The following is a 50,350-nucleotide window of genomic DNA, read 5'->3' as shown; positions in this document are numbered from 1 at the left end:
AGTTTTAGCGGTGCAGTGTCGGAGATATTACGGTTGTTAATCGGGCTGCCGTGGGCATCAGCGGGAGCCATCCCGGGGCATCTGAAGCATTTTTACAGCAACGCAGCGATGCTAAAACTGCCCTCGAGACGTGAGCGTGAATATGCCAGGGAAGTGAGAGAAAAAAGGTCGAAATATCCCTTAAAAAACAATGCCGGTCACCTTAAGTGACTGGCATTAGCCGTCTGGCTGGTTTTGTTCTGTCGGCGGGTATCCGGTTTTCGCATATTATCTCTGGTCATTGCGGGTGAAATACGCAGAACCTGAGGCGCTGCGCCTAATCTTCCGGAGCAAAACAGGTGTTCCATTCGCAACATTCATTACAGCTTGGTGAACGGCAGACGATTTCTCCCAGCGACTGCAGGCATTGCTGGCGGTAGAAGAACTTTTTCCAGCGCATGTTCTGGTGATTCATCCTGACCAGTTCGGGAAAGCAATCGGTCATCAGGTCGCGCAGTTCAGCGCGGGAATCCAGCCCCAGATCCTGCCACAGATGGTCAAACCCCATCGATGCTGTGGCGATCAGTTCATGCATCGGCGCGGCCTCCGGCACCAGTGACTGTGCGAGCCACTGCGCCAGTTGTTCCCGCTCACAGGTGCGTGCCTGCTGTAACAACCCGAGCAGTTTTTGCTGCTCGAGTTGTAACGTTGAAAGCACCGGCGCAGCGCGTCCGGTATGTTGCAGTAAAGCCTGCCAGGCGACGTCTCCCAGCCCCATCTGTGGCGGAAAACGTGAGCGTCCGGTCAGGTGCAGTGACAGCAACCGGCTTAACCACCCCTGCGCGCCGTTCATTACGCCACCCCGCGAATGCTGATTTCACCCCCGGCCAGCTTTCGTTGCTGCCACCATTGCGCCAGCACGGTTTCTACCGGCTGCCAGGCGCCGTCCACCTGCGGCTCAATGCCCGCCGCTTCCAGACGCTTCCACGGCGTCAGGCCAATGCGGGCACAGAATACCGCTTTGACATCTGCCAGCAGTTCCAGCAATGCATCCATGTTCTGCGCCGCATCTTCCGGCTCGCAGTCATCCGGCGAGCCGCAATAGCGTGGCGTAAAACGCTGCCCGACCTGCATCACACCTGCCGCCGACAGGCTGTACAGCGTAAAACGATCGGCGTGACCGAAATGCTGATCAACAGCCTGCCCCTGTGACGTTGCGACCGCCACCAGACAGGCGTCCGCTTCTTCGGATTCGCCCTGCGATACAATACTTGCGTGAAGCTGTGCGCGCTGATGCAGCACCGGTAAGTAAGGCGGTGGGTTAACCGGCACGGATGCCAGCGGGAAAGCCGCATTGCGGTCTTCACCCAGCATGCCGATGGCGTCTGCGCGGCACTGATGGCAGTGCGTCATCTGCGGCATCGAAATACCGCAGGATTTTCGCACCGAGGCCACCATGTCGGCATCCGGCTCCGCCTGCCCGTTCAGCCCGAAAACGGTGCCGTGTTCCGGACGTGAAATCAGCGGCATGATGTTATGCAAAAACGCGCCCCATTCGCCCGCCTGCTGGCTGACCGCCTGCATATGCTGGTCGTTAATCCCCGGGATCAGCACCGAATTGATTTTCACCAGTACACCTTTTTCAATCAGCTTTCTGATGCCTTCAGCCTGCCGTTCGATCAATAAGTCTGCCGCCATCCGCCCGGTATAACGCTCACCGTCATACCACAGCCAGGCATAGATTTTTTCGGCGACCGCCGGATCGAGCGCATTCATCGTCACTGTCACGTGATCCACACCGATATCCACCAGCCGGTCCACCACATCCGGCAACATCAGGCCATTGGTGGAAAGACACAGTTTGAGATCCGGCAATTGCTGGCGCAGCAGTTCGAGGGTCTGGAACGTGCGACCGATATTGGCCAGCGGATCGCCTGGCCCGGCAATACCGACCACGGAAAGTTGCGGGATCGCCGCCGCCACCTGACGGGCTTTGGCGACAGCCTGCTCGGGAAGCAACAATTCCGACACGACACCCGGACGTGATTCGTTACTGCAATCATATTTGCGGTTGCAGTAATGGCATTGCAGATTACAGGCCGGGGCGACGGCCAGGTGCATACGGGCAAAGCGGTGATGCCCGCTGACGGAATAACACGGATGCTGCGCCGCTTTACGGGCCAGTTGTTCATTTACGCGGGACGGGCTTTGTCCGGAGCAACCCGCAGAGGAAGGACAGGATGTCATAGCGGTAAACCTTAATCAGCAGAAGGTTCTGAATATCTGCAAAGGTTATACCGCTGGAAAAAATGATAAAAAATGTTATTTATTAGCAGATTACAACTGATGCGTGCGCGGGAGATTTGTCAGGTTCACGGCGTTGTGCCGACATTGTTTCAAAAGCAACAAGGCCGGCACGCCACCGTGTGAGGATGTCAGATCAGATACGGTGCATGTTGATGTCCATAATCTGGATACGGTAGGCAATCTGGCGCGGTGTCATCCCCAGCAGCCGGGCCGCTTTGGCCTGCACCCAGCCGGTTTTCTCCAGTGCGGCAATCACCCGCTGGCGTTCGTCGAGTTCCTGATCCAGCCAGCTTTCATCTGTCGCCAGCGGCAGGCCGGGTTTGACGGACAGCGCCGGGGATTCATGGTGATTGAACAGGATCACGTCGCGGTCGATCAGCCCTTCATCGGTCATTACCGACGCCCGTTCGAGACAGTTTTCCAGTTCACGCACGTTGCCTGGCCAGCTATAGGTCATCAGCAGACGCACCGCACCGTCGCTGATGCGCAGCTCCCGCCCCTGACGCAGCGCAATCTTTTTGACCAGAAACGGCGCCAGATCGGCGATATCATCCAGCCTTTCACGCAGTGCAGGCAGCGAAACCGGCATCACGTTCAGGCGGTAATACAGATCTTCGCGAAAATTCCCGGCACGCACTTCCTCCTCAAGATTACGGTTGGTGGCGGCAATAATGCGCACATCGACTTTCAGCGTGGTATCGCCGCCGACCCGTTCCATTTCACCTTCCTGCAAAATGCGCAGCAGTTTGGCCTGAAACGACGCGCTCGATTCGCCGATTTCATCGAGGAATAACGTTCCCCCGTCCGCCAGTTCAAAGCGGCCTTTACGGGTACGGATAGCGCCGGTGAAGGCCCCTTTTTCATGGCCGAACAGTTCGCTTTCCAGCAGGTTATCCGGCAGCGCGGCGCAGTTGAATTTCACAAATGGCGCGGCAGCACGGGGTGAATTGTAATGAATGGCATTGGCGATAAGTTCCTTGCCGGTGCCGCTTTCACCACGTACCAGAACCGTGGTATCCCATTTGGAAACCTGCCGTAAAATGTCCATCGTCTGACGCATCGCCTGACTTTTCCCGACCATCTGCTCGAAACCAAACTGGCGCGGAACACTGCACCGGACCGGCGTTTGAGCAGGCAATGATTCCGGGGGCGTGGCGGAACGCAGTGGCTGGCTGATAAGATTGGCAACCATTTCTAAAAACCGCGTACTGGCAGTCAGCCGGTCTTCGTGCAACGCCATCGGCTGTGCCACCAGCACACCCGCAGGCTGATTATCCGCACCGGGAATCGGCACGCCAATCAGCGGCAGGCTGCAATCGTAAATATTCAGGCGGTCGAGAAAACGCTGATCGTCTGAAATGCGCGGTAACACCAGCGCCTGACGCTGGCTCATCACCGCGCCGATCACGCCTTCCCCCATGCGGTAACGGACATGGCGGGTCTCTTTTTTCCTTTCGCCGTCGATGCCGTGCAGGGATTCCACAAAGAGTGCATTGCGTTCTTTATCAAACAGACACACCATGCCGTATTGCATAAATGCATGATCGTGCAGCACTTCGAGGATCGCCGCCAGCGCGCGCTCGGTGTTGCTTTCCTGACTCAGCGCCACGCTGATGCGATAAAGCGCCGTAAACTGGGCAGACATATCAAAGCGCCGGACAACCGGGCCCGCGGTAGGTAACTGGGTCATTTTAAGCCTCCGGTGAGAACCTGCTGTACCGGCAGGCGTAACGTCAGCAAGGTGCCGCCATCAGGGCGGACCGAGAGATCTAAAGAACCGCGATGATGGGCGATCAGCGTCTGGATAAGGCGCAGCTCCATACCATTCCCCGGACGGGAAAATGCCGCTTCCGGGCGGGCATATCGCACCCGTTCACGCGGCACATTATCGGTAATGTCAAAACACAACCAGCTCGCGTCCTGCTTCGCAACAATGTTCACCGAGAGCTTCAGAGACGGCATGGCCTGCGCCTGTGACAGCGTGTGATCAATCCATAAGCTCAGCGCGGTAAGGATTTGCGTTCGTTGCCCGACAGCGCGCAGATCAGATGGCATGACCACGTAACGCAACTCACCGTCACTGAGAAAATGGCTGTCGTACAGCGCGCTCAGATCGTCGAAGAATTCACTGACCGGCCATTCTGCCTGCGGCTCAAAATCCAGCGACGGACGACAGGCCTGTAAGCGACTCACCGCCTGCTCGCCTTCGCGCCAGGCGAATTCCAGCGCCATATTATTGCCTTCTTCGCCGTTAAGACGACGCGCAGCCGCCAGCATATTGATTGGCCCGTTAAGCTGGATAAGTGCGGCATCGAGCGATTCGCGGATGGCTGCCAGCAATTTGCCGTTGGTAAGTTTTTGCTTGAGCCGGTCAAGATACCCCTGCTGCTGGCGGTGATGCTGATCGGTGCAGTCGGTCAGAACAATCAGTTTTCCCGGCGCTGTAATGCCGGTAAAAAAGCGGCTGGCCTCTTCATTGACACCCTGCAATGACCACTGGCCGAAAGAAAACCAGCGTACGTTACGGCGCATGGAAACCGGCACCGGTTCGCCGCGGCTCAGCACATCTTTGAGTTGCGGATAGCCCATTTCGGCCAGCAGCTCTTTTCCGCCGCAGTCAGCGCACAGGGTTTTGTAGGCCAGATTGTCCATCACCACATTGTCTTGCTCATCCACCACCACCACAGCAGCGGGAATGTTATTCAGCACTTCAGTGAACAAGGTGATGTGGTTGCGCAATCGCTGCTCCAGCGCGTATTTCTCGCTGATATCTTTGTGCATGCCGAGGTAATGCTCCACCTGCCCGTCCGCGCCTAAAACAGGCGTGATAGTGACATCCGCCAGATAAAGCGAACGGTTATTGCGCCGGTTGATCAGCTGCCCGCTCCAGGGTTTGTCCTGCAACAAAGTGCGCCACATTTCGTCATAGATATGTTTCGGCGTCTGCTGGCTGGCCAGCAGACGGTGATTCTCGCCCAAAAGTGTCTCAAGTGCAAAACCCGTCTGGCGGCAGAATGCAGGATTGGCATAACAAATGCGCCCCTGCGGATCGGTCAGCGAAATCGCCACCGAAGATTGTTCAACCACGGTATAAAACAGTGAAGGATGTTGCAGCGACAAGCGGCTGGCGATATTCCCCTCAGGAAATGATGCTGATAACGCCGTGATGCTCATGTCTTTCTCCCCTTTATTGCGCAATGCCGGAACCCAAATCACACCTATACTCACCCGGAATAACCGTGCAATTTACAGGCCTTTTGCGGGGCTATCTGCCCAAAGGTTGATCTGAACGGGGTGTTTTAAGCATCAGGATGCAAAGCAGACCGGTTTTTACCACAGACCAGGTAAAGCGCGGTGTGGCACAAGGCCGGAGGCGGGATTTCCCTGCGCTGTTATAAGGCAACGCAGGTAGTTTTTGTGCATTTTTTGTGCAAATCGGGCATTAGCCCGTCTGCACCAACAAGAAGGTGAACAGGCTCAGGCATTGATCAGTTGTTGCAGCCACTGGCGCTGATAATGTTTCTGTTGCCGGGCAATCAGTTGCTGACGCACCCGCGTTAAGGCTTCGGCTTTCGGCAAGGGTTGCGGCAGGCGAATTTGTTCGCACAACAACAGATGCCAGCCCAGTTCGGTTTCAACGGCGCCGCTCAATTGCCCGGCCTCGAGACGAAATAATGTGTCTTCCAGTTGCGGATAAAGAATGCCGCGCCCGACCCAGCCCAGTAGGCCGCCGCCCATCGCACTCGGGCAGTGGGAATAGCGCAGTGCCTGGCGGGCAAACAGCGCATGCCCGTCACGCAAACGGCGCGCAATGGCATCAATCTGTTCACGAACCGCCGAAGAATTGCCCTCCACGGTCAGCAGCAGATGGCGGGTGTAACGTTGTTCGGGGCGAACAAAATGCTGCGCATGTCCGCGATACCACGCCTCAACCTGCGCATCATCCGGCAGCGGTGCCTGTTGCTGCACCCAGTTTAACTGTTCGCGCAACAGCGTCTGATGTAATAGCAGTTCTTCGGTCTCGGTCGCCGTCAGTTCCAGCTCTGGCAGCTCGGCGGCCAGCGCCTGCCGCGTGACTTCCACCGACTGCGGTTCAATATTCAACGCGTGTTCCAGGGCCGCCTGCGCCACAGCTTCTTCTATCACCTGCTGACGCCGCCAGGCTTCGATAAACTGCTGATACTGTGCCGGCGTCGGGTTGAGTTCTTCACTCAGTTTCATCTGTTTTGCCAGCTTCCAGCGGCTGTAACGGTGCCACACAGGCATACTCATGCCAGTTCCTCCTCGAGCTTCAGCGCATGTTCGGGCACCTGAAATATCCGCTGCGCAAACAAAACCTGATAATGAAAAATGCTGTCCAGCGGTTCACAGCCCATCACGCGGCCCATGCCGCCCTGCGGCACCACCACTTCACCACGGATAACCAGACTGCGACGCGAACTGACCCAATCACCGTATTGAAAAGCGCCCGCCAGCCAGGGGGCATCACCGGCGATCAGCTCCTGTTCGCGGCAGCCAATAATCAGGTCGTCGTCGGGAAAATGCACCTGATACACGATGGTGTCCTGCAAAAACCCCCCCCATTCACGCACGTATCCCAGACTGCCGCGGCGGATCAGTAAGTCACCGCGCGTTTTACCCGCAAACGTACCGTCATCGCGTACGATGCGTGTCACTCTCACCTGCTGGTCGACCTCAAATACCGGTTTCATGGCCTGACCTCCAGCAAATCGCTCCAGTCGATAAAGCTGCCGTTATTGCGCTGATACACCGCCAGCCCGGACTGCGTATTCAGCGGCCCGGCCACGGTGTGCTGGTAGCTTTCGGCCAGCAGACGCCGGGCCAGCCGCCAGTCAGCACGGTCTGATTCTTCCTCATCGGCAAAGTGCACCGGCACGGCTGCCGTCAGCCGCTGGTTAAACTGCGCCATGATGTGCAGATGGCGGCTGCGTAACAGGACCGGATCCACCTCCAGTTCGAAGAAATCAAAAAACGACTGCGCTGATTCCAGCTCATCAACACCTTCAATACGGGTAAACCAGTCCATGTCAGCCTCCCTGAGCCTGAAGTTGTCCTTCGAACGGGATCTGATCGTCCATCCGCATCTGGCACATGGCGATGACTTCATCCTCACCCGGATTACGTTTGAGATGTTCGGCAAAGCGTTTCACCTCCTGCAACATCGACAGGGTTTGTGTCTCGCTGAGGATATACCCCAGACGCGCGCAGATGCCACTCACCGCCTGCCTGCCGGAATGTTTGCCAAGCACCAGAGTAAATTCCCGTCCGACCAGCGAGGGATCTATGCCCTGATAACTGCGCGGATCGCGCAGCAGTGCCGCCACATGCAAACCGGATTCGTGGGTGAAAACCTGCCCGCCGACCAGCGGATGCTGCAGGTCAATGGTTCTCCCCGCCGCCGCCGCCACAAGGCGGCACAACGCCGGCAGTTCGGTGAAATCGATACCGCAGTCGAGATGCAGGCAACGATCAAGTGACAGCGTCACACTTTCCAGCGCCGCATTCCCCGCCCGTTCGCCGAGTCCGAGCACCGTGGTGTTCACATGCGTCGCACCCGCCCTGACCGCCGCCAGCGTGTTGGCAGTTGCCATACCCAGATCGTTATGCGCGTGTATTTCCAACCCGCCGTGCCAGTGCTGGCGTAATGCCGAAATACGGGCAAAAGTACTGAAGGGATCGAGAATGCCCAGCGTATCGGCAAACCGCATCCGTTCTATACCCAGATCCGCCGCCACTTCCGCCAGCATGTGCAGGGTTTCATCGGGGGAGCGGGAGGCATCCTCACAGCCCATACATACCCGCATACCGAGACGGTGCGCCAGTTGCACCAGCGGTTTAAGCGAGGCAATCACCGCAGGCCACGGCCGATGTAATTTCTGCTCGCGCAGCAAATCTGACGCTGGTACCGAGATATCGACCCAGTCCATGCCCACGCGCGCAGAATCGTGAATTTCTGATGAATTCATCCGGCACCACGACATCATCACCGTGTCCGGCAGTTGTCTGCGCAAAATCGCCAGTCGCACGCACTCTTCTTCGCCGAGCGCCGGTGTCCCCGCTTCCAGCTCACGGACACCGGCATTCACCAGCGCCTGAGCAATTTCCAGTTTTTCACTGGCGCGAAATGCCACACCGGGGCTTTGTTCGCCATCACGCAACGTGGTGTCGTTGATTATGACCGCCACGGGCCGGTTACCGCCGCCAGTCCGTTCCGCTTCTGAAGCCGCCATCACCCGTCTCCTGTCTCAGCCGTAGGTCGGCGCAAACAGGCCGCCCTGTGCAATTTGCACTTTATCCTGCTGCCAGTAAGGTGACAGCGTTCGCAGGCGTGCCACGATGTCCGGCATCTGTTCAATCGTCCATTCGATTTCCCGCTCACGGGTAAACCGTGACAGGGAGAAACGGATACTGCCGTGCGCCGCGGTATAAGGAATATTCATGGCGCGCATCACGTGCGAAGGCTCGAGCGAACCCGATGTGCAGGCACTGCCGCTGGATGCCGCTATACCGCAATGATTAAGCAACAGCAAAATGGCCTCACCTTCGATATATTCAAACGCAATGTTGACAGTATTCGGCGTGCGCGGCTGGTTAGCGCCCATCAGCAAGGTGTGCGGAATGGTGGTCAGCAGGCCGGTTTCCAGCCGGTCACGCATTTCCTGCACCGACTCCATCATCGGCATATGCACGTCCGCCAGTTCACAGGCCGCGCCCATGCCAACAATCCCGGCGATATTCTCGGTCCCGGCACGGCGTCCGCGCTCCTGATGGCCGCCGCGCACCAGCGGGCGGAAGCGGGTATTGCGCCGCAGATACAGGCAGCCACAACCTTTCGGCCCGTGAATCTTATGCGCCGAGCAGGACAGCATGTCGATATCGGTGGCACGCAGCGAAATCGGAATTTTGCCCACCGCCTGCACGGCATCGCAGTGGAACAGAATGCCGCGTTCATGGGCGGCAGTGGCCATTTCGCTGACCGGGAATAGCACGCCGGTTTCGTTGTTCGCCCACATCATGGTGACCAGCGCGACGTTTTCACTCAGCGCATCGTAATAGTGGGCGGTATCCAGCGCGCCTTCTTCGGTAACGCCGATACGGTGGATCATGTAACCCTGACGCTCGAGGTGTTCGCACACTGCCAGCGTGGCCGGATGTTCCACGGCGGTGGTGATAATTTCACGGCGTTCCGGTGCCAGCGCAATGGCCGAGTAAATGGCCGTCGACGTGGCTTCGGTGGCGCAGGAGGTGAAAATAATTTCGCTGGTATACGCCGCGCCCAGCAGGCTCGCCACCTGCTCGCGGGCGCACTCCAGCCCCACCCGGCACGGTCCACCGAAATCATGAATCGAGGACGGATTACCGTAATAATCGCGCAGATACGGCATCATCGCTTCCAGCACCATCGGATCAATACGGGTGGTGGCGTTGTTATCCAGATACACATTTTTCATTGTCTGTTCCTCATTACCGGGCGGATGTGTTTGTTCTTTTCCCCAGTCAGGCGGCGGCGACCACGCGCATATAGCGGCCCATACGCTCAACCAGTTTCTGTTGCAGCCAGGCCAGCGTCATGTCAGTCATCATGCAGCCGCTGCAACTGCCGGAAAGCGCCACCGTCACTTCCTGCCCGTCGACGCGCACAAGCGACATGTCGCCGCCGTCAGCCCTGATGTGCGGGCGTAAAGACGCCACCACTTCTTCCACCGCCAGCCAGTTTTCATCCCTGACTGTTGCCGCCACCGGGTTTTTCACCGGATGCTCTTTTAGGATTTCTTCCAGACACAGCTCAATTTTTTCGTGACAGGAGGTGCATCCGCCCCCGGCTTTGGTGTAGTTGATCACGTCTTCGAGCGTGGTCAGGCCGTTGGCGAGCACCGCGCGGCGGATCTGCGCTTCATCGACCGCAAAACATTTGCAGATAAGCGCGCCTTCTTCATGATCTTCATCCGGCGCTTCGCCACGGTAATACCTGATGGCAGCCCGCAACGCTTCCTGCCCCATCACCGAACAGTGCATTTTTTCCGGCGGCAGGCCGTCGAGATAATCGGCGATTTGCTGGTTGCTCACCTGCTGCGCCTGCGTCAGGCTGCGGCCGATAATCAGTTCGGTCAGCGCCGACGAGGACGCAATGGCGCTGCCACAGCCGAAGGTCTGGAATCCGGCATCAAGAATAATTTCCGTCTCAGGATCCACCTTCAGCATCAGGCGCAGCGCGTCGCCGCAACTCAGTGAACCGACGTCACCGATGGCATTCGCTTCATCCACGACTTTGGCGTTACGCGGATTAAAAAAATGTTCTTTCACTTTCTCAGAATAATTCCACATGTCTTTAACCCCTTTGGTTAGTCCGGTTCGGGTGATGTCGTACAACTGCCGCTTTCGCAGTGACAAGCGGATGCCGCTGGCAAAACCACCCGTATTCCGGCGCGGCTGTTCTGTTCACCGGCAGACAGCGTGGCATTTTGTAATAGCGTCCAGTGCAGCGGATCCGCCAGCAGGCGTAACCCGTTAATCATTTCTACGTGGTCACGCGGCTGAAAGGCCGCGCTCCAGTGCAGCCCCACTTTCCAGCCGCCGCACGGGTCGCCGCCTAATGTCATCCGCAGGCCGCCCCCCTGCGGCGACAGTTGCCGCTGTAACGCCAGCAAGCGGTCAAAAACCGCGGGTTCAATTACCATCATCGGGTCGCCTCCTCTACGGGTTTATGACTATTGAGCAATTGTGATGCCAGTCACATTATCAGCGTTATTTCAACCACATAGCCCCTGATGCCCGCATCAAATCCCACACAGATGTCGCGCTATTTGTCAGGTTTGTCATACAGATGACACAAGGTTACGGGCGGTCTTCCTCCTGCCATTCGTCCCCCGCCAGCAGTTTGTCGAAACGGCCAGGGTCGCGGCGGCGGCGCGTCACCTGACGCTCTGCAGCCGACCAGTGTTGCTGCGTCTGTTTGAGCAAATGCGCGATGTCGGTGTCTTGCGGCACTTTGATCGCCCGTACGCCAATTTCCAGCAACTGGCGGAAAACTGAATCGCCAATCGCCAGGCAATAGAGCGTCACGCAGTCTTCCAGCGCCGCCATCCGGCAGGCGATTTTTTCCTGCTGATGGCCAGATTCGGCGCTGAATTCCGCCACCCGCAGCAGTTGCACCTGATCCTGTTTTACGCCGTACACCACCAGCCGGGTGCTGGCACCGAAATGCTGGTCGACGTGGTGATAATCGGAACTTGCGAATGCCACCTGCATCGGCCACTGCGTGACGCTGACGGTATCGAGATAACGGTTAGAGCGCCTCATGGCTGGCCTCCGGTACCGGGCTCAGGCTGAACACCTGCTTGAGCGGTGAGTGATACGCCACCAGCATGTGATGGCGCGCCTGCATCAGGTTAGCGAGTTCGAACAAAGTGTCGCGAATACCCGCATAGCCCTGCCGCACGCGGCGAAATTCTCCGAGACGGTCGTAAAGCGGGAAACCGGCACGCACCAGCGCGATACCGTTTTTTTCCGCCAGTGGTGCAGCGTGGGAGTTCGCCACCAGCAATGAAACCGGGTAGCTGTCGAGCCGGGTTTGCAAATCTTCCAGATCGCCGATCACCACCTGTTCGACCGGCAGCCCGGCCAGTGACTGCTGATTAACCGGCGCAATCACCGGCCCGACGCGCATTCCCTGGCTCTGAGCGAAATCGCACCACGCCACCAGTAAATCAGCTTCTGCCGCCAGCGCAATACGCTGTGACTGCAGCCAGGTATGACAGTCGATCATGGCGTCCAACAGTTGCCCGCGCTGGCGCTCAATCCATGCCGGTACCTCGCGGCCTGACACCTGATGCAGATGGCGGATCAGACTGTCCATGTTTTCCAGCGTCATCAGGTGCGGCAGGTTCAGCGCCATGCCGCGGCTGCGCATCGCCATCAGGCTGGCGGCGCAGTTGAGCGAACTGCCAATGGTGATGGTGGTCAGGCTCTGCCCCATTTGTTCAATCTGGCGTTGCGAGGTGCCGCCCTGCGTGACCGGATTGAAATCGCCATTCGCCAGATGTCCGTCCAGCGACTGTGATAAATCCGGCAGGATCACCGGTTGCAGGCCAAAGGCTTCGACATAGCTGCGCAGTAATTCCAGATCCCCCGGCGTCAGCAGATGGCTGACCAGCAGGTTCACGCGCTTGTTACGCATGCCGGTCGGCGGCTTTTCCGGCACCCACTGAGTGATCACGCTTTCCATCAGCGCGCTGTAGCCGTTTTCCAGCGAGCCGTAAAAATCCGGCGTGTTAACGGTCAGAATGGCGATGGCATTAAAGCGCGGTTCTTTGTCGCGAAACTCACGCAGCGCCATCGACAAATCACTGCCCTGGGCTTCTGACAGTCCGGTGCTCAAAATCACAATGGCTTTTGGATTACTGCGCTGACACAACGTGGTCAGCGCCGTACTGACGTTGCCATCCGAGCCCATGATAGTCGTGGTCGATTCCATCGCCGTGGACTGCAACGGGATCGGATCGTGAAAATGCTGGATGAAGAAAACTTTGGCGAACGCGCTGCAACCTTGCGCGCCGTGAACCAACGGGATGCAATTTTCCAGCCCCTGACTGGCCAGGATCGCCCCGAGCGGTTGCCCGCTTTTGACAGGCGTGGTGGCAAGCGGCTTGGCATTACGCAGAATTTGAGCCATACACAGTCTCCAAAACAATGAGTCGAAACATCGCTCACAATGTGTCTGTTTAGCGCCACGGCGCCAGACGGTTGACCTGCGCCCAGACCGGGCTTTCCAGGGTGATACACAACTGTTCGGCCAGATTCACCAGCCCGTGATAACCGGCAAACGCATGCTCGCGCTCCTGATTGATATCCAGAAACGGCTGGCGGGCTTTGTACGCGGTATACATGTTGCGGCCCCCGGCGATCATGATGTCGCCGCCGAAACGATAGAGGGTGTCGAGCAAGGTTCTGGCATTGCCTTCGTCGAGCATCAGCACGTCTTCGCCCATCAGTTCGCGAATACGCTGCTTGTCTTCTTCGGTTGATTTGCGGGTGCCGGTCGCGACCACCGTGATGCCTAAATCCTGTAACGCCGAGACCACCGACCAGGATTTCACGCCACCGGTATACAGCAGCGCCTTACGCCCGCTGAGCCGTGCACGGTAAGGCGCGAGCGCAAGATGTGTCGCCGCCTCCTCGCGCTCAATCAGACGTTCTGTGCGCGCTTGTAAATCCGGGTCTTTGAGCAGCACGGCGATCGTACGCAGGGAATCGGCCATGGAACGCAGGCCATAAAAACTGCCTTCAAACCATGGGATCTGGTAGCGCTCTTCCATTTTGCGGGCGACGTTGATCAGCGCCCGCGAGCACACCAGCATATTGGCTTCGCCACGGTGCATAGTCTGGATTTCAGCAAAACGGGAATCCCCGGAAAGGCTGCACAGCACGCGGATCCCGAGTTCATCGAGCAGCGGCAGAACGTGCCAGAATTCGCCGGCAATATTGAATTCTCCAATCAGGCTGATGCTGTGGCGGTGTCCGGCGGGGATCGGTGAGTTTTCCGGCCACGACGCGGGTTCGCGCTGGCCGATCACCTTTTTGACCATCACGTCCCCGGCAATGCGGTTACCGAGATTTTTGCTGCCGTAGAAACCGGCGGCATCGACTGAAATAACCGGCACACCGGCAGCGGCCGATGCGGCGCGACACACGGCTTCAACATCATCCCCTTCCATCGCCGGTACGCAGGTGTTGTAAATAAAGACCGCCACCGGATGATAATGGCTGACGATGTGCTGCACGGCGTGAAATAAGCGTCGCTCGCCGCGCCCCATAATCACATCCTGCTCGCTCATGTCGGTGGTGAAGCCCATGCGGTTGATGGAAGGCCCGGAACTGCGGCTGCCACGGTTGTCCCATGAACTGCCGGTACAGCCAATCGGGCCGTGCACCAGATGCGCGACGTCCGCGACCGGCAGCAGCGCAATCTGCGCGCCATCAAACGCACAACCGCCTGCCGTCGCGCCCGGTTTCGGCAGGCTGCAACCCGACTTCTGCTTGTGGTTATGCTCACAGGCTGGCTCATCAATCAGCGCCAGAATCTCTTTTGCCTTCATCGCAACCTCGTCATGACAGATAAGTATCAGGGTGAAGGTTGCAAGGAGCAGGCCAGCGGATTACCTACTGATTTTAAACAGGATCTCATTGTCGTGTTTATGACAAACGACACAAAGAAAACAAAGGAGACGACGGATGTCGGGGCGCAGACCGCGCCCCGCAGAGGGACGTTAACTGAACAGACGGTTTTCCAGCGGATTACTTTTGCCTAACCGGCGCGCCAGCCACGGCGGCATATTTTCGGTCAGCATGCGTTGCAGCGCAGCAAGCTGTGACGCAATGCTCACGCCGGGCAGCACTTTGATCGGATGAATATTATGGCGGATGACCCGCGCCGCTGCCGGGCCGCCAATGGCCTCACAGAACAGCAAATGGCAATCGCTGATCAGCCGCGCACGGGTTTCATTCGACTCTTCACCTTCGTGCGATACCGGCGTACGGCGCAGCGCCATCAGATACGGCCCGTCGCTGTCGAACGCATAAATTAAAAACAGATGAGACTGCCCAAAATGACCGTTCACCGTGATGCCGTCGAGAGACGAAAATGCCACCCTTAACTGCTGTGGCTGGCGGCGATTTTCAGCCAGAGTCAGATGCGGTGGCAGTTGCCCCTGCAGGCAGCTCATCAGCGACTGCCAGCGGCTGATCGTCACCTTTCCGGCATCTCCCGGAAATGTCACCTCCAGTGCTTCCAGACTCATGTCCTGTAAATGCGCCAGCCCGATATTGCCGTCACTTTCGCGACAACCCTGTGTCAGCCAGGCCAGCACCTCCGGCGGCGGGATTTCCGGGAATAATTGCACCACGGCGAATAAACGCCAGAACAGCAGATCGTCTTTTGACATCGGAGTCACTCCTCTCACAGTTCTGAACGTGTTGCCCGCAGGCTGACGGGAAACGACGGAATGCCCGGCTGAGGTTCCACGTAATAGGCTTTTCCTCCTTCCAGACAAACACGTCCGCCCCACTGTTGCGGATGGTTATGCTCCAGTTGCACCACTTTGGCTTCCATATCCTGTTTCGCGATATAGCAATAAAGACTGTTATTACGCAGTCGGAAAATAACCATCGGCATAAGCCCCTCCCGGCGACACGCGCCCTGGCGGTAAAGAGAAAAGCCCCGGCACAGTTCAGTGACGGGGCGAGGGTTTTAGCGGATCAGGTCGAAGTTGTAGTCGGTTTTGCCGAGCTTCATGGTTTCGCGATCCAGCTGTTCGAGCACCGCATTCACCAGTTGCGTCAGAATGCTCATCGCACCTTCGTATCCCCAGGTGGTCTGACGGTGCAAATGGTGCCGGTCAAAAATCGGGAATCCGATACGGATCAGCGGTACTTCGAACTGTTCACCTTTGGCCAGCGTGTCGCGCTGAATGAATTTTCCGTAAGAGTTGCCGATCATAAAGTCCGGTTTACGGGTAAACATCAGCGAGCGGAAATGCCACAGATCGCAGTTCACATACACCTCGCTGTCCTGCCCGTAAGGCGAATCAGCCAGCATTTTCTTCATGGCTTTCTGCCAGCGCTTGTTGCCGTTATGGCTGAGAATGGTGGTCGGTTCACAGCCCAGTTCCAGCAGAAATGCGGTCATGCCCATCACAAAATCCGGGTCACCGTACACACCGAAACGCTTGCCGTGCAGCCAGGTGTGGGAATCGAGCATCATGTCAACCAGACGGCCACGTTCAGTGGCCAGCGCGTCAGCTATCGGTTTGCCGGTCAGTTCGCTTACCGTCATCAGCAAGGCATCGGTCGCCGCCAGGCCAATCGGCACACTGACTTCGGTGCCCGGCTGATTCCAGTCGTCCTGCACCACTTTTTTGGTTTTCTGCAACTGCCACGGTTGCAGCAGCAAGGTGTCGATGGCATCCGGTGCATCACGCATTTCGGTTTGCGTGGTGCCGCCGGCATACATGCGGTAATGGCCGTCAGCCGGGGTGTCGAGCACTTCCGACGGATCGGACAAGACGCTGCATTCGACCCCCATCTGGCTCATCATGCGGTGGATCACCCGGTAGTTGCCGAGATAGGTTTCAAAACCGGTCACCACGTTCAGTTTGGCGAGTTTGCCCGGCTGATATTCCCGCGTGGCGTCGGTGGTAAAGGTACGGGCGAAGCCTTCAAACATGTTGTCCCAGCCGGTGACATGACTGCCCAGAAAACTCGGTGTATGGGCATATGGGATTGGCATACCGGCATCCACAAATCCGTCTTTTTTGGCGTTGGCGATAAAGGCCTGCAGGTCATCACCGATCACTTCCGCCATACAGGTGGTGGAGACAGCAATAATTTCCGGCTTGTACAGCGCGCTGGCGTTTTCCAGACCGACATTCATGTTGTTATTTCCGCCAAAAACGGCGGCATCTTCGGTCATTGAGTCGGAAACACAGGCCACCGGCTCTTTGAAATGACGGTTAAAATAGGTACGGAAATACGCCACACAGCCTTGTGAACCGTGGACATACGGCAACGTGTTGGCAAAACCCAGCGCGCAAAGCACCGCGCCTAACGGCTGGCAGGCTTTCGCCGGGTCGACGGTCAGCGCTTCACGCGAGAAGTTCAGATCCTGATATTCCTGCGTGGTGGTCCATTCAAACACTTCCCGCACTTTCGCCTCGCCGTGTGCTTCTTCCAGCGCGCGTTTGTTGGTAAACATACTCTGGTATTCATCCTGCTCGAACAGCGGGAAACAGGATTTTGGGGTGCCAAGATCTTGACTCATGTTTCTCTCCTTCCGCGCCACAAATCTGTGAACTGACGGAATGTTTGTCGTCTCTGTCAGGCCGATTTCAACCAGGGGGCGGTCAGCTGACTCCAGCCCGGATTGTTCAGCGTCATGTCCATGTCACGGGCAAAAATGCCGAAACCGTCGTAGCCGTGATAAGGGCCGGAATAATCCCAGGAGTGCATCTGGCGGAACGGCACGCCCATTTTCTGGAAAATGTATTTTTCTTTGATGCCTGACCCGACAAGATCCGGTTTCAGCGCTTTAACGAACGCTTCCAGCTCATAACTGCTCAGGTCGTCGAACAGCAACGTGCCTTCTTTGAGCATCGGTAAGGTGCGGTCGTAGTCATCGTTATGACCGAATTCATAGCCGGTACCGATGATTTCCATTCCCAGATCTTCATACGCCCCGATGATGTGGCGCGGACGTAAACCGCCGAGATACAACAGCACCTTTTTGCCTTCCAGACGCGGACGGTATTTGTCGATCACCGCCTGCGTTTGCGCCTGATATTTTTCAATCACCGCTTCGGCGTTTTTCCGGATGGTATCGTCAAAACGCGCCGCGATTTCGCGCAGAGATTCCGCAATTTTGGTCGGGCCAAAGAAGTTGTATTCCATCCACGGAATGCCGTGTTTTTCTTCCATATGACGGGAGATATAGTTCATCGAGCGGTAGCAGTGCACCAGATTGATCGCGACTTTCGGGGTGTTTTCCATCTCCACCAGCGTGCCGTCGCCGGACCACTGCGCCACCACGCGCAGCCCCATTTCTTCGAGCAGAATACGTGAGGCCCAGGCGTCACCGCCGATGTTGTAGTCGCCGATAATAGCCACGTCGTAAGGCGTGGTTTCAAATTCATTGCCTTCGCGGTTATCCAGCACCCAGTCGCGGATGACATCGTTAGCAATGTGATGGCCGAGCGACTGCGACACACCGCGGAAACCCTCGCAGCGTACCGGCACGACCGGCTTACCGATTTTGGCGCTGCTGGCTTTGGCGACGGCAGAAATGTCATCACCGATCAGACCGACCGGACATTCCGACTGCACCGAAATGCCTTTGGTCAGCGGGAACAACATCTCCAGTTCGTCAATCAATTTGTCGAGCTTTTTATCGCCGCCAAATACGATGTCCCGTTCCTGAAAATCGCTGGTGAAGTTGATGGTGCCGAAGCTGTTTACGCCGCTCCAGCCGGTGTAATAGTTACGGCGTCCGGCACGGGAATACTGGCCGCAACCAACCGGGCCGTGGGAGATATGTGCCATGTCTTTGATCGGGCCAAAGACCACGCCTTTGGAACCGGCGTAAGCGCAGCCTCGCACGGTCATCACGCCCGGCTGCGATTTGCGGTTTGAGACAATACACTTGCCGACAGATTCCATCGCCGGGTCGGTGGTCATCATGTGTTTCTTACGATCTTTAAGCGCCTTCTCGGGGAAGATCTCCAGCACTTCCTGGATCAACGCCTCGTTACGTTCGCGTGTTTCACTGGTCATAAAGACTCCGCTGATTGCCTGAAAAGGTGCACATTCCCGCAGGTCTGTGCATCTCTGGATAAAGGGGACGAAATCACGCCTCTTCGGCGGCGGTACGACCGACGATGGTCAGGTCTTCTTCTTCCATAATGCCGAATTCCATTAACAGGGCTTCCAGCTCATCCATGGTGACCGGTGTCGGCACCACCATTTTGGTGTTGTTGACGATTTTGTTCGCCAGTGCACGATACTGATCTGCCTGCGCACAAGTCGGGTCGTATTCGATGACCGTCATGCGGCGGATTTCAGCGCGTTGCACAATGTTGTCACGCGGCACGAAGTGGATCATTTGCGTGCCAAGTTTTTCAGCCAGCGCGATGATCAGTTCATCTTCGCGATCCGTCTGGCGGGAGTTACAGATCAGCCCGGCCAGACGAACTTTGCCCGATTTCGCGTATTTCACGATGCCCTTGGAAATGTTGTTGGCGGCATACATAGCCATCATTTCACCGGAGCACACGATGTAGATCTCCTGCGCTTTATTTTCGCGGATCGGCATCGCGAAACCGCCGCATACCACGTCGCCCAATACGTCGTAAAACACAAAATCCAGATCCGGTACATATGCGCCTTCTTCTTCGAGGAAGTTGATGGCGGTGATCACCCCGCGTCCGGCACAACCCACACCAGGCTCAGGGCCACCTGATTCCGCACAGCGCACGCCGCCATAGCCGATTTGCATCACATCTTCCAGCTCCAGATCTTCCACGGAACCCACTTCAGCGGCCATTTCCATGATGGTGTTCTGTGCTTTCGCATGCAGAATAAGGCGGGTGGAATCAGCCTTAGGGTCGCAGCCGACAATCATGACTTTCTTGTTCATTTCGGCCAGAGCCGCTACAAGGTTTTGGGTGGTGGTGGATTTCCCAATACCCCCTTTCCCGTAGATTGCACATTGACGCATTGCCATCGTTTTCTCTCCTGTAGTGTCCAGTTGACGTACAGGTCATTGCAGTGTTCATACCACGATGCCAAAACATAGATATCATTGAAAAATAAAGAATTTTAATTTGATGAGGTGGAAGTATTAGAAGCAGATAGAACAATCTGCGTACAGTTTGTTGTAAAACAAACAAACAGATGGCGGGTTCCGGGGACACCATACGCTTTACATCCCGCATTATAATAACCCGATGATAAAAAGCGATTTGTGTCACCACAGCACATCTAAACTTTGGGTTAATGCCATACTGGATCACTCCTGCAGGCTTCATGCTCATTGAATGAAGGAGAAAGCTGTATTGAATGTTTCCCCTAACGATTCGGACCGGTCTCTCGTCCGCTTAAGCGGTATGAAGCGCCCTGTTACGGCTCTTGTCATACTTGCTACAACAGTTGTCTGCCTGTTGATATTGGCATTCGCCGGCGCATTTATTTCAACAACCCGCACAGCACAACTCGGTGATGCGGAAGTGTCCAACACGAATATTGCCCGCATGATCGCTGTTCAGGTGGAATCGACCCTTAAAACCGCGAATGTGACCTTGACTGATATTTCGGAACGCCTGGAAGTCGACGGCATGGGCACGTACGAGCTTGACCGGCTGCAGACTCACTTGAATGAAATAGGCAAGGCCAGCTCCGAACTCCACGGACTGTTCGTCTACGGAGCGGACGGTTCCTGGCTGGCGACGTCTCTCAGCCGTCCGGTTAAAGGGAATAACTCGGACCGTGAATACTTTACGTACCACCGCGCTAATCGTAGCCTCGCAGTCCATATCGGACCGCCAATTATAAGTAGGTCCACCGGGATCTGGATTATTCCCGTGTCGCGGCGGATTAACCGACCTGACGGGAGCTTCGGCGGAGTTGCCCTCGTCACGCTCAAAATTAATTTTTTTGAACGCATTTATGACGAAATTGATATTGGTAAAACCGGTACAGTGTTACTCGCACTTAGCAATGGGACGTTGGTGTACCGGCGGCCGTTTGAAGAACGGCTGATCGGGACTGATATTTCTAAAGGTCCCGTCCTGCAGGCCCTGTCCACGCACTACGCCGGTTCCTCAATCCTGGTCTCTAAGATTGACCGAATAGAAAGGCTGTACAGCTACCGGCACGTGGACGGCTACCCTTTCGTTGTAGCTGTCGGGCGCACAAAAACAGAATTATTAAGCCAATGGCAGCGTTCGAGCATTTTTCTGGGTGCTGCTGTTGCCGTGATCTGCGCGATGTTCGGATTACTCGCGTCAAGGTTGATTAGGCAAATAAGTATTCGGGACACGCTAGATCAAAAACTGCGCGCCCGTTCGGATGGTCTGGAACAGCATAATATGGGCCTGCGGGTACTGGCGAACACGGATAAGCTCACTAACATTGCAAATCGACTCATGTTCGATGAAATTTTTGATCAGGAATTCAAGCGTGCGCAACGCGGCGAAGACTGTTTGTCGCTAATCTTGCTGGATGTAGACCTTTTCAAGAAATTCAACGATCGTTATGGGCATGTCGCCGGCGACGCCGTGCTGCGCAGGATAGGTCGGGTTATGGCCGACCAGGTCACCCGTGCCGGTGATCTGGTCGCACGCTATGGCGGCGAAGAGTTCGTCGTTATCTTGCCGAGCACCGGCAGGGAGGGGGCAACCGAGGTTGCTGAACGCATTCGCGAGGGAATATTCGCGTTGATGATTCCCCATTTGGATGCGCCATGCGGTCAGGTCAGCGCGAGTTTCGGCGTTACGACTGTTTACCCCGCCCAGCACCGAGGTTTATATCCATCGGATGTAATCATTCGCGCCGATCAACAGCTCTATGAGGCGAAACGCACCGGACGAAACAAAGTGTGTGTAGAAGAGTTACTGTAAGCTGATACAGCAATGCTTTGGTCATGAACGGATAGATACAGAAATCTCACTTTCCCACAGGCGTTAAGCAATATCAGGCCAGTTTAGTCTTAACTGGGTTCTCCGTGTCGTTGTTCGGAAGCCGCTTGGTGGCTGTCGGTTAGGTGGAGCTATTGTCGGTGCGTGCAGAGGGAATACGGGCCGATTCATCAAATATAGGTTCATTTGCAGCGAAATGTCGGTTTGGGAGGCATGAGTCGTCGTTATTCCCGGTTGAAAAGTCGCTGCATCAGGCCGGTTCGGTTTCAAACACAGGTCATTACAGCTTATAGGCTGGCAACGGCAGTAATGAATAACACTAAAAGGCCCCCTAACGATGACCTTGTCCCCGTTTTCTCTCCATGACTGCGGATCCGTATCCAGTACAATGCTTGCTGTAACCCACAATACTCCCCCTATTAGTCACCAAGCCGCCGTATAGCCAGTAGGGCTCCCTGCCCGTAAGGGGCGGGTTTCCTGTTCTCAGCGCGCTACCCGAAGCAAACGCAAAAAAACGCCCTTCTCCACGGTTGGGCTGGGTCAGGCTGACATTGCATTTTGGACGTAAAACATACCGGCCGTAATTGTTCGATAAATTATGCCTAGCCAGTCGGAAAAAACTAGGGAAGCTTTATGCGAGAGAGGTTAAGTCCTACTGCTGCTTATGAAGAGGTTTAGTTTGCGTCCAAAAATATGATTAAACCGCCAAAAGTTAGCTGTCAGCGCTAATTTGAGCAGGCATAAAATCGCCTAGACGTTGCTTTTGCCGACCCCGCTCATCGATATTGGCAGGACTCAACCATAAGTTCATTGCATTGCGCAGCGTGGACCATTCTTTATCAAGAATAGAATACCAACGAGTATCACGGCTGTGCCCTTTCGAGACCTGTATTTGTCGAAACGTGCCTTCATATTGAAACCCCAATCGTTCAGCTGCTTTAATAGCAGTCTCATGAAAACTATCGCATTTCCACGCACATCGTCGGTATTCTAATGTGTCGAAAATATACGATAACAATAGGGCGATCGCTTCGGTACTCGATGGTGTACGCTTCATTTGCGGTGTCCAGTTTATCCATCCAATCTCAACCGCTCCATGCTCAGGATCTATACGCTGCAACGCAACGAACCCCATCGCTTTTTCAGTAAGTTGACTGACCACAGCGAAGAATAAAGGGTCTGAACTGTTTGCAAGTGATGTGATGAAATGTTCACATTGACGAAGAGTAATGGGCCGGTTTATCGCAAAGTATGTCCAGTCTCGCTCATCATCGATGCTGTGCCAGGCGTCAAACAATTGCTGACTGTGCGTTAAGGCAATGGGTTCAAGGCGGCAATATTTCCCGTGAAGAACTTTTTTCGAAGGGCGTTCCCTCAATTTCCACTCGGGTAATGATGGTCCTAGAGATTGACCATAATGATTTAATTCAGACATTTATCACCATCCGTATATTCGTTTATAATAAAAAAACGGCCACTTCAAAAGTAAGTTAGGTAGGGTTGATCCTGCTGGATAAGTAAAATATGGCTACCAATTCAACAAATAATGAACCATTTAATGTTGTTTCGTTCACTGAGTAAAAAGCTCATTTGGAGCCCATTGAAAAGACGCATAACGCAGCCCAATTAAGCTTAGCACTATTTCGACTCATGTTTGAAATTATGATAGATATCGTATGCATTTTCATTGTTCATATATTTTATCCAATACATAGTCATGACGATTGGCTCACCTTCGATTCAAATACCGCCCCTTACGGTGAGCGAAAGGCTTTTTTATGGTAAATTTGAAGAACACGGTTATACTGTACAACCATATTTTTCTCCCCGAAGAGAAAATAACAATGAAAAGCTTATTACTACATTTAAGTTTAAAGTGCACACTTTAAAACCACGCGAATAAGATCATAGATCCTGCATTAAAAAATTGGCACAGTTCATTTAATATGTCACCTAACTCATGAAAAAATGATATTATTAAATCCTCAATATTTAATATCTTTAATTAAAGAGGCGTCTTCATGTTTAATTTAGATTTTTCTTTTTCATGCCACTTCACTTTTGAACCTATTTTCAATCTAAATGGGAGGCTATGCGCCTTTGACGTTCACCCGAGATTTATAAGTACAGAGGAAAAAATTAGCACTGAGGATATGATATATATTATGCCAGAATCAGTAAAGAAAGAATATCTCATCGGTATATTAAATGAGATTGAAAAGAAAACGGCCTTTCTTCTGGAAAGAAAAGCATTATGCTCGTTTCATATTGACGGTGTCATGGCTTCTATTATACTCCGTGACTCAAAAATAAAAAAACCTCATCGGCGCGAATAAATTTGTCCGATTGGCCATATCAACTACTATATTATATGATGATATCCATAACTCTGGACATTTCGCCAGGGAATTGAGCCAACTATATCCTATTTGGTTAAATGATTTCTCAGCAAACCCAACATCATTTTCGGCCATAAGAAATATCAGATTTGCATTAGTTAAAATGACTAACAAAACCTTTAAAGAGCATGGTGATTTAGTCATGTTTTTTTCTTTAATTGAAACTATAACAAATTATTGTGACAACATTTGCATTGAAGGGGGGGAACCTTTGCTCAGTTAACAATGTTAAAACAACGCCACATAACCTACATTAAAGGCTCCTGATTTTCAGGTGGTTATAGATTTCATAATATAGGTTGATTTGACTTGCATCCATGCATCACGTTGTTCTCCCTGCTTGGTACATTGACATTAGTCACAGATACTTGTGGATTGTTGGCAACCTTTATCACTGACATCTAGGTGCGCCACGTATAAATAAGCCTCCAAAAGGACAACCGCAGCTAGGCGAAACTCAGCAGATACCGGCTCGGCTGAAAAGCAGTTCAATTCACAGTTGTTAAAACGTAAACCAGCCATAATCATTCTCATGCATACTGCCTTTATCGCCGGCATAGCGTGAGAAGCTCTTGGACAACCAGCAGGGGCATCTCACGACCGGCACCTGCCCGTGTTGTACCAATTCTGATATAGAATTCATTATTTGAACCCTAGAAATTAATATCATAAAAAAGCTGCTAACCTTCTTAAACCGCCTTAACAGGATACGGATAATGTTCAATAATCTTGAAGTTTGTCAGTCAGTGCTGAATGCTCTGCCTGAGGCTGTATTCCTGAAGGACAAATATTTTCGGTTGGTTTTTTTAAACCATAAAGCGAGTAAGTTATTCGGTAAATCGTCCGACTTGCTGCTGGGTAAAAAGGGACTGGAACATCTGGGGTTACCACTTGCATCTCGCATCTTGCTTCAGGAAAAGCATGTGCTTGACACGGGAGAACCCCTGGAATTTGAGGAACAAGTGCCCGGCCAGGAAAACCAGACCAGAACTATTGTAATAAAGGTATCCCGGCTTATTCTTAACGCTGAAGCCTATCTGCTTATCTCGCTGAATGATATCACTGTACTGCGGCAGGCTGAAGCCCATACGCGTTATCTGGCTTACCACGATCCTCTGACGGGTTTATACAATCGTGCAGCATTCAATGAAAGGTTGCAGAATGCACTGCTACCTCTAACAAAACCTGAACAACCCGGCGGTGTGCTGATGTTGTTCGATATGGATGGGTTTAAAAATGTCAATGACACCTGGGGTCATCAGGCTGGCGATCTTGTGTTGTGTGAGTTTGCACGACAACTTTCTCATTCCACTCCGGAAGAGTGCGTTGTTGCACGCCTTGGCGGCGATGAGTTTGCAGTATTAATAAAGCCCCCCTTTTCGCCAGAGGAGGCAGAAGCTCTGTGCCAGAAAATTGTCCTGAACATTCGTACCCCGGTCATCCTTAAGGGGGCTATACCGTACATTACTGTTTCGGTGGGTATAACAATTATTATGCCATCAGATATCACCGGGGGAGAGTGCCTGAGAAAGGCCGACACAGCCCTCTATGAAGCAAAGCGGATGGGTAAAAACAGGTATTGTGTTTACTCTGAGCTTCTGGATGCAGGTTGGGCAAGAAAACGAAAAATGAAAAAAGCATTGGCTATGGCACTCCTCAGCGGACAAGGGCTTGAATGCGCATATCAACCCCTTGTTAGCGCGCAAAACGGCGAAATTATAGGCGTTGAAGCTCTGGCCCGCTGGGACGATCCGGAATTGGGTTCGGTTTCCCCTGTGCAGTTTATCCCTCTGGCGGAAGAATGCGGACTGATTGTACCCCTGGGCAAATTTATCCTGAAAAGAGCCTGCCAGGAAATGCGCCCCTGGAGTGATTTGTCGGTTTCTGTGAATATTTCGCCCGTACAACTTTGTGAAAATGACTTTGCCAGTATGATCCTGCAACTGCTGGCAAAGGAAGATTTTCCGCCTCACCGGCTTGAACTGGAGCTAACCGAGACTGCCATTATGCATTCTGATACTCACAGCAAAGAGCAGTTGAGTATCCTGCGTCAACATGGGATAAGAATAGCGCTTGATGACTTTGGTACCGGTTATTCCAGTCTGAGCCTGTTAAAGGACATCATGGTGGATAGCGTCAAGATCGATCAATCATTCGTACAATTTGTGACGCAACTGGAGGACACAGCAGCAATCGTCACCGCAGTTTCCCGGCTGGGAAACCAACTGGGGCTACAGGTCATTGCGGAAGGTGTTGAGACCAGTGAACAGCGAGAGTTTTTGATTGAGGCCGGTTGTTCACAGTTACAGGGATATCTTTTTTCAAGACCATAAACAAAAGAAAAACTGGCAAAGTTAATCGCTACAGACGAAAAAAATCCACAACCTAACGTGACACTCGATTTGTGAGTTTTCTGGCGCATGGAAAAGCCGAACTGGCAGGCAGGTGACAGTAACCACTTCCACGGTGAGCAGGAACGTGCTTGAACCGGACGCCATCCTTCTGCTTCGCGCCGTGGATGATCTCCTCCCTGAAAGCAGTGCCAGTCTAAACTGAAGTATCCGGTCTTTCTTTCATCTCACTGAGAGGCATATCAACCATGAAAAAGACCCGTTATACCGAAGAACAGATAGCCTTTGCCCTTAAACAGGCCGAAACCGGCACTCGGGTGGAGGAAGTGTGCAGAAAGATGGGGATTTCTGAAGCCACTTTTTACAATTGGAAGAAGAAGTTTGGCGGCATGAGCGTGACAGAACTGCGTCGGCTGCGCCAGCTGGAGGAAGAGAATCACCGCCTGAAACGGCTGGGCACCGATCTCAGTCTGGACAAAGAAATGCTGCAGGACGTCATCCGAAAAAAGCTCTGAGGCCCGCGCGTTACCGGGTCTCTGGTCGGTGTGGGCCGACGCCCACGACCTTGAACTTGAACTTGACGTAAACCCCCGCACGGGCGGCCAACCCACAGGTTTACCGGACTAAAGCACCGGGCTTAACCGTCCGCACGCCGCCGCAATGCGCCGCCCAGCCTCAATCACCGTGGCGTTGTCTGTGGCAATCGACAGCCGGAAGTATGGCGACAAGCCGTACGCACTTCCGCCCACGCCGGAGACGCCGTTTTCCAGCAGATAATCCATCACATCGGCTTCGTTTTCGATTTTCGCGCCGCCCAGGCGGTAACGCCCGATCAGCCCCGCACAGCGGCAGAAGACGAAGAAACCGCCCTGCGGCTGTATCAGTTCCAGCCCGTCAACGCCGAAAAGGATGCCCATGATGTCATCGCGCCGCTGCTGATAGGCCGCCACCTGGGGTGCGAGGAAATCCAGCCCGCCGGTGTACGCCGCCAGCGCCGCGGCCTGGCTGACAGAACTCGCGCCCGAACTGATTTGCGACTGCACCACGGTCATCGCGGTGATCAGTTCTTTTGGCCCGGCACCGAAACCGATGCGCCAGCCGGTCATGGCGTAGGTTTTAGAGACGCCGCCGACCAGCAAACTGCGCGCATGAAAATCGCCTGCCACGTTCAGCAAATTACGGTGTTCGCGGCCATCAAACAGAATGTGCTCATACAAATCATCGAGCATGACCAGCACCTGCGGATGCTGGCGTAACACATCGGCCAGCGCCTGTAATTCTTGCGTGCTATATACCGCACCGCTCGGATTCCCCGGATGGTTAAGCACCAGCCAGCGCGTGCGCGGTGTGATGCTGGCCGCCAGTTGCTGTGGCGAAAGCTTATAACCCTGCTCCAGATGGCACTCCACAAACACCGGCGTGCCGCCGTTAAAGCGCACGCTGTCCGGGAACGTCGGCCAGTACGGCACCGGCACAATCACTTCATCGCCGTCGTTTAACGTCGCCGCAAATGCGTTGAAAATGACCTGCTTCGCGCCGTTGGCAATCATCAGGTTATCGATGCCAAATTCCAGGCGGTTTTCCTGGTGCAATTTTCGCTGCACCGCCTCACGCAGTGCCCGTATTCCGGGTGTTGGCGTGTATTTGGTCTCCCCGCGTGCAATAGCCTCGTACGCCGCCTGCTTAATGTGCTCAGGCGTATCGAAATCCGGTTCACCTGTGGTGAGATCCAGAATATCGACACCGGCCTTTTTCAAATCATTAGTGCGCTGCTTTGCCGCCGCGTTGGCTGAAAGCGAAACGCGTTGCACGCGCTGTGACAACGAAATCGTCATACCGTTATCCTTATATCAGAGCGCGGGCAAACCCAGGTTTTCGCGCAATGTGCTGAATTCATACTCTTCGCGGAACAACCCGCGACGGCGTAATTCCGGGATCACCAGCTCGACAAACAACGAAAGCTGCTCCGGCATGATGGCGGGCATAATATTGAAACCGTCCGCGCCGCCCTGCTCCAGCCAAAGCTGGAAATCATCGGCGATATCTTCGGCGGTTCCTACCAGCACGCGGTGTCCGCGTGAACCGGCCGCAATTGCCGCCAGTTCACGCAGGGTCAGATTTTCGCGGTAGGCCAGATCCGTCAGCAGTTTCACACGGCTCTGATTGCCTTCTCCGGCAGGCACATCCGGCACCGGGCCGTCGAGCGGGAACTGGCTGAGATCCATATTAAAGCGGGTCGAAAGCTGACGAATGCCGTTATCGATATCCACCAGCGAGTTGAGTTCACGCCAGGTTTCACGCGCTTCTTCCCGCGTGCGCCCCACGATCGGCATCACACCGGGCAGGATCAGCACATGATCCGGATTGCGCCCTGCGTCTTTCACCTGCTGTTTCTGCGAACGGTAAAACGTCTGTGCTTCTTCCAGCGTCGCGGCGGCGGTAAACACCACTTCGGCGGTGGCGGCCGCCAGCTTCTGGCCGTCAGCGGAAGAACCGGCCTCGATAATCACCGGACGTCCCTGCGGTGAACGGGTGATATTCAGCGGCCCCTGCACCTGGAAATATTTCCCGCGATGATTAACCGGCTGAATTTTTTCATTCACGAAATACTGGCCGCTGTCTTTGTCCGGCGCGACGGCGCCTTCCTGCCAGCCTTCCCACAGCTTAAACGCCACGTCGAGAAACTCGTGCGCGACGGCGTAACGCTCGGCGTGCATCGGCATATCTTCACGACTGAAATTGCGCGCCACGTCGGTGGAAAACGATGTCACCACGTTCCACGCCGCACGGCCATGACTGATGTGATCCAGCGACGAAAAGCTGCGCGCCAGATTAAACGGATCGGTAAACGTGGTAGAGGCCGTTGCCGCCAGCCCGATGTGACGGGTCTGCACTGCCAGCGCCGCCAGCAACGTCAGCGGCTCGAGGCGCGCCATGGTGGAAGGCAGGCGGTAAACGCTGGTCGCCAGCGCGTCACCGATGAAAAACATATCGAACTTGCCTTCTTCGGCTTTTTTGGCGATCCACGTCAGCCATTCAACGTCCGTGGGCGAACCGAGCTGTCCGGTTAAACGCCAGCCGCTGACGTGATGCCCGAGCGGTTGAACAAACAGGCCGAGGCGCAGCTTTCTGGTGTTTTCTGAAGAAGAAGTCATGAAATGTTCCTAAGAATAATGTTGATTTTCTGTCGCCCGCAGGGCTTTTTCGATGTGTTCAGCGGCCATGGAAAACGGCAGGCGCGCCGCGTTTTCGGCGGAGAACTTCACTTCACGGGCAATAGATGCAAGGATTTCATCGCGGTTACCGTTGAATTCCGGCAGCGCCAGCGGCGCATCGTACTGCCGCAGCAGCGCCAGCAGTTCCGGCTCCGGTTCGCCGTTGTCACTTTCCATCAGCGACTGCACCAGCAGGCCGAGACCGACCTTCTCGCCGTGCAGCCAGTCGTGCAGTTCAGGCTGATGGGTAAAACGGTTGTGAATGGCGTGCGCCACGCCCGGTGCAGGCGTTTCATCGCGCATGCTGTTTGCCATGCCCGCCGCCGCGATATTGGCGTCGATCACTTTAATCAGCGCCGGTGTCACTTCATGGCGGGCGTTATCAAGCACCGCCTGCGCCCCGTATTTCTCAAAGGTTTCCACCGCCAGTTTTGCCGCCTGAATTTTGAGATTCAGCGCCAGGCTGTCGTCGCTTTTCTGTTTATACGGCCGGAATTCGTACCACTTCGCCAGTGCGTCCACGATGCCTGCTTTCAGATAACGGACGTCGTTTTGCGCGATGACTTCGCTGTCGACCAGCACCATCAGCGGCATACGTGATAACGGCTGACTGCGGACGTGCCCGCCGTGCGCGTTGTAAATAATGCTGACCGGCGACCAGGCGGCGCAGGTGGCGGCCACCGTCGGCAGCGTCACCAGCACAATGTCATCAATCAGATTCGCGATGGCTTTCGCGCAGTCCAGCACGCGTCCGCCGCCGATACCCAGCACCAGCGTGGCGTTTTGCGCCCGCACCGCGTTGAGATGTGTTTCGATCGCGGCATCGGTGCATCCGGTGGTCAGGAAATTCACCTGCCAGCGGATCCCCGCCTCACGCAGGCTGTTTTCCAGCTGCGGATTCACCGCCTGCCAGGCTTTCGGGCTGGTGATAATGGCGATTTCATTCGAGTGAACGGCAAGAAGTTCGCCGGTGCGGGCACGCAGCCCCGGCTGATGGTGATAGGTTTGCGGTGATTTTATAGCGAACACGATGATGCCCTATTCTCTGGTCAGTAATTGAATAAACTGCCTGCCCGTAATAAACAGGAATTCGGATATTGGATATATTAAGTCGTTATATAAACATCGTACGAGAATTGAAATAATAAACAAAGTTCTGATTGCGGATCCTTATTCACTAATTCGCAATAGAATAGATGAATTTTAGCTATAGCATCAAAAACCCTTGCATCCTGTGCTGGATCAAAGAAATGATAGCGCTGTAAAGGGTTAATTTAATAAACAAAAACAGAAATATCGGCAACGGCATTATCCCGGTATTTATTATTGTTTTTGCCAAACTCATTAATTAACCCTCAGAAAAACAGAGATTATTATGGCCTCACATCCGATTGATTTTCTTTTACTTGGCAATAATTTTGGCACACCGGAAATGCGGGATATCTGGTCAGAGAAAAATCGTCTGACGCAGCAAATAAATGTCGAAGTGGCGCTGGCATTAGCCGAAGGCGAACTCGGGGTGATCCCGCAACAGGCAGCACTGTCGATAGCGGAACTGGCCGACCCCAGCCAGCTGAATATTGACGACATCGCCGCGTCCGGTGCACAGATGAAACATTCCCTGATGCCGGTGCTGACGGCGCTGCAAAAACAGTGCGGCGAGGCCGGAGAATACATTCACTACGGCGCGACCACGCAGGATATCGTCGATACCGCCACGGTTTTACAGCTCGCCCGGACAATGAAAGTGATCGTGCGTGACGCCACCGCGCTGGCGGACGTGCTGAAAAATCTGGCGCGTGAGCATCAGTACACCCTGATGGCGGGCCGCACCCACGGAATGCAGGCGCTGCCGACCACGTTCGGCTTTAAAGTCGCCGTCTGGCTGGATGAATTTATCCGCCATCTCGACCGCCTTCAGGCCATCACGCCGCGTCTGCTGACCGGCAATCTCAGCGGCGCGATCAGCACGTATGCCGCGCTCGGCGAAGCAGGCCCGGAAGTCGAACGCCGCACGCTGGCACGCCTGAACCTGAATACGCCGAATATCGGCTGGCAGGCAGCGCGCGACCGTTTTTCCGAATACGCCAGCACGGTGGTGCTCATCAGCGGCACGCTGGGCAAAATCGGCAACGAACTTTATAACCTGATGCGCACCGAAATTAATGAAGTCGAAGAACCGTTCAGCGCGGGGAAAATCGGCTCGACCACCATGCCGCATAAACGTAACCCGGCCGCCATCGAAGGCTTAGCCAGCCTGACCGCCCCGCTTTTACACAGCGCGTCGCTGATTTATCAGTCGATGCACGTCGAGCACGAACGCGATGCCATGAGCTGGCGCGCGGAGTGGATCGCCCTGCCGGAAATCTCGATTTACCTTTCTGCCCAGCTGCAAAATGCCCGCGCTATTTTATCTGGCCTGACGGTCAATAAAGCCCGCATGCTGGCGAATTTGCAGATGCAGGACGGCCTGCTGCTGTCGGAAAAGGTCATGTTTGAAGCCGGTAAAAAACTCGGCAAACAGACGGCGCATCATCTGGTTTACGAGTGCGCTATGCAGGCGTTCGAGAACCGTCTATCTTTTAAAACCGTGCTTTTAGCACACCCGGTTCTGGCCGCCAGCATCTCAGAAGAAGATCTGGACCACTGGCTGGATCCGGCAAATTACATCGGCTGTGCGCCGCAAAAAGTGGATGACGTGATCCGCTTCGCCGAACAGTCCGGTCATTTATCATCCCCGGAGAAACCTGCGATATGACCCCACATTTCCGGCGGCTCAGTTCAGACGACAGGCACGAATATCTGTCGCTGATGCTGGCCGCATACGCCCCGATTAAAGCCCTCGGCATTCAGTTTGATGCGGCCACCGCCGATCTGGCGCGGGTGACGAAACATCTCGATGAACATGCGGTATTTGGCCTGTTTGACGGCCAGCGCATGGCAGCCTCGGTCACTTTGCGTTTTCCGTGGGGCACCCTGCCGGGCCCGATGGGTCTGCCGCATATTGGCTGGTTCGGCACGCATCCGGAATACACAGGCCAGAATCTCGGAAAACGGCTGCTGGAATGGCTGGAAGACCACATTCTTATCGGCGAACTCAAAGCCCCGGCGTATTCGCTTGGCACCGCTACCAGCCATCCGTGGCTGCGCGAAATGTATATCAAACTGGGTTTTCAGCCGGTCTTCGAAAGAGACCTCGGCAAAGGCCATATCACGCTGTATCTGAAAAAGATCCTCGACGAAGAACGCCATGCCGGATGGCTGGCGCGTCAGCCCGCTTAAGGAGTTTTACATGTTGAATACCGGTCAGGAACATCAGGCGCTGGCGAAATTCATTGAGGATTTTCGCCATAACATGCACCGCCATCCTGAGCTTTCCAATCAGGAATTCGAGACCACGGCGCGCATCAAAGCCGTGCTGGAAAGTCATCAGATCCGCGTTCTGAATCTGCCGCTGAAAACCGGTCTGGTGGCCGAAATTGGCGGCCAGAAAGCCGGTAAGCGGGTGGTGTTACGTTCGGATATCGACGCCCTGCCGATCGAAGAAAAATCGGGCGTGGAATACACCTCGGAAAACCCCGGCGTCATGCACGCCTGCGGCCATGATTTCCACACTTCGGCGGCGCTCGGCGCGGCGATTTTGCTCAAAGAACGCGAGGAAACGCTTGCCGGCACCGTGCGCATTTTATTCCAGGCAGCAGAAGAAACCGGCCACGGCGCACCCGCGCTGATTGAAACCGGCGCGCTCGACGACGCCGCCGTCATCTTTGGTATTCACAACGACCCGACGCTGCCGGTCGGCATTATCGGCAGCAAAGACGGCGCACTCACTGCAGGCGTTGACCGTTTTGCCATCACCATTTCAGGCACCGGCAGTCACGCCGCCCGCCCGCATGAAGGCAATGACCCGATTATTATTGCCGGGCAAATCATCGGCGCATTGCAGACGCTGATTGCGCGCAACGTGCCGTCAGATCACAACGCGGTGGTGTCCGTCACGCAGGTTCACAGCGGAAGTACGTGGAACGTGATCCCCGATTCTGCCTGGCTCGAAGGCACGGTGCGTTCGTTTAATCAGGACACCCGCGAGCTTATTGAACGCCGTTTACGTCAGGTGCTCAAAGGCATCGCCGGTGCCTTTGATACGCAAATTGAACTCGACTGGCAGCCCGGCCCGCCGTCGGTTGTGAATACCGCTGAATGGGTGGATTTTGCACTGGCGCAGGCCGCCGGTTCAGGCTTTGAGGCGCGTCGCGTGGAAGCCAGCCCGATTGGCGAAGATTTCGCCTTCTATCAGCAAAAACTGCCCGGCGCATTCCTGATGATCGGCTCCGGCGGCCCGTTCGCACTGCACCACCCGGAATTTCGCGTCGATGACCGCGCGCTCTTCCCGACCGCACATTATCTCGCGCAGCTGGCCGTTAACGCCCTTGAACATCTCAGCCCGCAGGCCTGAAACAGGAAAAAAACATGACACTGACTTCATCGCTGGCAAAGCTTATTGTCAGTGCGCGTCCCTCCGCCGAAGCGCGTGAAAATGCCCGCGAAGGATTGCTCGATTTTCTGGCCGTCACCCTGCCCGTTGTGCGCGGCGAAGCCGGCGATTCCGGGCTGAAAAGTTTGCAACAGGTTTACCGTGCAGACGATGCACAGACGCGCGCCGTGTTACTGGGTTACGCCGGACATGCGCTGGATTTCGATGATTTTCACCCGGACTTTCGCGGTCATCCCGGCGTGGTGATTTTGCCTGCTTTGCTGGCGCTGGCGGCCGGGCGCCCAGACATCAGCGGCGAGCAGTTTCTCAATGCCTGGGTGACGGGCGTGGAAACCGCCGGTCGCCTCGGGCTGGCCGCCGGTTCGCAGCATTACAAACTGGGTTTCCACAATACCGCCACGCTCGGCACGATTGCCGCGGCGGCGGCCTGTGCGCGGCTGGCCGGCGCCAGCGAACCGGAAACGGCCCTTATTCTGGGGACGGCGGCTACGCAGGCGGGCGGTTTACGCGCGCAGTTTGGCAGCGCGGTTAAACCGCTGCACGCCGGGCTGGCGGCGCAAATTGCGGTCACGGCCACCCTGCTGACGCTGGCCGGTTTTCACGGTCAGTCAGAAAACGTGCTCGAAAGCTTTTTCACTGCTTACTGCGCCGGTCAGCAGCAGCCGGAAAAACTCACCGAAAGCTGGGGCGCGCCGTGGCGTATCGTCTCACCGGGGCTGGAATTCAAACCATATCCGACCTGTGGCGGCACGCACAGCGCCGCCGATGCCGCACGGGCTATCCGCCATGAATGGCTGCAACAGGGGGAGCCGCTCAGCGACCTGATAAATGCGGTGGAGCGGATTGAAGTGTCTTTCCCGCCGGGCGGTGACATTGCAGCGTCAGTGCGCGAGCCGTCGAACGGTATCGAGGCACGTTTCAGCCTGGAATACGTAATTGCCGCCAGCCTGCTGCGCGACGCCTTGCTGATACAGGATTTCTCAGAAAACCCGCCGGATGCCGAAATTGCCGCGCTGGCCGCCCGTGTCACGCGTCATCCGGATCTTAGCGCCCCGCCGGATGAGCTCAACCCGGCTGCGCGTTTTCATCAGGTTACGGTATTTTTACGCAACGGAGAAACGCGGCAAAAACGCGTTACGCGTCAGCAAAGTCTGGCGATTGCGTTCGATTTACCGGGGAAGTTGCGCGCCTGTTTACCGGATATGACGGAAGCACAGCGGGCCAATATTGTGGCACTGAGCAGGCTGGAAAGCCGCGACAGTTTGCCGCAGCTGTGTGATTTACTTTTCAGAGCAGACTCTACAATACGGTAGACAGAAAATTGCGGACACGGACGTTCTCCGCTTCATCCAGCACGGCTTTCACCGGCCCCGACGCCACGATTTTTCCGCCTTCCATAAAGATCACGTTATCGGCGACTTCACGCGCAAAGCCAATTTCGTGCGTCACGATCACCATGGTGATCCCCGAATGCGCCAGCTTTTTGATGACCTGCAACACTTCGCCCACCAGTTCGGGATCGAGCGCCGATGTCGGTTCATCAAACAGCATCACTTCCGGATCCATCGCCAGCGCACGGGCAATCGCCACGCGCTGCTGCTGCCCACCGGAAAGCTGCTGCGGCCAGTCATCTTCGCGGCTGGCTAACCCCACCTGCTGCAACAGTGCACGGGCTTTGGTCAGCACCTGCTGACGGTTTTGTTTCTTCACGCGCAGCGGCGCATCGGTAATGTTTTGCAGCACCGTGCGGTGCGGGAACAGATTAAATTGCTGAAACACCATACCGGTACGGCTGCGCTGAGCGGCGATTTTCCCGCTGCTCAGTTCATAAAGCGCATTGCCTTTTTGCCGGTAGCCGACCAGTTCGCCACCGATACGGATGGTGCCGCCGTCGAGTTTTTCCAGATGATTAATGCAGCGCAGCAACGTGGATTTCCCGGAACCGGATGGCCCTAAAATCACCGTCACCGAACCCGCCGGAATATCCAGGCTGATTTCGTCGAGAATGGTGTTTCCTGAAAAACGTTTGGTGACTTTCCGAAACTCAATCGCCTCACCCATGGCTGGTTTCTCCTGCATTCAGGCCGGTATTCACCGCCCGCGGCGTCTCGTCACGCGGTTTAGATTTACGCTTCACCTTGCGCAAACTGCTGCGGCTGAAATGACGCTCGACGTAATACTGAATCACCGAAAGCAGCGACGTCAGCACCAGATACCACAGCGTCGCGACCAGCAATAACGGGATCACTTCATACGTGCGCTGATAAATAATCTGCGCGGAAAACAGCACGTCTTGCAGTGAAATCACCGACACCACCGCAGTGGTTTTCAGCTGACCGATCACTTCATTACCGGCGGGTGGCAGAATCGCCCGCATCGCCTGCGGCAACACGGTATGGCGGAATATGGAAGCAGGCCGGTAACCGAGGGCACGCGCGGCTTCAATCTGGCCGGTGCCCACGCTCTGGATCCCCGCACGGATAATCTCAGCGGCATAGGCCGACTGGTGCATCACCAGCGCAATCACGGCGGCGCTGAACGGGCTGATTAATGAGTTGGCCGACGCACTCCAGATTTCCCCTACCCAGGGCAGTGAAAACGAAATGGTGGGATACAGGGCGGCAATGTTGTACCAGAGAAACAGCTGAACCAGCATCGGCACGCCGCGGAAAAACCAGGTATATCCCCAGCTCACGGCGACCAGCACCGGATTGGACGATAACCGCATCAGCGCCAGCACGGTGCCACCGGCAAAGCCGAAAATCACCGAAATGGCAGTCAGCTGCAACGTCATCAAAACACCCTGCAAAATCGACGGACCGGTGAAGTTTTCTGCAATCACTGACCATTCAAAACGCGGGTTGTTGAGCATTGAATGGGCGGCAGCGCCCAGCACCAGAACGACGATCAGGGCGCTTATCCAGCGCCCGATGTATTTCTTACCGACGATCCGCAGTTCTTCCGGCTGCTGACCGTGTGTTTCAGTGCTCATCCGAAAATCTCTTCATTACGCTTGGATTCTTTCACTGCGCCAAAGCCAATCGACCATTTATCGAGGATCTTCTGATAAGTCCCGTCTTTAATCAGCGAGTTAAGCGAAGCCTGAACGGCCTCTTCCAGCGCAGATTGTTTCGGGAACGCAACCGAAACCGGTGCGTCATCCACATGAATGGTGCCGGACAGCGCCAGCGGTTTCACCTGGCTGACCTGATACGTCAGGCCTTCATACGGGCCAAAGAACATCGGCACGCGACCACTGACCACGGCCTGCACGCCCGACGGACGGTCCGGGAAAACGGCAATTTTGATTGGCTGTTTGCCTGCATCCGTACAGGTTTTGCTGGCCGCTTCGAGACGTCCGATTTGCGTCGTGCCCGCACCGGCACCGATTTCCTGCCCGCAAACGGCATCAAAAGACGTAAACGGCGCGATATTGGCGTCTTTGCGGGAGATCACGCCCAGACGCGACGCATCGTAATAGCTGACAAAATCGACCTGCTCGAGGCGTTTTTGGGTGGCGTTGATATTGGAAAGCGCCACGTCATAGCGGCCTGATTTCAGCCCGGGAATAATGTTGTCGAAACCGCCGGTATCCTGCCAGCGCACTTCCACGCCCAGACGCGCCGCAACGGCATTCATCACGTCAATTTCACGGCCCGCGAGGGTTTTATTGTCTTCCTGGAAAAACGTGGTTGGCGGCGTATTCGGGTTGGTGCCCGCGACAATATATCCGCGTTTGGCAATATCGGCTGGCAGTTTACTTTTCAGCGATTCATCGGCTGATACATGGAAAGTGGTAGCAGACGGAACAATTTGCCCGGCTGCCCATGCGGTCGATAAATTCCCGGCAATCAGCAGCGGGAGCAATAACTTGGATAATGTCATGACGGGACCTTTTTCCTGGTGTAATACCTGTGAAAAACCACAAATATAATGTGGTAAAAGCGACAAGGTCATTGCTGTTTATATTTCATATCTGAATTAACGCCCGACCTGCCGATAGAACTGATTCTGCGGGTATATACCTTTTGGTGACAAATGAGAAAATGAGATAAGGATTTCACAAATATGGGAATGGTTATTACGCTGGCGCGTGGGTAATTCAAAAGCTTGGGTTTCCCCACCAAAACTTCAAAACCTTGGGCGCGGAGTCCAGAGGCTCGGTACTGACGCCTTGTGCTCCCGGGAGCATATTAGCCCGAATGGGAGACAAGTGGACAATTTTGGTTATTTCGTTCTTATCTCTCTATCCCGATACCCCGATGCGTTTCGGGATGCTTCGACGGGGCATCCCTGACATCTCGCAACGCATGCTAACGCTGACTTTGCGCAACCTTGAACGGGATGGTCTGGTCTCGCGCCACTACTACCCTGAACTGCCGCCTCGCGTCGAATACGAGTTGACCGAACGAGGGCGCTCCATGTTGGAACCGCTGGCGTGCTTTACCCGTTGGATTCACGACACATGGCAGGATATAGAAGCTTCACGACGCGCCTACGATGAAGCTGAAGACAGGTCTAACGAAGTTGAGGGGAAAACATCCAGGCAGAAATAAAGTAAAGGTTAAAAAATACCAGGATGATGAATCCAACCAATTTAATCAATTTGTTATATTCTTATCGTACGTTTTCGTTCCATTGGCTTCAAACCCCGTAATGGCGCTACGGCGATAGCCCGGCAGCTCAGCATTGCCTGGTCCACAGTTTACAAGATAATAAAAGAAGATAATAATAATCTCCTGTGACACGGGATCAGCATATCCCCTGTCACATAGTATTATGTTGTATCACCTCGCGAAAAAGTGACGCACAAAACCGTCACCACACACACCGCAGCTGTGCACTATGCGCCTGCGGTCAGCGTAATCCGGACAGTCTGACTACTTTACTCAGACTTCGTTAACAGGCTTCTGGCACCATCGTTGTCAGAACCGATTTTCGACAGGAACGCTGTTCTTTATGAATAAATCCCTTATTGCTGTTTTTGCCACCGTCTTTCTTGATGCCGTTGGTCTGGGCATTGTTTTTCCTGTACTGCCCACATTGCTTAAAGATGTCATGCATATTGACAATATTGCTGTCTGTGTGGGGATTGTCACGGCGGTATATGCCCTGATGCAGTTTATCTTTTCGCCGCTGCTCGGCGGCTCAGTGACAGGATTGGCCGGCGCACTGTCCTGCTGATGTCCCTCGGTGGCGCAGCAGCCAGTTATCTTTTTATGACTGTTGCAGCCACCCTGCCACTGTTAATCGCGGGGCGGGTAATTGCCGGTATCTCTGTCGTCACAGAAACGGTGCTGAGAAGCCTGGATGCGCTTGCACTGAAACCCGGGGAAACGCTGTTTGTAAGCGGTGCAGCCGGAGGTATAGGCACTGCGGTGGTACAGCTAGTCGTTCTGAGAGGCATTACGATCATTGGTTCAGCCAGCGAAAAAAACCATGACTATCTTCCTTCGCGGGCTGGGTGCTGTCCCGGTAGTATATGGTCCGGACTAAAGGAACGCATCAGCCATCTGGCACCAGAGGGCATTAATGCGGCCCTTGATGTCGCTGGGTCAGGTATCATTCCTAATCTGATTGAAATGACAGGTTCAGCCTCGCGTGTTGTTTCTGTAGCTGATTTTTCAGCAGAAGAATACGGTGCCCGATTCTCAAAGGGGCCACCTGAAAATCCTGACGCGGTTTTACAGGAGATTATTCGTCTTTTCAGCCGTGTGCACTACTCCGTCAGCGTGGAAAAAACTTTCAGGCTGGAAGATGCAGCAAAAGCGCATGAAGTCAGTGAAAATAGCCATGTCAAGGGGAAACTGGTCATAGTACCTCTTCCCGGATGACAGCTAGCGAGATGGCCCCATTCAGGCCAGGGGCCATCGGCCAGAACATAACTGAGACTGCTATCGTGCAGGCCGGGCCATTGTCAGAGGGAATCCTTACTAAACGAGGTGTGGGTTGAATGGTTCCGGCGTGACCGTTTTATTAATGGTGAGCGCCATTGTGTTAAAAAAGTACTGTGCAGCTCCGCGAATCATGCATTTCAAATACCTTAACGTGAGTTTTCGTTCCACTGAGCATCAGCCCCCTTTTACAAGCTGGGTGCTATGAAGAGATAAATCATTTTGACTTCACTGCATGTATCTTACGCCTCGCCGATAACAGGTAACCAGCACCGGCACAAACAGCAAGAAACCAGGGAATAAATTCCACCAGCTTTGCATCACCGCCACCTGTGAGTAGCTGCAGATTGTTGATCGCCATGATAATGGTAATCGACAGGGTAATGAGTGCGCCCATCGGTGCCCACAGCACTTGCCACGCGCTGTGGTTGTGTTTGCCAATACGCCGGAAAAACCGGATAACTGCAGCAGAGACCCCTACCTGAAGTATCAGGATCGACAAGGTCGCAATAGCGGAGCCGAAGGCGAAAATCTGGACTAACGGATCCATATTGGTGCCGCCCATTCCCATCAGCAGCAATAGTAGAATCACACTATGGGCATGGCTGGCCTTGTGCGGCGTTCCGTTGGCCGGGTGAGTTTGGCACAGTTCTTTCCAGATCAGGCCATCACGGCTGATGCTGAAGATATAACGCGAAATGTTGTTATGAAATGCCAGTGCAGCAGCAAACAGACTGGTGATCAGCAGCACGGACATGGTTTCAACGGCCCACTGACCGACATATTCGCGGGTAATATCAAAAATGAAGTTTCCAGGGTCTTTACGGGCAATCTCCACAATCTGATCAAAACTATAGGCTTGCACCAGCGACCAACTGGTAAAGCCAAAGAAAACGGTAATAATCAGCAGTGCGCAGAGGGTGGCGCGCGGCACGGTTTTATGCGGATCGCGACACTCTTCAGCATAAATCGCCGTTGACTCAAAACCGATAAATGAAGCGATACAAAAAATAAACGCAATACCGAGATTGCCGTGACTAAACACGGCCGGATCAAATGAAGTGAAGTTCAGTGGCCCCGGCTTTTTTATCAGCAAACTGACGTCCGTCAACAGCACAATTGCCACTTCCGCGAGCATCAGCACTCCCAACAGTTTCCCCCCGACTTCTACCCGTTTAATACCGAAAATCCAGGCAATAATGGTAAACAGCATACTGAGTGCCCACCAGGGAATATGTAGCGCAAGATGCTGTGCAAGGAAATCCTGGCTGAAGAAGCCGAGCATGGAAATTATGGCTATCTGAATAGAGAGATAGGCAATCAAGGCCAGTACCGACGCGGAGGCACCCCAGTTTTCTCCCAGGCCTTTTGATATATAGGTATAGAAAGCTCCGGCGTCATTTACATAGCGGCTCATCGCTATGTAGCCTACAGAGAAGAGCATCAGAATAATGCAGGCCATAATATAAACGGCCGGAACACCGCCGCCATTCCCCGTAAAAATTGCCACAGGCAACCCACCAATGACCCCTGTCAAGGGAGAGGCAGCGGCAACAACAAAGAAGACCAGAGAAAATAAACCCAGGGAGTTTTTTCTTAACCCATTAATGTTACTCATCGCCAGCGCCCTATTTGTAAGTGGATATAGGACAGCATCATTTCCCAGCGGCACCAGCGTAGGATAGAACAAATCGGACAGTTGTATAGTGCAACATATGCACTTTTTTAGTGCTACTTATCGTTAACTTGAAAATAACCTAATGGTAACCAATACGTTTGGCATGGGCGGCAAGAAGCATACGGCGCTGGAAATCAAGCGGGGTGGTACTGATCAGTTTTTTGAATTCGCGCAGGAAATGTGACTGGTCACTGAAACCCAAATTCAGTGCCAGTTCGGAAAACGAGACGCTGGTATCCTGATGTAAGCTATTCAGGGCAGACTGGCAGCGCATGATGCGACCAAATGCCTTCGGAGACATACCGGTATCCTGGCGAAACTGTCTCTGGATGGTACGACAGGTATAGCCAGTTAATGCCTCAAGTTGCCCGACACGGAAATTGCCTTTCTGTTGCAGGATTGTACGAATAATTGAAGGAGTCACCGTTGACGTTTTACGCGCCAGTCGCGGCGTAAAATAGTTATTAAACAAGGTGATTTGCTGCGCAAATAGCTCAGTGCGCAGTATTTGCTCACAGGCCTGACGTGCGTCCGGAACTACGTCCAGGAAATTAAACTCGCGGTCGGTCAGATCTTCTGCCATCACATCGAGAAAATCCGGAATGACACCAGGGGGCAAAGCGCACACCGAAATAGCGGTGGTTTGGGATTAACCTTGCGCTGCGCGCCTCGAGCGTGGTTCCGCATACCCGCGCCATGGGATGAATTGTATCGCAGTCAAAGACAATATCTACGCAACCATCCGGTACCGCGAGGGTCAGGAGAGCAGATGGCGAAACCTCGAAACTGTAAAAATGGGAAATGGCCAGATTCTCAGCGTTCATCACTGAATATTGCCGCGCAGCACTGAGCACAAACCACGGCTGTTCAGGATTGATAATGTTCGTACAGGACATAAGCCCCCCGCAATAACAAAGAAGACTTCCTGTCTCTGCAATTCGGATGCCATTTCCGGCGATCTCTTTTTCACAATGTCGCAAATATTCAATACAGCCGTTTTCCCATCCCGTAATTTTCATCGTGTCGCGAAACGATTAACAAAAATGTAACCCACCCATTGACGGAGTAACTGGCATGTCTGACGCCGCTAAAATTGATTTTATCTATCTTTCCGAGCAGGACATGATCCGTGCTGGTGTAACTGATATGTCTGCCTGTGTTGACACGATGGAAGAGATGTTTGCTCTGCTGTACCAGGGAGACTATCGCATGGCCGGAGCCAACAACGATTCACATGGAGCAATGGTGACTTTTCCGAACGACTCGCCGTTTCCCAATATGCCTAAACCGACAGCCGATCGTCGCTTTATGGCGATGCCCGCCTATCTCGGCGGCGATTTCTGCACTGCAGGTATGAAATGGTATGGCTCTAATATCGACAACCGGCAGAAAGGGTTACCACGATCCATTCTGATGTTTACGCTAAACGATGCGGATACTGGGGCGCCACTGGCGTATATGTCGGCAAATTTGTTGTCAGCATACCGCACGGGTGCTGTACCCGGTGTCGGTGCCCGCCATTTAGCACGTCGCGATGCACAGGTGATCGGGTTGCTGGGGCCCGGCGTTATGGGGAAAACCACTGTTGCGGCGTTTATGGCTGTCTGCCCGCAGATAAACACCATCAAGGTGAAAGGCCGTGGTCAGAAGAATCTCGACAGCTTTATCGTTTGGGCCAGAAATACCTTTCCTCAGATCACCAACATCCAGGTCGTCGACAGTCTTGAACAGGTGGTGCGTGATTCGGATATCGTCACCTATTGCGGCTCAGGGGAAGTCGGCGATCCGGCGACTTATCCGTTGGTAAAACGCGAATGGGTTAAGCCTGGTACTTTTCTCGCCATGCCGGCGCTGTGTAATCTTGACGAAGGTATGGAGCAATCTGATGTGCGTAAAGTGCTCGACAATACCGGGCTTTATCACGCCTGGTATGAAGAGGTCCCGAAACCTGCCCATCATACCATCCCCGTAATAGGCGTGCGGTTTATGGACATGCTGGCGGCCGGGAAATTGTCCGCTGACCAGTTGGAAGACATCGGCAAGATTGTTGCCGGCGATGCGCCGGGTCGGCAAAGCGATGACGAAATCATCATCATGTCAGTTGGCGGTATGCCGGTTGAGGATGTGGCCTGGGGTACCGTTGTCTATCGCAATGCGCTTGAAAAAGGGATCGGCGTCAAACTCAACCTATGGAATGCGCCTGTACTCTTCTGAGTGCCGGACAAGTCACGCCTTCACCTCCAGTAATCTGACCTTACAGGTACAAAATGACCCAAATTACTAAAGTAAAAACTGGCTCAAAATTTGAAGAACTGGGGAGTTATTCCCGCATTGTTGCTGTCGATAACTGGATTTTTGTCTCCAATACTGCCGGCCGGGATCCGCATACCAACGAAATTCCTGAAGACGTGACTGAACAGACACTCCAGGTTTTTGCAAATATCGAGATGGCTTTGGCAGCGGTCAATGCCACGCTTTCCGATGTGGTTTTTTCCCGGGTATATATTCAGGCCCCGAAGGATGTCGCTAGCGTGATGGAGATTATTGGTGCGAAGTTTCGTGGCATCAATCCGGCGACCACGGTCACCTGTCCACCGTTGGGATCGACCGTTTATAAAGTTGAGTTAGAAGTTACCGCCTGGCGCGGGGCTGGAAAAGCGGAAGTGGAAGAAATCACCGTCGGATCTTAGTGCCGGGTTCTTTTACTGAATTTTGCATATTAAACCCTATAAGAAGGTTGCTATGGCTCCGGCAATAACTCCTGTTCAGACTTCCGCCACTTTCCCTGCTGCAACGACTGTGGTGGTGATCGGGGGAGGCATCGTTGGCCTGACTGCTGCACTGGCACTGGCTGAACGTAAAATCCCTGTAGTTTTATTGGAAAAAGGCGCTATCGCAGGAGAGCAATCATCCCGTAATCTCGGATGGGTACGTAAGACCAGCCGTCTTGCCGAAGATATTCCGTTAGCGCTGGCGTCGGATCGGCTCTGGGCTATGATGCAGCATCGGCTGGGAAGTGATGTAGGTTACCGCCAGGCGGGGATAATGTTTGTTGCCCGCACGCAGGCGCAGATGGCCTTGTATGAAAGTTGGCTCAAATCGGTTGCGCACCTGTCGCTTGACTCGCGTTTGCTTAGTCAGCACAAAATTGCTGCAATGGTGCCCGGGGGCACAGGGCAATGGGAAGGGGGGATTTATACACCTTCCGACGGACGTGCCGAACCGACACTGGCTGCCAGCGCGATAGCAAAAGCTGCGATCGCCAGAGGGGCCTTTATTGTGGAAAATTGCGCAGTGCGCAGCCTGACACTTTCTGCCGGGAAAGTCGGTGGTGTGGTCACCGAGCGTGGCGAAATTCGTTGCGATCAGGTGCTGCTCGCAGGTGGGCTCTGGTCGAGGCGTTTTTTGGGCAATCTTGGTGTATCCTTGCCGACCTTACCATTAATCTGTTCGGTATTGCGCACACGCCCGATGGCTGGCCCGACACAAATAGCGGTTGGCGCGCCGGATTTTTCTTTCCGAAAACATCAGGATGGCGGGTTCATTATTACCCAACGCGGCGCGCTGGACGCTTCACTGGTACCGGACCATCTATTGCTCGGATTACGCTATTTGCCTCAGTTGCGTGCACAGCGCGACAATTTACGCATTTCGCTGGGTAAGAATTTCTTGCATGATCTGACACTGGCACGCCATTGGGGGGCAAAAAGCATCACTCCATTTGAGAAAGCGAGGATGACGGATCCACCTGCAAACCAGATGCTTAATCAGGAAGCTATGGATAATTTAATAGCGGCCTGGCCCGTATTCGCCAAAGCGGAAATTGCCGATACATGGGCTGGAACGATTGATGTTACACCTGACTCCAACCCAGTTATTGGACCTGTGACCAGAATACCCGGCCTGACGGTTGCAACTGGTTTCTCCGGTCATGGTTTTGGTACTTCGCCAGCAGCCGGACAACTGGCGGCCGATCTTGTTTCCGGCTGTCAGCCAATTATTGATCCGGCTCCGTATAGATTTGAGCGTTTCTGAGACAGTATGTAAGTATCCCAGCTTTAGTTCCACGCACTTTTTGAGATTTCCGGTTTCTCAGCCATCAGCCGGTACTCTTCCGGTGTCAGGTTATCCAGGGATTCATGGGGCCGCTCACTGTTGTATTCATTCAGCCAGCGCTCTGTGATTTCCCGTGCTTCGTTCAGCGTTCTGAACAGGTAAAAATCCAGTATTTCTGTCCGGTACGTCCTGTTAAACCTCTCAATAAACGCGTTCTGTGTCGGCTTACCCGGCTTGATAAATTCCAGCATCACACCATGGTCTTCAGCCCATTGCGCCAAAGCCAGTGATATCAGTTCCGGCCCATTATCCATCCGCATTTTCAGCGGATATCCACGGTTTGCCACAATCCTGTCCAGCACCCGGACCACCCGCTGTGCAGGGATACTCAGGTCAATTTCGATGGCCAAAGCCTCGCGGTTAAAATCATCCACGACGTTGAAGGTTCGAAAACGTCGACCGCACACCAGCGCGTCGTGCATAAAATCGATAGACCAACTCTGATTGAGCGCTTCCGGCGTTGCCAGCGGAGCCGGATTACGCACCGGCAGACGTTGTTTACCCTTACGCCGAAAATTCAGTTTCAGCAGACAGTAAATCCGGTGCACCCGCTTGTGGTTCCAGACGTGACCCTGCCTGCGAAGCACCTGAAAAAGCTTCTTAAAGCCATAGCGGGGATAGCGCGCTACCTCGGCCAGCACCTGGGTCACCGGTTCATCACGTCGCGTATCGGGTTGATAACGAAATACCGTCCTGCTCAGCGATAACGTCCTGCATGCCTGACGTATGCTCATCGTAAACTGCGCGGTCAGATAGTTGTCAAGCTCACTCTTTACCGCTGGTTTTAAAGCTTTTTTTCGATGACGTCTTTCAGTGCCCGACATTCCAGACTCAGATCGGCAAACATCTGTTTCAGGCGACGATTCTCGTCTTCAAGATCTTTGATCTTTTTGATATCAGCGGCTTCCATACCGCCATATTTCGCCTTCCAGTTGTAATAGCTGGCTTCGGAAATAGCGGCCTCACGGCACACATCTTTAACGGTGCGTCCGGCTTCGACAGACTTCAGAACGGCGATGATCTGGTGATCGGTGAATCGGATTTTACGCATAGCGATCTCCTCGGGGACATAATCAGTATGTCGGAAGATCTCTAAAAGTGAACGGGACGTTTTGGTGGGATACTTACAAGAGTCGTCCCCATTCTGCACTGGGCTGGATGACGCCCTCCGAATTTGCCGAAAAATCTGCCTGTTGCCAGAATATGCAGCCAGAATGAAGCCGGTTATTCCTGATTATGAATGGATCACATACAGGGTCAGGGTCACGATTGACCCCATTCCTAATGCAGTCAGTAAAAGTATGGTAAGACCTACACAGAGTGAGGGATATCCATCACATCACTACATACCAGCCTTGAATGTAATTTTTAAGTGATTTATCCACTTTTCCACCGCCCAGATCCAATAATAAGATCCTATATAGATCATCTAATAGATCAAAAGAGATCCCTGCTCAGCTACAGGCCTTGCCCTGTAAGGGTTTAAACCGTATTCCCAACCACTGTAATAAGTAAAACATCCACTATATTAAGCATGTTAACCACTATAGACAGCTAGATAACTTCGCTGGAGAGTGACTGTACACCACTGTAGTGAGTAAATTGTCAATAGAGCTGTACATAACATTTAGTTAATTGAGAGTGGTTAACCATTTGAAATTTATAGTAAAGGTGATGAGTTGATTGATAATCCAAAATTATGTACACATTTTATGCACTGCCCCAGTACCGGCTCTTCAATGCTACGTTGATCTCTACTCCAAAACTTAATGTCATGTTTTTTAACTTATCCTCTGGTTCGATCCAATAACAAGATCCTTATAGAACCTATAAGACCCAAAGAGATCCCCGTAGCCTTCCAGGCCTTGTCATATCTGGAGTAAACGATGATCGTTAACCGCTGTAGTCAGTAAAACATCCACTATAAAAAGCAAACTAACCACTGTGTTTTGTAGTAAAACCGCTATAGTGAGTGATAGTATCCACTGTATTGTGTACCTAGAGCCTCTTATCCACATTCAATGTGAGAGCTGATAATGTCTGAAAATGAGCCTAAAAACATAGAGATAGTTAAAGCATTCTCTGAAACCGATAAGCGAACAGGTGAACTTGTTACTCTGGTTCCTAACAGCAATAACACCGTTCAGCCTGTAGCATTGATGCGGTTGGGCTTATTTGTACCTACGCTGAAGTCCACAGCACGTGGACGTAAAGGTCAGATGAACTCAATGGATGTCACCTCTGAGCTGAAGCAGCTTTCGATCGTGAAGTCTGAGGGATATGAGAACATCAAGATCACCGGCGCCCGGCTTGATATGGATAACGATTTTAAGACCTGGGTTGGGATCATTCATGCCTTTGCTAAGCATAAGGTCCTGGGAGACTCTGTATACCTGCCATTTGTAGAATTCGCTAAGTTGTGTGGGATTCCATCCGCACGCTCTTCTGCGAAGCTCAGGGCGCGTCTGGAGGCCTCACTTGAACGTATAGCCACTAACACCCTGTCGTTTTCGAATAAAGAGGGGGATTACTACGTAACTCACCTTGTTCAGTCAGCAAAATATAGCCCGAAAAAGGACGCTGTCGAGTTGCAGGCGGATCCGAAGATCTTCGAGTTGTATCAGTTTGATAAGAAAGTTCTTCTCCAGCTCAGGGCAATCAACGAACTCTCCCGCAAGGAGTCTGCTCAGGCTCTGTATACGTTCATTGAAAGCCTTCCGACAGATCCTGCTCCCATATCTATGTCGCGCCTGCGTGCCCGCCTTAATTTGACCTCGCGGGCCATCACTCAAAACGCGACTGTACGCAAGGCCATGGAACAGCTAAAGGCGATTGGGTATCTTGATTACACTGAAGTTAAGCGTGGTAAGGTAGTGTATTTTTGTATCCACTATAGGCGGCCAAAGTTGCGACCAGCGCAAATACCTACGGGCATAGGTGATGATGTTTATGATGTAATTGATGACGAAAATATCATTGATATCCCGGCAGAGAAGGATGCTAATTCAGCCGCACCTCGTGAGATGGTAATGCTGACTAAAGAAGAACTTGAGTTGCTGGAACAGATCCGCCAGACAAAGAAATAGTTTTGACCTCTTGCTGTTAATTGCCCTAAAGCCTGCTGCAGTGATGGCAGGCTTTTTCATATTTACTGTTGAAGGCCGACTAACCACTGCGGTGAGCAAGCTATCCACTGTAATCAGTAAAAGCTTCCATCACGAAATATCCTATTCACTGTGAGTTGCATTCTTTACTCACTATAGTGGTTATTCAGATGATATCCGCTAACCCCCCTAGTACTTACTAACCTGAAACCCCATATGGTATATGTGTCAGTGGTTACTAACTTAGTGATGGATTCTTTTTATTACTCATTATAGTGGTTGGCACTCTCCACAGCGGTTGTTTCAATTCTAGGTGTTTCTACTCACCTTAGTGGATATTACTCACTGTAGTGGTTGTCTCTCTCTACAGTGGTTTTCGATGCCTTTACTCGCTACAGTGGTTCTTTCTCTCTATCGTGGATAGGCTAACTTGTCGCATTATGTCTGGGTTAAAGCTTTAAACTGTTTTGAGACAGTGTCACTTTTGTGATGAGATAATGAACATCGTCCTCTCACCCCCATGGGACTGCTGAGGAAAATGCAATACCTTCCATTGGCGGCAGGTAACAAAGCAAGCTGGAAGCAACTGACACTAACAACTCGGGTTGATCAAGCCTTATCAGTAAACCACTTCTCTAGAATTTAACGCGCATGAGGTGACTGAAACGTTTGATCTATGCAGGGGATAGCATTTGGCGTTTCATCTCCCATGACTTTTGGATACCCTGTTCCTCGAACCATACGTGCCCTTTTCCGCTGTGATTAATTCCATCGAGAACTGCCATGAGCTGTTCGCTGTTTTCCCAAAGTAGACTTCGTTTATTAAAAATGGGCTTGTTTTGATGAATGCTGAGATATGTCAGCAATACTGATGTTCGCCCTGGGGTTTCTCGGCGGCACGTACTGCAAGGCTGCAGATTGCCTCACGTATCAAATCGTATTCTGATACGCGATCATCGAATGACCTGGAGCAAACGATTCGTGTCTGTGCAAATTCTTTCAGCTCCAGACAAGGTTCGCCGCACAGCTCCCGGGCGGTACGTTCCAGCACAATATTGAAATGTTTGCGTATCAGTTGTGTGGTATTATCAAGTAACCCTAGATTATTGTTTTTTTTCGGAAAAAGTTAAAAAGGACAGGCCAGCGTTGTTTCCCTTAGCTGCTATTTTTTCATCACAGATCTTAAGAATTTAGGCTTAGTTTCATCACATCTCCTAGCTTGTGCGAAACACAATTATGCTGTCGTATGCATAGCCATTGTGGTGCTCGCTTCTTGCTGATAATTGTTATGCTTAACGGTTAATCGGCACATCCAACTTAATGATAAATGACGATTAGATGAATGCTTTTGCTGATTGACAACAAAGCCTATATGGGAAAACTTCTGGGGAAGGAAAACCAGCCTGAACCTTTTCCTTAAGGAATAGGATCAAACGCATTAAAGGGTCAGGAGTTGGGTAAAAGATATCCATAATGAACACTTACTTAATACTGTTCATTAATGGGTCTTCCCCGATTGTGGTGGCTAAAGGCTGAATAGACCCTAGTTTCCTAGACTGTTCCGTGCCTCATGAACCAGGCACTTTCATAAACTGCAGGGGGTTGATCCT

Annotated in this window: 42 protein-coding genes and 4 pseudogenes; 16 read left to right on the top strand and 30 right to left on the bottom strand. The window is 53.5% G+C overall.

Annotated features, from left to right (window positions below; genetic code table 11):
• Window positions 1-210 (top strand): annotated as a pseudogene (locus DXU84_RS22875) (IS4 family transposase); the annotation flags it as partial.
• 106 nt (window positions 211-316) lie between these two features.
• Here DXU84_RS22875 and DXU84_RS22870 read toward each other — a convergent pair.
• From DXU84_RS22870 to nifH, 19 genes are all read right to left on the bottom strand, one after another.
• The gene (locus DXU84_RS22870) at window positions 317-832 is read right to left on the bottom strand and encodes a nitrogen fixation protein NifQ (protein WP_014683038.1); all 516 of its coding nucleotides are present in this window, start codon (window positions 830-832) and stop codon (window positions 317-319) included.
• On the bottom strand, window positions 832-2,226 hold the full coding sequence (gene nifB, locus DXU84_RS22865) for a nitrogenase cofactor biosynthesis protein NifB (protein ID WP_153376712.1): 1,395 nt from the start codon (window positions 2,224-2,226) through the stop codon (window positions 832-834). The genes DXU84_RS22870 and nifB overlap by 1 nt, the downstream gene beginning before the upstream one ends.
• A gap of 193 nt (window positions 2,227-2,419) precedes the next feature.
• Window positions 2,420-3,976 carry a nif-specific transcriptional activator NifA gene (nifA, locus tag DXU84_RS22860; RefSeq protein ID WP_153376711.1) on the bottom strand — a complete coding sequence of 519 codons (1,557 nt, stop codon included), beginning with the start codon at window positions 3,974-3,976 and terminating at the stop codon, window positions 2,420-2,422.
• On the bottom strand, window positions 3,973-5,460 hold the full coding sequence (gene nifL / locus DXU84_RS22855) for a nitrogen fixation negative regulator NifL (protein WP_153376715.1): 1,488 nt from the start codon (window positions 5,458-5,460) through the stop codon (window positions 3,973-3,975). Before nifL ends, nifA begins: the two co-directional genes overlap by 4 nt.
• A 303-nt stretch (window positions 5,461-5,763) precedes the next feature.
• Window positions 5,764-6,558 (bottom strand): nitrogen fixation protein NifM, encoded by a 795-nt coding sequence (gene nifM / locus DXU84_RS22850; protein ID WP_153376710.1) that lies wholly within the window; start codon window positions 6,556-6,558, stop codon window positions 5,764-5,766.
• Window positions 6,555-6,998 carry a nitrogen fixation protein NifZ gene (locus tag DXU84_RS22845; protein WP_153376709.1) on the bottom strand — a complete coding sequence of 148 codons (444 nt, stop codon included), beginning with the start codon at window positions 6,996-6,998 and terminating at the stop codon, window positions 6,555-6,557. Before DXU84_RS22845 ends, nifM begins: the two co-directional genes overlap by 4 nt.
• Window positions 6,995-7,333, bottom strand: a complete 339-nt coding sequence (gene nifW, locus DXU84_RS22840) for a nitrogenase-stabilizing/protective protein NifW (RefSeq protein ID WP_153376708.1) — start codon at window positions 7,331-7,333, stop codon at window positions 6,995-6,997. Before nifW ends, DXU84_RS22845 begins: the two co-directional genes overlap by 4 nt.
• 1 nt (window position 7,334) lies before the next feature.
• Complete coding sequence (nifV, locus tag DXU84_RS22835; protein WP_153376707.1) at window positions 7,335-8,537, bottom strand: homocitrate synthase; 1,203 nt, start codon at window positions 8,535-8,537, stop codon at window positions 7,335-7,337.
• Window positions 8,538-8,552: 15 nt separating this feature from the next.
• A complete protein-coding gene (nifS, locus tag DXU84_RS22830) occupies window positions 8,553-9,758 on the bottom strand; it encodes a cysteine desulfurase NifS (RefSeq protein WP_153376706.1) in 1,206 nt (401 codons plus the stop codon).
• A 46-nt stretch (window positions 9,759-9,804) separates the two neighbouring features.
• On the bottom strand, window positions 9,805-10,632 hold the full coding sequence (nifU, locus tag DXU84_RS22825; RefSeq protein ID WP_014683029.1) for a Fe-S cluster assembly protein NifU: 828 nt from the start codon (window positions 10,630-10,632) through the stop codon (window positions 9,805-9,807).
• Between the two features lie 17 nt (window positions 10,633-10,649).
• On the bottom strand, window positions 10,650-10,988 hold the full coding sequence (locus DXU84_RS22820; RefSeq protein WP_014683028.1) for a hypothetical protein: 339 nt from the start codon (window positions 10,986-10,988) through the stop codon (window positions 10,650-10,652).
• Window positions 10,989-11,142: 154 nt separating this feature from the next.
• The gene (locus tag DXU84_RS22815) at window positions 11,143-11,607 is read right to left on the bottom strand and encodes a NifB/NifX family molybdenum-iron cluster-binding protein (RefSeq protein ID WP_014683027.1); all 465 of its coding nucleotides are present in this window, start codon (window positions 11,605-11,607) and stop codon (window positions 11,143-11,145) included.
• Window positions 11,594-12,979: a nitrogenase iron-molybdenum cofactor biosynthesis protein NifN gene (gene nifN / locus DXU84_RS22810; protein ID WP_014683026.1), complete on the bottom strand. Its 1,386-nt coding sequence runs from the start codon at window positions 12,977-12,979 to the stop codon at window positions 11,594-11,596. Before nifN ends, DXU84_RS22815 begins: the two co-directional genes overlap by 14 nt.
• A gap of 49 nt (window positions 12,980-13,028) precedes the next feature.
• On the bottom strand, window positions 13,029-14,402 hold the full coding sequence (gene nifE, locus DXU84_RS22805) for a nitrogenase iron-molybdenum cofactor biosynthesis protein NifE (RefSeq protein WP_153376705.1): 1,374 nt from the start codon (window positions 14,400-14,402) through the stop codon (window positions 13,029-13,031).
• A gap of 171 nt (window positions 14,403-14,573) precedes the next feature.
• The gene (locus DXU84_RS22800; protein WP_153376704.1) at window positions 14,574-15,248 is read right to left on the bottom strand and encodes a NifB/NifX family molybdenum-iron cluster-binding protein; all 675 of its coding nucleotides are present in this window, start codon (window positions 15,246-15,248) and stop codon (window positions 14,574-14,576) included.
• Window positions 15,249-15,262: 14 nt separating this feature from the next.
• Window positions 15,263-15,478 (bottom strand): putative nitrogen fixation protein NifT, encoded by a 216-nt coding sequence (gene nifT / locus DXU84_RS22795; RefSeq protein WP_014333918.1) that lies wholly within the window; start codon window positions 15,476-15,478, stop codon window positions 15,263-15,265.
• Window positions 15,479-15,553: 75 nt separating this feature from the next.
• On the bottom strand, window positions 15,554-17,122 hold the full coding sequence (gene nifK / locus DXU84_RS22790) for a nitrogenase molybdenum-iron protein subunit beta (protein ID WP_153376703.1): 1,569 nt from the start codon (window positions 17,120-17,122) through the stop codon (window positions 15,554-15,556).
• Window positions 17,123-17,178: 56 nt separating this feature from the next.
• Window positions 17,179-18,627, bottom strand: a complete 1,449-nt coding sequence (gene nifD / locus DXU84_RS22785; RefSeq protein WP_153376702.1) for a nitrogenase molybdenum-iron protein alpha chain — start codon at window positions 18,625-18,627, stop codon at window positions 17,179-17,181.
• Between the two features lie 73 nt (window positions 18,628-18,700).
• Window positions 18,701-19,576, bottom strand: coding sequence for a nitrogenase iron protein (gene nifH, locus DXU84_RS22780; RefSeq protein WP_014333921.1), 876 nt, complete (start codon window positions 19,574-19,576; stop codon window positions 18,701-18,703).
• A gap of 313 nt (window positions 19,577-19,889) precedes the next feature.
• On the opposite strand from nifH, the gene DXU84_RS22775 reads away from it, so the two are divergent.
• Window positions 19,890-21,470 (top strand): sensor domain-containing diguanylate cyclase, encoded by a 1,581-nt coding sequence (locus DXU84_RS22775; RefSeq protein ID WP_228389046.1) that lies wholly within the window; start codon window positions 19,890-19,892, stop codon window positions 21,468-21,470.
• Window positions 21,471-22,200: 730 nt separating this feature from the next.
• Here DXU84_RS22775 and DXU84_RS22770 read toward each other — a convergent pair.
• The gene (locus DXU84_RS22770) at window positions 22,201-22,923 is read right to left on the bottom strand and encodes a GNAT family N-acetyltransferase (protein ID WP_153376701.1); all 723 of its coding nucleotides are present in this window, start codon (window positions 22,921-22,923) and stop codon (window positions 22,201-22,203) included.
• 586 nt (window positions 22,924-23,509) lie between these two features.
• Between DXU84_RS22770 and DXU84_RS22765 the strand changes: the two genes are divergently transcribed.
• The 3 genes and pseudogenes from DXU84_RS22765 to DXU84_RS22755 all read left to right on the top strand — a co-directional run.
• Window positions 23,510-23,824, top strand: coding sequence for a hypothetical protein (locus tag DXU84_RS22765; protein ID WP_153376700.1), 315 nt, complete (start codon window positions 23,510-23,512; stop codon window positions 23,822-23,824).
• Between the two features lie 779 nt (window positions 23,825-24,603).
• Entirely contained in the window at window positions 24,604-26,220 is a 1,617-nt protein-coding gene (locus tag DXU84_RS22760; RefSeq protein ID WP_153376699.1) for a GGDEF domain-containing phosphodiesterase, read from the top strand.
• 266 nt (window positions 26,221-26,486) lie between these two features.
• A pseudogene (locus tag DXU84_RS22755) lies at window positions 26,487-26,750 on the top strand (transposase); the annotation flags it as partial.
• A gap of 111 nt (window positions 26,751-26,861) precedes the next feature.
• Here the strand turns inward: DXU84_RS22755 and DXU84_RS22750 are convergent.
• The 3 genes from DXU84_RS22750 to DXU84_RS22740 are packed head-to-tail and all read right to left on the bottom strand — an operon-like array spanning window position 26,862 to window position 30,482.
• A complete protein-coding gene (locus DXU84_RS22750; RefSeq protein WP_153376698.1) occupies window positions 26,862-28,073 on the bottom strand; it encodes an aminotransferase class I/II-fold pyridoxal phosphate-dependent enzyme in 1,212 nt (403 codons plus the stop codon).
• A 15-nt stretch (window positions 28,074-28,088) separates the two neighbouring features.
• Window positions 28,089-29,393, bottom strand: a complete 1,305-nt coding sequence (locus DXU84_RS22745) for an LLM class flavin-dependent oxidoreductase (protein WP_153376697.1) — start codon at window positions 29,391-29,393, stop codon at window positions 28,089-28,091.
• Window positions 29,394-29,402: 9 nt separating this feature from the next.
• A complete protein-coding gene (locus tag DXU84_RS22740; protein WP_370461822.1) occupies window positions 29,403-30,482 on the bottom strand; it encodes an iron-containing alcohol dehydrogenase family protein in 1,080 nt (359 codons plus the stop codon).
• A 346-nt stretch (window positions 30,483-30,828) separates the two neighbouring features.
• Between DXU84_RS22740 and purB the strand changes: the two genes are divergently transcribed.
• The 4 genes from purB to DXU84_RS22720 are packed head-to-tail and all read left to right on the top strand — an operon-like array spanning window position 30,829 to window position 35,261.
• Entirely contained in the window at window positions 30,829-32,211 is a 1,383-nt protein-coding gene (gene purB / locus DXU84_RS22735) for an adenylosuccinate lyase (protein ID WP_153376696.1), read from the top strand.
• Window positions 32,208-32,735 (top strand): GNAT family N-acetyltransferase, encoded by a 528-nt coding sequence (locus DXU84_RS22730; RefSeq protein ID WP_152326097.1) that lies wholly within the window; start codon window positions 32,208-32,210, stop codon window positions 32,733-32,735. The genes purB and DXU84_RS22730 overlap by 4 nt, the downstream gene beginning before the upstream one ends.
• 10 nt (window positions 32,736-32,745) lie before the next feature.
• Entirely contained in the window at window positions 32,746-33,909 is a 1,164-nt protein-coding gene (locus tag DXU84_RS22725; protein WP_152326096.1) for an amidohydrolase, read from the top strand.
• A gap of 14 nt (window positions 33,910-33,923) precedes the next feature.
• The gene (locus DXU84_RS22720) at window positions 33,924-35,261 is read left to right on the top strand and encodes an MmgE/PrpD family protein (protein WP_153376695.1); all 1,338 of its coding nucleotides are present in this window, start codon (window positions 33,924-33,926) and stop codon (window positions 35,259-35,261) included.
• Here the strand turns inward: DXU84_RS22720 and DXU84_RS22715 are convergent.
• Genes DXU84_RS22715 through DXU84_RS22705 form a run of 3 tightly spaced genes read right to left on the bottom strand, consistent with a single transcriptional unit; the run spans window position 35,248 to window position 37,833 of the window.
• Window positions 35,248-36,009, bottom strand: coding sequence for an amino acid ABC transporter ATP-binding protein (locus DXU84_RS22715; protein ID WP_152326094.1), 762 nt, complete (start codon window positions 36,007-36,009; stop codon window positions 35,248-35,250). The two genes, DXU84_RS22720 and DXU84_RS22715, sit on opposite strands and share 14 nt — an antisense overlap.
• On the bottom strand, window positions 36,002-36,940 hold the full coding sequence (locus DXU84_RS22710; protein ID WP_228389045.1) for an amino acid ABC transporter permease: 939 nt from the start codon (window positions 36,938-36,940) through the stop codon (window positions 36,002-36,004). The genes DXU84_RS22715 and DXU84_RS22710 overlap by 8 nt, the downstream gene beginning before the upstream one ends.
• Entirely contained in the window at window positions 36,937-37,833 is an 897-nt protein-coding gene (locus DXU84_RS22705; RefSeq protein ID WP_152326093.1) for an ABC transporter substrate-binding protein, read from the bottom strand. Before DXU84_RS22705 ends, DXU84_RS22710 begins: the two co-directional genes overlap by 4 nt.
• A gap of 317 nt (window positions 37,834-38,150) precedes the next feature.
• Here DXU84_RS22705 and DXU84_RS22700 point away from each other — a divergent pair, with 317 nt between their 5' ends.
• The 3 genes from DXU84_RS22700 to DXU84_RS22690 all read left to right on the top strand — a co-directional run bounded on the left by DXU84_RS22700 (window position 38,151) and on the right by DXU84_RS22690 (window position 39,782).
• Window positions 38,151-38,504, top strand: coding sequence for a helix-turn-helix domain-containing protein (locus DXU84_RS22700; protein ID WP_153376694.1), 354 nt, complete (start codon window positions 38,151-38,153; stop codon window positions 38,502-38,504).
• A 403-nt stretch (window positions 38,505-38,907) separates the two neighbouring features.
• Window positions 38,908-39,132 carry a hypothetical protein gene (locus DXU84_RS22695; protein ID WP_153376693.1) on the top strand — a complete coding sequence of 75 codons (225 nt, stop codon included), beginning with the start codon at window positions 38,908-38,910 and terminating at the stop codon, window positions 39,130-39,132.
• On the top strand, window positions 39,132-39,782 hold the full coding sequence (locus DXU84_RS22690; RefSeq protein ID WP_153376692.1) for a zinc-binding dehydrogenase: 651 nt from the start codon (window positions 39,132-39,134) through the stop codon (window positions 39,780-39,782). Before DXU84_RS22695 ends, DXU84_RS22690 begins: the two co-directional genes overlap by 1 nt.
• Before the next feature lie 277 nt (window positions 39,783-40,059).
• Here DXU84_RS22690 and DXU84_RS22685 read toward each other — a convergent pair whose 3' ends face one another.
• Together DXU84_RS22685 and DXU84_RS22680 are read right to left on the bottom strand one after the other, a co-directional pair.
• Entirely contained in the window at window positions 40,060-41,460 is a 1,401-nt protein-coding gene (locus tag DXU84_RS22685) for an APC family permease (protein ID WP_153376691.1), read from the bottom strand.
• Between the two features lie 139 nt (window positions 41,461-41,599).
• A pseudogene (locus DXU84_RS22680) lies at window positions 41,600-42,416 on the bottom strand (helix-turn-helix domain-containing protein).
• Window positions 42,417-42,594: 178 nt separating this feature from the next.
• Here DXU84_RS22680 and DXU84_RS22675 point away from each other — a divergent pair.
• The 3 genes from DXU84_RS22675 to DXU84_RS22665 are packed head-to-tail and all read left to right on the top strand — an operon-like array spanning window position 42,595 to window position 45,555.
• Window positions 42,595-43,734 carry a tyramine oxidase subunit B gene (locus DXU84_RS22675; protein WP_153376690.1) on the top strand — a complete coding sequence of 380 codons (1,140 nt, stop codon included), beginning with the start codon at window positions 42,595-42,597 and terminating at the stop codon, window positions 43,732-43,734.
• 53 nt (window positions 43,735-43,787) lie between these two features.
• On the top strand, window positions 43,788-44,210 hold the full coding sequence (locus DXU84_RS22670) for a Rid family hydrolase (RefSeq protein WP_153376689.1): 423 nt from the start codon (window positions 43,788-43,790) through the stop codon (window positions 44,208-44,210).
• Window positions 44,211-44,262: 52 nt separating this feature from the next.
• On the top strand, window positions 44,263-45,555 hold the full coding sequence (locus DXU84_RS22665; protein WP_153376688.1) for an FAD-binding oxidoreductase: 1,293 nt from the start codon (window positions 44,263-44,265) through the stop codon (window positions 45,553-45,555).
• Between the two features lie 23 nt (window positions 45,556-45,578).
• On the opposite strand, the gene DXU84_RS22660 is transcribed toward DXU84_RS22665, so the two are convergent.
• A protein-coding gene (locus DXU84_RS22660) for an IS3 family transposase (RefSeq protein WP_153376687.1) occupies window positions 45,579-46,687 on the bottom strand; the annotation gives its coding sequence in 2 pieces (ribosomal slippage) (window positions 45,579-46,426 and window positions 46,426-46,687; 1,110 coding nt in all).
• Window positions 46,688-47,672: 985 nt separating this feature from the next.
• On the opposite strand from DXU84_RS22660, the gene DXU84_RS22655 reads away from it, so the two are divergent.
• The gene (locus DXU84_RS22655) at window positions 47,673-48,722 is read left to right on the top strand and encodes a RepB family plasmid replication initiator protein (protein WP_121019171.1); all 1,050 of its coding nucleotides are present in this window, start codon (window positions 47,673-47,675) and stop codon (window positions 48,720-48,722) included.
• 692 nt (window positions 48,723-49,414) lie between these two features.
• Here the strand turns inward: DXU84_RS22655 and DXU84_RS22650 are convergent.
• Window positions 49,415-49,842, bottom strand: a pseudogene (locus DXU84_RS22650) (DUF4113 domain-containing protein); the annotation flags it as partial.
• Between the last annotated feature and the right edge of the window lie 508 nt (window positions 49,843-50,350).

Origin of the sequence: Rahnella sp. RcJ3 (genome assembly GCF_009498575.1) — a bacterium.
GTDB classification, from domain to species: Bacteria; Pseudomonadota; Gammaproteobacteria; order Enterobacterales; family Enterobacteriaceae; genus Rahnella; species Rahnella aceris.
Note: the sequence above shows the minus strand (reverse complement) of the source record. Positions and strands in the feature narration are given on the sequence as shown.

Bases quoted from the DNA above. Each gene is read 5' to 3' on its own strand.
- DXU84_RS22870 (WP_014683038.1), bottom strand. From the start codon at position 832: ATGAACGGCGCGCAGGGGTGGTTAAGCCGGTTGCTGTCACTGCACCTG.
- nifB (WP_153376712.1), bottom strand. From the start codon at position 2,226: ATGACATCCTGTCCTTCCTCTGCGGGTTGCTCCGGACAAAGCCCGTCC.
- nifA (WP_153376711.1), bottom strand. From the start codon at position 3,976: ATGACCCAGTTACCTACCGCGGGCCCGGTTGTCCGGCGCTTTGATATG.
- nifL (WP_153376715.1), bottom strand. From the start codon at position 5,460: ATGAGCATCACGGCGTTATCAGCATCATTTCCTGAGGGGAATATCGCC.
- nifM (WP_153376710.1), bottom strand. From the start codon at position 6,558: ATGAGTATGCCTGTGTGGCACCGTTACAGCCGCTGGAAGCTGGCAAAA.
- DXU84_RS22845 (WP_153376709.1), bottom strand. From the start codon at position 6,998: ATGAAACCGGTATTTGAGGTCGACCAGCAGGTGAGAGTGACACGCATC.
- nifW (WP_153376708.1), bottom strand. From the start codon at position 7,333: ATGGACTGGTTTACCCGTATTGAAGGTGTTGATGAGCTGGAATCAGCG.
- nifV (WP_153376707.1), bottom strand. From the start codon at position 8,537: ATGGCGGCTTCAGAAGCGGAACGGACTGGCGGCGGTAACCGGCCCGTG.
- nifS (WP_153376706.1), bottom strand. From the start codon at position 9,758: ATGAAAAATGTGTATCTGGATAACAACGCCACCACCCGTATTGATCCG.
- nifU (WP_014683029.1), bottom strand. From the start codon at position 10,632: ATGTGGAATTATTCTGAGAAAGTGAAAGAACATTTTTTTAATCCGCGT.
- DXU84_RS22820 (WP_014683028.1), bottom strand. From the start codon at position 10,988: ATGATGGTAATTGAACCCGCGGTTTTTGACCGCTTGCTGGCGTTACAG.
- DXU84_RS22815 (WP_014683027.1), bottom strand. From the start codon at position 11,607: ATGAGGCGCTCTAACCGTTATCTCGATACCGTCAGCGTCACGCAGTGG.
- nifN (WP_014683026.1), bottom strand. From the start codon at position 12,979: ATGGCTCAAATTCTGCGTAATGCCAAGCCGCTTGCCACCACGCCTGTC.
- nifE (WP_153376705.1), bottom strand. From the start codon at position 14,402: ATGAAGGCAAAAGAGATTCTGGCGCTGATTGATGAGCCAGCCTGTGAG.
- DXU84_RS22800 (WP_153376704.1), bottom strand. From the start codon at position 15,248: ATGTCAAAAGACGATCTGCTGTTCTGGCGTTTATTCGCCGTGGTGCAA.
- nifT (WP_014333918.1), bottom strand. From the start codon at position 15,478: ATGCCGATGGTTATTTTCCGACTGCGTAATAACAGTCTTTATTGCTAT.
- nifK (WP_153376703.1), bottom strand. From the start codon at position 17,122: ATGAGTCAAGATCTTGGCACCCCAAAATCCTGTTTCCCGCTGTTCGAG.
- nifD (WP_153376702.1), bottom strand. From the start codon at position 18,627: ATGACCAGTGAAACACGCGAACGTAACGAGGCGTTGATCCAGGAAGTG.
- nifH (WP_014333921.1), bottom strand. From the start codon at position 19,576: ATGGCAATGCGTCAATGTGCAATCTACGGGAAAGGGGGTATTGGGAAA.
- DXU84_RS22775 (WP_228389046.1), top strand. From the start codon at position 19,890: ATGAAGGAGAAAGCTGTATTGAATGTTTCCCCTAACGATTCGGACCGG.
- DXU84_RS22770 (WP_153376701.1), bottom strand. From the start codon at position 22,923: ATGTCTGAATTAAATCATTATGGTCAATCTCTAGGACCATCATTACCC.
- DXU84_RS22765 (WP_153376700.1), top strand. From the start codon at position 23,510: ATGTTTAATTTAGATTTTTCTTTTTCATGCCACTTCACTTTTGAACCT.
- DXU84_RS22760 (WP_153376699.1), top strand. From the start codon at position 24,604: ATGTTCAATAATCTTGAAGTTTGTCAGTCAGTGCTGAATGCTCTGCCT.
- DXU84_RS22750 (WP_153376698.1), bottom strand. From the start codon at position 28,073: ATGACGATTTCGTTGTCACAGCGCGTGCAACGCGTTTCGCTTTCAGCC.
- DXU84_RS22745 (WP_153376697.1), bottom strand. From the start codon at position 29,393: ATGACTTCTTCTTCAGAAAACACCAGAAAGCTGCGCCTCGGCCTGTTT.
- purB (WP_153376696.1), top strand. From the start codon at position 30,829: ATGGCCTCACATCCGATTGATTTTCTTTTACTTGGCAATAATTTTGGC.
- DXU84_RS22730 (WP_152326097.1), top strand. From the start codon at position 32,208: ATGACCCCACATTTCCGGCGGCTCAGTTCAGACGACAGGCACGAATAT.
- DXU84_RS22725 (WP_152326096.1), top strand. From the start codon at position 32,746: ATGTTGAATACCGGTCAGGAACATCAGGCGCTGGCGAAATTCATTGAG.
- DXU84_RS22720 (WP_153376695.1), top strand. From the start codon at position 33,924: ATGACACTGACTTCATCGCTGGCAAAGCTTATTGTCAGTGCGCGTCCC.
- DXU84_RS22715 (WP_152326094.1), bottom strand. From the start codon at position 36,009: ATGGGTGAGGCGATTGAGTTTCGGAAAGTCACCAAACGTTTTTCAGGA.
- DXU84_RS22710 (WP_228389045.1), bottom strand. From the start codon at position 36,940: ATGAGCACTGAAACACACGGTCAGCAGCCGGAAGAACTGCGGATCGTC.
- DXU84_RS22705 (WP_152326093.1), bottom strand. From the start codon at position 37,833: ATGACATTATCCAAGTTATTGCTCCCGCTGCTGATTGCCGGGAATTTA.
- DXU84_RS22700 (WP_153376694.1), top strand. From the start codon at position 38,151: ATGGGAGACAAGTGGACAATTTTGGTTATTTCGTTCTTATCTCTCTAT.
- DXU84_RS22695 (WP_153376693.1), top strand. From the start codon at position 38,908: ATGAATAAATCCCTTATTGCTGTTTTTGCCACCGTCTTTCTTGATGCC.
- DXU84_RS22690 (WP_153376692.1), top strand. From the start codon at position 39,132: ATGTCCCTCGGTGGCGCAGCAGCCAGTTATCTTTTTATGACTGTTGCA.
- DXU84_RS22685 (WP_153376691.1), bottom strand. From the start codon at position 41,460: ATGAGTAACATTAATGGGTTAAGAAAAAACTCCCTGGGTTTATTTTCT.
- DXU84_RS22675 (WP_153376690.1), top strand. From the start codon at position 42,595: ATGTCTGACGCCGCTAAAATTGATTTTATCTATCTTTCCGAGCAGGAC.
- DXU84_RS22670 (WP_153376689.1), top strand. From the start codon at position 43,788: ATGACCCAAATTACTAAAGTAAAAACTGGCTCAAAATTTGAAGAACTG.
- DXU84_RS22665 (WP_153376688.1), top strand. From the start codon at position 44,263: ATGGCTCCGGCAATAACTCCTGTTCAGACTTCCGCCACTTTCCCTGCT.
- DXU84_RS22655 (WP_121019171.1), top strand. From the start codon at position 47,673: ATGTCTGAAAATGAGCCTAAAAACATAGAGATAGTTAAAGCATTCTCT.